The organism is Thauera phenolivorans, from assembly GCF_001696715.1.
Lineage (GTDB): Bacteria > Pseudomonadota > Gammaproteobacteria > Burkholderiales > Rhodocyclaceae > Thauera > Thauera phenolivorans.
The window spans coordinates 309551-353574 of the sequence record NZ_MBFM01000003.1 but is presented as its reverse complement, the minus strand read 5'-3'; the positions used below and the strand labels follow the sequence as shown (position 1 = coordinate 353574).

40 protein-coding genes and 3 tRNA genes are annotated in these 44024 nt (G+C 66.8%); 19 read left to right on the top strand and 24 right to left on the bottom strand.

The features are described 5' to 3' along the window. From ileS to ispH, 4 genes are all read left to right on the top strand, one after another. Window positions 1–2609, top strand: a 2609-nt coding sequence (gene ileS, locus BB334_RS08570; RefSeq protein WP_068807964.1) for an isoleucine--tRNA ligase, incomplete at its 5' end; no start/stop codon positions are given. After that, window positions 2602–3114 carry a signal peptidase II gene (gene lspA, locus BB334_RS08565; protein WP_068807157.1) on the top strand — a complete coding sequence of 171 codons (513 nt, stop codon included), beginning with the start codon at window positions 2602–2604 and terminating at the stop codon, window positions 3112–3114. The genes ileS and lspA, both read left to right, overlap by 8 nt. Window positions 3115–3152: 38 nt before the next feature. Beyond that, window positions 3153–3587, top strand: a complete 435-nt coding sequence (locus BB334_RS08560; protein ID WP_068807154.1) for an FKBP-type peptidyl-prolyl cis-trans isomerase — start codon at window positions 3153–3155, stop codon at window positions 3585–3587. 25 nt (window positions 3588–3612) lie between these two features. After that, entirely contained in the window at window positions 3613–4551 is a 939-nt protein-coding gene (gene ispH, locus BB334_RS08555) for a 4-hydroxy-3-methylbut-2-enyl diphosphate reductase (RefSeq protein WP_068807142.1), read from the top strand. A 104-nt stretch (window positions 4552–4655) separates the two neighbouring features. Here ispH and BB334_RS08550 read toward each other — a convergent pair whose 3' ends face one another. Beyond that, window positions 4656–5762: an aromatic ring-hydroxylating oxygenase subunit alpha gene (locus BB334_RS08550; RefSeq protein WP_068807137.1), complete on the bottom strand. Its 1107-nt coding sequence runs from the start codon at window positions 5760–5762 to the stop codon at window positions 4656–4658. 124 nt (window positions 5763–5886) lie between these two features. Between BB334_RS08550 and BB334_RS08545 the strand changes: the two genes are divergently transcribed. From BB334_RS08545 to BB334_RS08510, 8 genes are all read left to right on the top strand, one after another. Then, on the top strand, window positions 5887–6132 hold the full coding sequence (locus BB334_RS08545; RefSeq protein ID WP_068807133.1) for an exodeoxyribonuclease VII small subunit: 246 nt from the start codon (window positions 5887–5889) through the stop codon (window positions 6130–6132). Further along, the gene (locus BB334_RS08540; RefSeq protein ID WP_068807130.1) at window positions 6129–7025 is read left to right on the top strand and encodes a polyprenyl synthetase family protein; all 897 of its coding nucleotides are present in this window, start codon (window positions 6129–6131) and stop codon (window positions 7023–7025) included. The genes BB334_RS08545 and BB334_RS08540 overlap by 4 nt, the downstream gene beginning before the upstream one ends. Window positions 7026–7051: 26 nt before the next feature. Continuing rightward, window positions 7052–8914, top strand: a complete 1863-nt coding sequence (dxs, locus tag BB334_RS08535; RefSeq protein WP_068807127.1) for a 1-deoxy-D-xylulose-5-phosphate synthase — start codon at window positions 7052–7054, stop codon at window positions 8912–8914. A 67-nt stretch (window positions 8915–8981) separates the two neighbouring features. Further along, window positions 8982–9791, top strand: a complete 810-nt coding sequence (gene folE2 / locus BB334_RS08530) for a GTP cyclohydrolase FolE2 (RefSeq protein ID WP_068807124.1) — start codon at window positions 8982–8984, stop codon at window positions 9789–9791. An 84-nt stretch (window positions 9792–9875) separates the two neighbouring features. Next, window positions 9876–10235, top strand: a complete 360-nt coding sequence (locus tag BB334_RS08525; RefSeq protein WP_068807121.1) for a carboxymuconolactone decarboxylase family protein — start codon at window positions 9876–9878, stop codon at window positions 10233–10235. Between the two features lie 74 nt (window positions 10236–10309). Next, a tRNA-Ser gene (locus tag BB334_RS08520) sits at window positions 10310–10399 on the top strand. A 64-nt stretch (window positions 10400–10463) separates the two neighbouring features. Next, window positions 10464–10540: transfer RNA gene (locus BB334_RS08515), tRNA-Arg, on the top strand. A 43-nt stretch (window positions 10541–10583) separates the two neighbouring features. After that, a tRNA-Arg gene (locus tag BB334_RS08510) sits at window positions 10584–10660 on the top strand. 74 nt (window positions 10661–10734) lie between these two features. On the opposite strand, the gene BB334_RS08505 is transcribed toward BB334_RS08510, so the two are convergent. After that, the gene (locus BB334_RS08505; protein ID WP_232756696.1) at window positions 10735–11346 is read right to left on the bottom strand and encodes an esterase/lipase family protein; all 612 of its coding nucleotides are present in this window, start codon (window positions 11344–11346) and stop codon (window positions 10735–10737) included. Window positions 11347–11713: 367 nt separating this feature from the next. On the opposite strand from BB334_RS08505, the gene BB334_RS08500 reads away from it, so the two are divergent. From BB334_RS08500 to ggt, 3 genes are all read left to right on the top strand, one after another. After that, window positions 11714–12832: a GTP cyclohydrolase II gene (locus BB334_RS08500; RefSeq protein ID WP_232756695.1), complete on the top strand. Its 1119-nt coding sequence runs from the start codon at window positions 11714–11716 to the stop codon at window positions 12830–12832. A gap of 87 nt (window positions 12833–12919) precedes the next feature. After that, complete coding sequence (locus BB334_RS08495) at window positions 12920–14413, top strand: AMP nucleosidase (RefSeq protein WP_068807118.1); 1494 nt, start codon at window positions 12920–12922, stop codon at window positions 14411–14413. A gap of 29 nt (window positions 14414–14442) precedes the next feature. Next, window positions 14443–16179, top strand: a complete 1737-nt coding sequence (gene ggt, locus BB334_RS08490) for a gamma-glutamyltransferase (RefSeq protein WP_068807115.1) — start codon at window positions 14443–14445, stop codon at window positions 16177–16179. 73 nt (window positions 16180–16252) lie between these two features. On the opposite strand, the gene serS is transcribed toward ggt, so the two are convergent. Further along, window positions 16253–17545 carry a serine--tRNA ligase gene (gene serS / locus BB334_RS08485; protein WP_068807112.1) on the bottom strand — a complete coding sequence of 431 codons (1293 nt, stop codon included), beginning with the start codon at window positions 17543–17545 and terminating at the stop codon, window positions 16253–16255. 261 nt (window positions 17546–17806) lie between these two features. On the opposite strand from serS, the gene BB334_RS08480 reads away from it, so the two are divergent. After that, on the top strand, window positions 17807–18070 hold the full coding sequence (locus BB334_RS08480; protein WP_068807109.1) for a hypothetical protein: 264 nt from the start codon (window positions 17807–17809) through the stop codon (window positions 18068–18070). Between the two features lie 21 nt (window positions 18071–18091). On the opposite strand, the gene BB334_RS08475 is transcribed toward BB334_RS08480, so the two are convergent. The 4 genes from BB334_RS08475 to BB334_RS08460 all read right to left on the bottom strand — a co-directional run bounded on the left by BB334_RS08475 (window position 18092) and on the right by BB334_RS08460 (window position 23319). Continuing rightward, window positions 18092–19447 (bottom strand): replication-associated recombination protein A, encoded by a 1356-nt coding sequence (locus BB334_RS08475; protein ID WP_068807106.1) that lies wholly within the window; start codon window positions 19445–19447, stop codon window positions 18092–18094. Between the two features lie 6 nt (window positions 19448–19453). Next, the gene (gene lolA, locus BB334_RS08470; RefSeq protein ID WP_068807103.1) at window positions 19454–20134 is read right to left on the bottom strand and encodes an outer membrane lipoprotein chaperone LolA; all 681 of its coding nucleotides are present in this window, start codon (window positions 20132–20134) and stop codon (window positions 19454–19456) included. Further along, a complete protein-coding gene (locus tag BB334_RS08465) occupies window positions 20131–22521 on the bottom strand; it encodes a DNA translocase FtsK (RefSeq protein WP_068807101.1) in 2391 nt (796 codons plus the stop codon). The genes lolA and BB334_RS08465 overlap by 4 nt, the downstream gene beginning before the upstream one ends. 126 nt (window positions 22522–22647) lie before the next feature. Continuing rightward, a complete protein-coding gene (locus BB334_RS08460) occupies window positions 22648–23319 on the bottom strand; it encodes a Crp/Fnr family transcriptional regulator (RefSeq protein WP_068807098.1) in 672 nt (223 codons plus the stop codon). A gap of 212 nt (window positions 23320–23531) precedes the next feature. On the opposite strand from BB334_RS08460, the gene trxB reads away from it, so the two are divergent. After that, entirely contained in the window at window positions 23532–24488 is a 957-nt protein-coding gene (gene trxB, locus BB334_RS08455; protein WP_068807095.1) for a thioredoxin-disulfide reductase, read from the top strand. 4 nt (window positions 24489–24492) lie between these two features. After that, complete coding sequence (locus tag BB334_RS08450; protein WP_068807092.1) at window positions 24493–25527, top strand: Smr/MutS family protein; 1035 nt, start codon at window positions 24493–24495, stop codon at window positions 25525–25527. A 6-nt stretch (window positions 25528–25533) separates the two neighbouring features. Here the strand turns inward: BB334_RS08450 and BB334_RS08445 are convergent, their stop codons facing one another. Further along, window positions 25534–25872, bottom strand: coding sequence for a P-II family nitrogen regulator (locus BB334_RS08445; RefSeq protein WP_068807089.1), 339 nt, complete (start codon window positions 25870–25872; stop codon window positions 25534–25536). A gap of 26 nt (window positions 25873–25898) precedes the next feature. Further along, a complete protein-coding gene (locus tag BB334_RS08440; RefSeq protein WP_068807086.1) occupies window positions 25899–27527 on the bottom strand; it encodes an NAD+ synthase in 1629 nt (542 codons plus the stop codon). A gap of 184 nt (window positions 27528–27711) precedes the next feature. Between BB334_RS08440 and BB334_RS08435 the strand changes: the two genes are divergently transcribed. Then, on the top strand, window positions 27712–28896 hold the full coding sequence (locus tag BB334_RS08435) for a GNAT family N-acetyltransferase (protein ID WP_068807956.1): 1185 nt from the start codon (window positions 27712–27714) through the stop codon (window positions 28894–28896). Here the strand turns inward: BB334_RS08435 and BB334_RS08430 are convergent. The 15 genes from BB334_RS08430 to ndhC all read right to left on the bottom strand — a co-directional run bounded on the left by BB334_RS08430 (window position 28858) and on the right by ndhC (window position 44005). Further along, window positions 28858–29427 (bottom strand): NUDIX domain-containing protein, encoded by a 570-nt coding sequence (locus BB334_RS08430; protein ID WP_068807082.1) that lies wholly within the window; start codon window positions 29425–29427, stop codon window positions 28858–28860. The genes BB334_RS08435 and BB334_RS08430 overlap by 39 nt on opposite strands. A gap of 4 nt (window positions 29428–29431) precedes the next feature. Next, entirely contained in the window at window positions 29432–30904 is a 1473-nt protein-coding gene (nuoN, locus tag BB334_RS08425) for an NADH-quinone oxidoreductase subunit NuoN (RefSeq protein WP_068807078.1), read from the bottom strand. Between the two features lie 52 nt (window positions 30905–30956). Then, window positions 30957–32438: an NADH-quinone oxidoreductase subunit M gene (locus BB334_RS08420; RefSeq protein ID WP_068807076.1), complete on the bottom strand. Its 1482-nt coding sequence runs from the start codon at window positions 32436–32438 to the stop codon at window positions 30957–30959. Between the two features lie 78 nt (window positions 32439–32516). Beyond that, window positions 32517–34538, bottom strand: coding sequence for an NADH-quinone oxidoreductase subunit L (nuoL, locus tag BB334_RS08415; RefSeq protein ID WP_068807073.1), 2022 nt, complete (start codon window positions 34536–34538; stop codon window positions 32517–32519). Between the two features lie 12 nt (window positions 34539–34550). Then, window positions 34551–34856, bottom strand: a complete 306-nt coding sequence (gene nuoK / locus BB334_RS08410) for an NADH-quinone oxidoreductase subunit NuoK (protein ID WP_068807070.1) — start codon at window positions 34854–34856, stop codon at window positions 34551–34553. A gap of 57 nt (window positions 34857–34913) precedes the next feature. Further along, window positions 34914–35516 (bottom strand): NADH-quinone oxidoreductase subunit J, encoded by a 603-nt coding sequence (locus BB334_RS08405; protein ID WP_068807067.1) that lies wholly within the window; start codon window positions 35514–35516, stop codon window positions 34914–34916. 31 nt (window positions 35517–35547) lie between these two features. Then, the gene (gene nuoI / locus BB334_RS08400) at window positions 35548–36033 is read right to left on the bottom strand and encodes an NADH-quinone oxidoreductase subunit NuoI (protein ID WP_068807064.1); all 486 of its coding nucleotides are present in this window, start codon (window positions 36031–36033) and stop codon (window positions 35548–35550) included. A 9-nt stretch (window positions 36034–36042) separates the two neighbouring features. After that, window positions 36043–37092: an NADH-quinone oxidoreductase subunit NuoH gene (gene nuoH, locus BB334_RS08395; RefSeq protein ID WP_068807061.1), complete on the bottom strand. Its 1050-nt coding sequence runs from the start codon at window positions 37090–37092 to the stop codon at window positions 36043–36045. Beyond that, window positions 37092–39434, bottom strand: a complete 2343-nt coding sequence (gene nuoG, locus BB334_RS08390) for an NADH-quinone oxidoreductase subunit NuoG (RefSeq protein WP_068807058.1) — start codon at window positions 39432–39434, stop codon at window positions 37092–37094. The genes nuoH and nuoG overlap by 1 nt, the downstream gene beginning before the upstream one ends. After that, window positions 39428–40747: an NADH-quinone oxidoreductase subunit NuoF gene (nuoF, locus tag BB334_RS08385; protein ID WP_198531211.1), complete on the bottom strand. Its 1320-nt coding sequence runs from the start codon at window positions 40745–40747 to the stop codon at window positions 39428–39430. The genes nuoG and nuoF overlap by 7 nt, the downstream gene beginning before the upstream one ends. Continuing rightward, window positions 40744–41223, bottom strand: a complete 480-nt coding sequence (nuoE, locus tag BB334_RS08380) for an NADH-quinone oxidoreductase subunit NuoE (protein ID WP_068807055.1) — start codon at window positions 41221–41223, stop codon at window positions 40744–40746. Before nuoE ends, nuoF begins: the two co-directional genes overlap by 4 nt. A gap of 61 nt (window positions 41224–41284) precedes the next feature. Next, on the bottom strand, window positions 41285–42538 hold the full coding sequence (locus BB334_RS08375; protein ID WP_068807052.1) for an NADH-quinone oxidoreductase subunit D: 1254 nt from the start codon (window positions 42536–42538) through the stop codon (window positions 41285–41287). Then, window positions 42531–43136, bottom strand: a complete 606-nt coding sequence (locus BB334_RS08370) for an NADH-quinone oxidoreductase subunit C (RefSeq protein ID WP_068807049.1) — start codon at window positions 43134–43136, stop codon at window positions 42531–42533. Before BB334_RS08370 ends, BB334_RS08375 begins: the two co-directional genes overlap by 8 nt. Before the next feature lie 14 nt (window positions 43137–43150). Further along, window positions 43151–43627: a NuoB/complex I 20 kDa subunit family protein gene (locus BB334_RS08365; protein ID WP_011238548.1), complete on the bottom strand. Its 477-nt coding sequence runs from the start codon at window positions 43625–43627 to the stop codon at window positions 43151–43153. Window positions 43628–43630: 3 nt separating this feature from the next. Beyond that, window positions 43631–44005 (bottom strand): NADH-quinone oxidoreductase subunit A, encoded by a 375-nt coding sequence (gene ndhC / locus BB334_RS08360; RefSeq protein WP_068807046.1) that lies wholly within the window; start codon window positions 44003–44005, stop codon window positions 43631–43633. Between the last annotated feature and the right edge of the window lie 19 nt (window positions 44006–44024).

The window sequence follows — 44024 nt, the reverse complement described above, 5'->3', positions numbered from 1 at the left end:
TGAACAAGATCCTCAAGGACATCATCGTGCGCTCGAAGACGCTCGCCGGCTTCGACGCACCCTACGTCCCGGGCTGGGACTGCCACGGCTTGCCGATCGAACACAAGGTCGAGGTCACCCACGGCAAGAACCTGCCCGCCGACAAGGTCCGCGAGCTGTGCCGCGCCTACGCCGCCGAACAGATCGAGATCCAGAAGGCCGACTTCATCCGCCTCGGCGTGCTCGGCGAGTGGGACAACCCCTACCGCACGATGGACTTCGCCAACGAGGCCAACGAAATCCGCGCGCTGGCCGAGATGACGAAGAACGGCTACGTGTTCAAGGGCCTCAAACCGGTGAACTGGTGTTTCGACTGCGGCTCGGCGCTGGCCGAGGCCGAGGTCGAATACGCCGACAAGCAGTCGCCGACGATCGACGTCGCCTTCCCGGTATCGGACGCGCATAGCGGGAAACTCGCCGAGGCCTTCGGCCTGACGAAGCTCGACAAGCCCGCCGCCGCGGTGATCTGGACCACCACCCCGTGGACCATCCCCGCCAACCAGGCGCTGAACGCCCATCCCGAGTTCGACTACGCGCTGGTCGACGTGGGGGATCGACTGCTGATGCTGGCAAAGGAGCTGGTCGAATCCGCGCTCCAGCGTTTCCAGCTCGAGGGCAGGATCGTCGCCACCGCCAAGGGCGCGGCGCTCGATCGCGTCGAGTTCCGCCACCCCCTCTACGATCGCGTGTCGCCCGTCTATCTGGCCGACTACGTCGGCATCGATGCCGGCACCGGCATCGTGCATTCGTCGCCCGCGCACGGCGTGGACGACTTCAACGCCTGGCGCGCCTACGGCCGCAGCAACGAGGAGATCCTGTCGCTCGTGATGGGCGGCGGCGAGTACGTGCCCGACCTCCCCTTCTTCGGCGGCATGAACATCTGGAAGGCCAACCCGGCGATCGTCGACAAGCTCGCCGAGGTCGGCGCCCTGCTCTCGCACGGCAGGACCATGCACAGCTACATGCACTGCTGGCGCCACAAGACGCCGCTGGTGTATCGCGCCACCGCACAGTGGTTCGTCGGCATGGACAAGCTCGCCGCCGACGGCTCCACCCTGCGCGAGCGTGCGCTGCGCGCGGTGGAAGCCACCAAGTTCTACCCCGCCTGGGGCCAGGCCCGCCTGCACGCGATGATCGCCAACCGGCCCGACTGGTGCATCTCGCGCCAGCGCAACTGGGGGGTGCCGATCCCCTTCTTCCTGCACAAGGAGACCGGCGAGCTGCATCCACGCACGGTCGAACTGATGGAAGACGTGGCACAGCGTGTCGAGAAGGAAGGCATCGAGGCCTGGTTCAAGCTCGACGCGGCGGACCTGCTCGGCGCCGAAGCCGCCCATTTCGACAAGATCAGCGACACGCTCGACGTCTGGTTCGACTCGGGCACCACCCACAAGCACGTGCTGCGCGGCTCGCACAACGACGGTCACCCGGAAGGCCCGCGCGCCGACATGTACCTCGAGGGCTCGGACCAGCACCGCGGCTGGTTCCACTCGTCGCTGCTCACCGGCTGCGCGATCGACGGCCACGCGCCCTACCGCAGCCTGCTCACCCACGGTTTCGCGGTCGACGGCGCCGGCCGCAAGATGAGCAAGTCGCTCGGCAACGTGGTCGTGCCGCAGGAAGTCACGAGCAAGCTCGGCGCCGAGATCCTGCGCCTGTGGGTGGCCTCGACCGACTATTCGGGCGAACTGTCGATCTCCAAGGAAATCCTCGACCGCGTGGTGGAGGTCTATCGCCGCATCCGCAACACCCTGCGCTTCCTGCTCGCCAACACCGCCGACTTCGACATTGCCAGCGACGCGGTGCCGCTCGAACAATGGATGGACATCGACCGCTACGCCCTGGCCTTCACCCGCCGCCTCGCGCAGCAGGCCGAAGCCGACTACGCGAAGATGGAGTTCCATCGCATCGTGCAGGCGCTGCAGGTGTTCTGCGCCGAGGACCTCGGCGCCTTCTATCTCGACATCCTGAAGGACCGCCTGTACACGACCCGGGCCGACGGCCTGCCGCGCCGCGCCGCGCAGACCGCGCTGTGGCACATCACCCAGACGCTGCTCAAGCTGATGGCGCCGATCCTGTCCTTCACCGCGGAGGAGGCCTGGGCGGTGCTGAACCCGGCGACCGGAGGCGGCGAACCCGACAGCATCATGTTGCACACCTTCCACGCGCTGCCCGCGCAGGAAGGCGAGGACGGCCTGGTCGCGCGCTGGGAGACGATCCGCGCGGTACGTGCCGAGGGCCTGAAGGTGATCGAGGCGCTGCGCACCGAGGGCAAGGTAGGCGCCTCGCTGCAGGCCGAGCTCGAGCTTCGCCTGAGCGCCGACAAGCACGCCGCGATGACCAGCCTCGGCGACGACCTGCGCTTCGTCACGATGACCTCGGCCGCACGGCTTGCCGAGGTCGACCTGGTCGAGGACGAACGCATCGCCGCCACGCCGAGCGCGGCGCAGAAGTGCGAGCGCTGCTGGCACTACGTCGAATCGGTCGGCAGCGACGCCGAGCACCCGACCCTCTGCGGCCGCTGCACGAGCAACCTGTTCGGCGAGGGCGAGACGCGCCACCATGCCTGACGTCCTGCCCCGCATGCTCACGCCCCCCTCCCGCCCCACCGCGCTCGCGATGGCGCCGTGGCTCGCGCTGTCCGTGCTGGTCGCGGTGCTCGACCAGCTCACCAAGCAATGGGTGCTCGACAGCCTGATCCCCGGCCAGGTGATCCCCGTGACCGGTTTCTTCGACCTCGTGCTGCTGTTCAACCCGGGCGCCGCCTTCAGCTTCCTCGCCGATCACGGCGGCTGGCAGCGCTGGTTCTTCACCGGACTCGCTGTCGTCATCTGCGGCTGGCTGCTCGCGCTGCTGCACCGCCATCGCGAGGAGCGCCTGCTGCCCAGCGCCTTCGCGCTGATCATCGGCGGCGCGGTCGGCAACGTTTACGACCGCCTGATCCACGGTGCGGTGGTCGATTTCCTGCACTTCCACTACGCGGGCTACAGCTGGCCGGCCTTCAACCTGGCCGACGCGGCGATCACCCTCGGCGTCGCCCTGATGCTGTGGGGCCAGTTCCGCAGCCCGCGCTGAGCGCGCCGCCCGGCAGCGCCCGTTTTCGGAGAACCACGATGAGCCAGCCCCAGACGATCACCGCGACCAGCCTCGTCACCCTCAACTACCGCATCAGCCTGCCCGACGGCCAGCCGCTGATCAGCACCTTCGAGGGCACACCGGCGACCCTGCAGTTGGGCGCGGGCGAGATGCTGCCCAGCCTGGAGAAGCTGCTGGTCGGCCTCAGCGCCGGCAGTTTCCACGTCTTCGAGCTCGAGCCCGAGGACGCCTTCGGCGCCCACCGCCCCGAGCTGGTCGAGCGCGTCCAGCGCGCCCACATGCCGGACGAGGAGATCGAGCCGATGAGCATCATGGAGTTCACCGCGCCCGACGGTCAGCGTTATTCCGGCCTGGTGCGCGAGATCGACGCCGAGTCGGCGCTGATCGACTTCAACCACCCGCTCGCCGGCAAGGCGATCCGCTTCGAGGTGGAAGTGATCGGCGCGCTGTGAACGCCACCCCCGAAAGAGAACGCACATGACCGACAAGGAAATCCTGCTCGCCAACCCGCGCGGCTTCTGCGCCGGGGTCGAGCGCGCAATCGAGATCGTCGAACGCGCGCTGCAGCGCTTCGGCGCGCCGATCTACGTGCGCCATGAGGTGGTGCACAACAAGTTCGTGGTCGACGACCTGCGCGAAAAGGGGGCGATCTTCGTCGAGGAGCTCGACGAGGTGCCCGCCGGAAATACGGTGATCTTCTCCGCCCACGGGGTCTCCCAGGCCGTGCGGGAGGAAGCCGAGCGCCGCGGCCTGCGGGTGTTCGACGCGACCTGCCCGCTGGTGACCAAGGTGCACATCGAGGTCGCGCGCATGCGCGAGCAGGGCCGCGAACTGATCATGATCGGCCACAAGGGCCACCCCGAGGTGGAAGGTACGATGGGGCAGGTGAAGAACGGCATCCATCTGGTGGAGACGCCGGACGACGTAGCCGCGCTGCAGGTCGCAGACCCCGACCGGCTCGCCTACGTGACCCAGACCACGCTGTCGATGGACGATGCAGCCGCCATCGTCGCCGCGCTGCGCGAGCGCTTCCCCAGCATCGCGGGCCCGAAGAAGGACGACATCTGCTACGCGACGCAGAACCGCCAGGACGCGGTGAAGTTCATGACCCCGTACGCCGACGTGGTGTTCGTGGTGGGTTCGAAGAACAGCTCGAACTCGAACCGCCTGCGCGAGGTGGCGGAACTTCGCGGCGTGCCGGCCTACCTCGTCGACAACGCCGCCGGCATCGACCCGGCCTGGGTGGCCGGCAAGCGCCGTATCGGCGTCACCGCCGGGGCCTCGGCGCCGGAGGTGCTGGTGGCGGAGGTGATCGCGCGCCTGCAGGAACTCAGCGGCAGCGCGGTCCGTAATCTCGACGGCGTGCCGGAGAAAGTGACCTTCCCGCTGCCGAAGGAATTGCAGGACGTTCGCTGAAGCCGGCCGCCGCCCCGGCGCGCGTCCCACCCATCCCGGCAGCAGCGGCGAACGCCTCGCCTACGGCGCGGGACGCGGCGTTCGCCGCCGCTACGGGCGCCCTTTCATCGCGGCAGATGCGCCCCCATGACGCGCCGGTAGAACTCGTGGAAGTGCTGCATCCCGTCCTCGTAAGGCGACTGGTAGGGGCCGGCCTCGCTGCGACCCTCCTTCATCAGCGCCAAGCGCCCGCGGTCCATGCGCTCGGCGATCTCATCGTCCTCGATCGCCGTCTCCATGTAGGCCGCCTGCTCCGCCTCGACGAACTCGCGCTCGAACTCGACGATGTCCTCCGGGTAGTAGAACTCCACCACGTTGGTCGTCCTGTCGACGTCGGTCGGGATCAGGGTGCTCACCACCAGTACGTGCGGATACCACTCCACCATGATGTTGGGGTAGTAGGTGAGCCAGATCGCGCCATGCTCGGGCTTCTTCTCGCCGTAGTAGTCGAGCACCGCCTTGTGCCATCTGGCATAGGTCGGCGAGCCCGGTTTGGCCAGCGAGGTGATGCCGACCTGCTGCACCGAGTACCAGTCGCCGAACTGCCAGCTGAGGTCGTCGCAGGTCACGAAGTTGCCGAGACCCGGATGGAAGGGGACGACGTGGTAGTCCTCCAGATAGACCTCGATGAAGGTCTTCCAGTTGTACTTGCACTCGTGGATCTCGACGCGGTCGAGCTTGAAGCCGGAGAAGTCCAGCGCCGGCGCCACGTTCATGCCGGCGAGGTCGGCGTGGGCAGAACGCGGCCCCTTGAACAGCAGACCGTGCCAGTCCTCGAGCGCGTCGCGCTCGAGCCCGAGGCAGGGCTTGTCGGCGAAATGCGGCGCACCGATCAGCTCGCCCTCGCGATCGTAGGTCCAGCGGTGCACCGGGCACACGATGTGCTCGGCGCTGCCACTGCCCTCGAGCATGATCGCCTGGCGGTGGCGACAGACGTTGGAGAGCTGATGCACGCCGGCATCGGTGCGGAACAGCAGCTTCGAGTGATCGAGCCACTCGAGCGAGCGATAATTGCCCGGCTCCGGTACCATCAGCCCATGCCCGACGTAGCCGGGACCGGCATCGAAGAGAAGCTTTTTCTCCTGTTCGAAAAGTTTCTCGTCGAAATACCAGGACACCGGCAGTTGCGTGACTGCGGGCGCCAGATCGGCCTTGGAAGCGATGTCGGACATGACCGAACCTCCCCGTTGGGATCAGAAACCCGAAACAAAACGGGCAAGTGTAAGCCAGCCCGAGTTTGACCGCCAGACGGTCGATCGGTTATTTTCCCGCTTTTCCCGCGCCGGATATCGACCCATGCCAAGAGCGGCATCGTCCCCCAAGTCTTTCGAAGCGGCGATCTCCGAGCTGGAGACCATCGTCCAGGAAATGGAGTCCGGCCAGCTGAGTCTGGAGGACGCCCTCGCCCGCTACCAGCGCGGCAACGGCCTGCTCAAATTCTGCCAGGGCACGCTCGACGCGGCCGAGCAGCGCGTGCGCCAGCTCGAGGGCGACGAACTCGTCCCCTTCGCCGAGGCCGAAGCGCGCGGGGAGGAGCAATGAACGGAATCGGCTTCTCCGACTGGATGGCGCACATCCAGCTGCGCACCGAGACCGCCCTCGCCGAAGTGCTGCCGGATGCCGCGATCGCGCCCGAAAGGCTGCACGAGGCGATGCGTTACGCGGTGCTCGGCGGCGGCAAGCGGGTACGCCCGCTGCTTGTGCACGCCGCCGGCGAGCTTTCCGGCGCGCCGGTCGAGCGCCTCGACCGCCTCGGCTGCGCGGTCGAGCTGATCCACGCCTACTCGCTGGTGCACGACGACATGCCGTGCATGGATGACGACGTATTGCGTCGCGGCCGGCCCACGGTGCACGTGGAGTACGACGAAGCCACCGCGCTGCTGGCCGGCGATGCGCTGCAGACACTCGCCTTCCAGACGCTGACCGACCTCGAACTCGCCGACAGCGCCAGCGCGCAGCTCGCGATGGTCGGCCTGCTCGCGGCCGCCTCGGGCTCGCGCGGGATGGCCGGCGGTCAGGCGATCGACCTCGCCTCGGTAGGCAAGGCGCTCGAACGCAGCGAACTCGAGTTCATGCACATCCACAAGACCGGCGCGCTGATCCGTGCCGCGGTGCTGCTCGGCGCGCGTGCCGGCAAGCCGCTGCCGGACGCAACGCTCACCCGTCTCGACCACTATGCGGGCATCGTCGGCCTGCTGTTCCAGGTGGTGGACGACATCCTCGACGCCGAGGCTGACACCGCCACCCTGGGCAAGACCGCCGGCAAGGACGCCGACCACGACAAGCCGACCTACGTCAGCCTGCTCGGCCTGGACGAGGCGAAGCGACTGGCGGCAGAAATGCTCGACAGCGCGCGCGCCTGCCTGGCCCCGCTCGGTCCGCGCGCGGACCGTCTCGTCGCCCTCGCCGATTTCATCGTGCACCGCACCTTCTGACCTCGAATCAACTTCCGGACCGCCTCATGTCCCCCTACCCGCATCTGGAGCGCATCAGCTGCCCCGCCGACCTGCGTGCGCTCGACCGCCGCGAACTCGGCGACGTCGCGGACGAACTGCGTGCCTTCCTGATCGAATCGGTATCCAAGACTGGCGGCCACTTGTCGTCCAACCTCGGCACGGTCGAGCTGACGATCGCCCTGCATCGTGCCTTCAACACGCCTTACGACCGCATCGTGTGGGACGTCGGCCACCAGACCTATGGCCACAAGATTCTCACCGGTCGGCGCGAGGCGATGGCCTCGCTGCGGCACTGGGGCGGCATCTCGGGCTTTCCGCGCCGCTGCGAGAGCGAGTACGACACCTTCGGCACCGCGCACTCCTCCACCTCGATCTCGGCCGCGCTCGGCATGGCGGTCGCCGCCCGCGACCGCGGCGAACCGCGACATGCGATCGCCGTGATCGGCGACGGCGCGATGTCGGCCGGGGAGGCCTTCGAGGCCCTCAACAACGCCGGCGACATGGATGACATCAACCTTCTCGTCATCCTCAACGACAACGAGATGTCGATCTCGCCGCCGGTGGGCGCGCTGCACAAGATCCTCACCCGGATGCTGTCCGGTTCGACCTACAACACCGCACGCCGGGTCGGCGAGAAGGTCCTCGGCATCGCCCCGCCGGTAAAGGAGCTCGCACGCAAGGTCGAGGAGCACGTCAAGGGCATGATCGGCCCGGGCACCCTGTTCGAGGAATTCGGCTTCAACTACTTCGGCCCGATCGACGGTCACGACCTCGACGCCCTGATCCCCACCCTGCACAACCTGAAGAAGCTCAAGGGCCCGCAGTTCCTGCACGTGATCACGAGGAAGGGACAGGGCTACAAGCTCGCCGAGGCGGATCCCATCCTCTATCACGGGGTGTCGAAATTCGACCACACGGCGGGCATCCAGAGCGCCAGCGCGCCGTCCAAGCCGACCTACACCCAGGTCTTCGGCGACTGGCTGTGCGATGTCGCCCGTGCCGACCCCCGCGTGGTCGCGATCACCCCGGCGATGCGCGAGGGCTCGGGGCTGGTGCGCTTCGCCAAGGAATTCCCCGACCGTTACCACGATGTCGGCATCGCCGAGCAGCATGCGGTCACCTTCGCCGCCGGACTGGCCTGCGAGGGCGTCCGGCCGGTAGTGGCGATCTACTCCACCTTCCTGCAGCGCGGCTACGACCAGCTGATCCACGACGTCGCGCTGCAGAACCTGCCGGTCGTCTTCGCGATCGACCGTGGCGGCCTGGTGGGCGCGGACGGCGCCACCCACCACGGCGCCTACGACCTCTCCTATCTCGCGTGCATCCCCAACATGGTGGTGATGACACCGTCGGACGAGAACGAGTGCCGGCAGATGCTGTACACCGCGCTCTGCCACGACGGCCCCGCCGCGGTCCGCTATCCGCGCGGCAGCGGGCGCGGCGTCACGCCGGCGAAGACGATGAGCGCGCTGGCACTGGGCAAGGGCGAGATCCGTCGCCAGGGCAACGGCATCGCCCTGCTCGCTTTCGGCAGTCTGCTCGACACCGCGCTCGGGGTCGGCGAGGAACTCGGCGCCACCGTCGCCAACATGCGCTTCGTGAAGCCGATCGACGAGGCCCTGATCGCCGAACTCGCAGCCAGCCACGAGCTGCTCGTCACCCTCGAGGAGAACGCGGTGATCGGCGGCGCCGGCGCCGAGGTGTCGCGCGTCGTCGAAGGCCTCGCCGAGCGTCCGCGCATGCTTCGGCTGGGGCTGCCCGATCGCTTCATCGACCATGGCGACCAGGCCCAGCTGCTGGCATCGGCGGGCCTCGACAAAGCCGGCGTGATCGCCGCGATCGAGCGCCTCCGGTCGAACGCACGCTGAGCCGCTGCCTGGAAACGGGACGCGAGCCCCGCCCCGGCACCAGCCGCACTACCCACGGAGTACCGAAATGAATTCCCCGGCCGCCTGCGCCATCCCCGACATCCAGAGCAGCGCGGACACCCGTCGTATCGCGATCGACAAGGTCGGCATCAAGTCGATCCGCCACCCCGTCCGCGTCGCCGAGCGCGAGGGCGGCGTGCAACACACCGTCGCCACGTTCAACATGTATGTCGGCCTGCCCCACGACTTCAAGGGCACGCACATGTCGCGCTTCGTCGACATCCTCAACGGCAACGAGCGCGAGATCTCGGTGGAGAGCTTCGAGCCCATGCTTCGCGCGATGGTCGAGCGGCTCGAGGCCGAGACCGGCCATGTCGAGATGAGCTTTCCCTACTTCATCAACAAGACCGCGCCGGTGTCCGGCGTGCGCTCGCTGATGGACTACGAGGTCACCTTCACCGGCGAGATCCGCGCCCGCGGCGAGTACCGCTTCACGCTCAAGGTGGTGGTACCGGTAACCAGCCTGTGCCCCTGCTCCAAGGGTATCTCCGCCTATGGCGCGCACAACCAGCGCTCGCACGTCACCGTCACCGCGACCCTCAACGACCACCTGTGGATCGAGGAGATCGTGCGCCTGGTCGAGAAACAGGCGTCGTGCGAGGTGTTCGGCCTGCTCAAGCGCCCCGACGAGAAGTGGGTCACCGAGCGCGCCTACGACAACCCGAAGTTCGTCGAGGACATGGTGCGGGACGTCGCCGCGATGCTCGAAGCCGAGCCCCGGATCGACGCCTACGTGGTCGAATCGGAGAACTTCGAGTCGATCCACAACCACTCGGCCTACGCGCTGATCGAGCGCGACAAGCGCACCACAGCCTGAAGGCGCGACCCACGGCCGCGGCACGATTGGCTGCGCTGCACCGGCGGCGTAAGATAAGCGCTTCCTTAAACGAGGCCGAAGCAAATGACCAAGTCCTTCACCCAGATCACTACCCATGTTTCGCGCGGCATGGCCGCGATGCGCAAGGAAATTCCGCAGACCATGCAGGGTTTCGGCGCGATGGCCCAGAGCTCGCTGAAGGACGGCGCCCTGTCCGAGCTGCAGAAGGAGCTGATCGCGCTCGCGATCGCTGTCAGCCAGCGCTGCGAGGCCTGCATCGGCTTCCACGTCAAGGCCCTGGTCCGGCTTGGCGTCACCCGCGAGCAGCTGATGGAGACCCTCGGTGTGTGCACCTACATGGGCGGCGGCCCGGCGCTGATGTACGCGGCGGAAGCGGTGCATGCCTACGACGAATTCGCCGCCCAGGCCAACCAGTCGGCGTGATCCGCACGATGGAGCGAGCCTCGAAAAAAGGTTTGCAATTTTCAAGGTTCGCCCTATAATGCCGACCTTCGAGCGGAGAGGTGGCAGAGTGGTCGAATGTACCTGACTCGAAATCAGGCGTAGGTGCGAGCCTACCGTGGGTTCGAATCCCACCCTCTCCGCCAAGAAAACAGTTTGAAGAAGCGATATCGGCAGCTATAATGCCGCTCCTTCGAAGACGAAGAAAAAGCGCCCGTAGCTCATCTGGATAGAGTACCTGGCTACGAACCAGGGGGTAGGAGGTTCGAATCCTTCCGGGCGCGCCAGACAGAGGCATTCGGCAAAAGCCGGATACCACAGCAGTAGAAAGCGCCCGTAGCTCATCTGGATAGAGTACCTGGCTACGAACCAGGGGGTAGGAGGTTCGAATCCTTCCGGGCGCGCCACCATCGAGGGCTCCTTCACGGGAGCCCTTTTCTTTTCCGGCGCTGGATCGCACCGGATCCTCGGCGGGCCCCGCTCATCCGTGCCTGAAGCCCCCTTCGCACACGAAGGCCAGCATCTGCTCGAGACACATTCGCGAGAACAGCATCTCGGTGTGCCCCACCGGCAGCAGCACGGAGTCGGTCGCGACCGCCAGCCGCGTTTCGCTCACCGCCACCACCCCGTCGTTCGGTACCGCCAGGCCGGGCAGGAAGCGACCGAGGCCGAGGCTCCGGGTGCCTGCGATCACGCCGATCTCGAGCCCGGTCTGGAGCACGGGAGGCGGCGCATCGAGCCACTCGCAGATCGCGCGCCCGAGGATGGCGGACAGCAGCGGCAGCCGCCGCAGCACCGTGGCGCTGTTCGAGCCGGCGCAGGGCGCGCCGAGCAGCACCACTCGCCCCAGGCTCGGCAGACGATGTCGGGCCAGCATGCGCAGCACGACCAGGCCGCCGAGGCTGTGGCCCGCCAGATGAACGCGGGCGGCGTCGATCCCGGCGATGAAGCGCGCGAGCGCATCGGCGGTCGCGTCCAGCCCGCTTCGCACCGAGGGATAGGAAAAGCACTCCACCCGGTAGCCACGCGCCGCCAGACGCCGCCGCTGCAGCGTGAACATGCGGCCATGCATCCACAGGCCGTGGACCAGCACGATCGCCTCGGACCCGGCACCGGCCCTGGTGTGCCGCGGCGCAGGCCCCGGGATGCTTTCCACGCCCCCCTGTCGCAACGTCGGCGCCTGCCCGGGAGCGAGCGTGTGCCCCCCTGCTCGCGCGAAAAGTCGGTAATGCGGGCGCATTGGCCCCTCCTCGGGCGATAATGGCGGACTTCCGTCCGGCCGCGCACCGCGCGGGCCGGAAAGCGCTGCAAGGAACCTTACCGTAGAACGCAAGGTGCCTGGGATGGCGGTCGCCCTCCGCGGCGGCGCCGGTCCGGGCATCGGCATGTACTGCCCAGACAGGAGAACAATGATGCGCCAAGCCGAGCGCGCCGTTTTCGATTTGAGACGTGGATTGCCCGTGCTGCTGCGTACAGCCGAGGTCGACACCCTGATCCATCCGCTGGAGTGTCTGCGCGAGGAAGCCCTCGCCGCCGCCCGCGCGCTCGCCGGCAGCCCGCCGATGCTGGTGCTGAGCCGCCACCGCATGGCCAGCCTCGGCCTGCCGATCACGGAGGAGGCAGCGGCACTGTCCTTCGACGCCGTCCCCGACGCCCGCGCGCTGCGCGAACTCGCCAGCAGCCGGCTGGAGGGCCTGCCCGACGACATCGCCGCCCTGCCTGCCTCGCCGGTTGCACAGGTCGCCCTGCGCCTGCTGCGCCGGGCGCAGATGCTGCCTGCGGCGCTCGCCCTGCCGGTCGCGCCCGGGCAGACCAATGCGGTCGCGGAACAGCTCGCCAACGGCAGCCTGCTCGCGGTGGACCTGGAGGCGGCGGCCGCGCTCTGCGCCAGCGGCCCTGCCCCCTTGCTGCGCGTGAGCGACGCCCGCGTGCCCCTGCCGGCGATCGGCGACACCCGCTTCGTGCTGTTCCGGGAGACCGACGCGCTGCACGAGCACGTCGCGATCCTCATCGGCGAACGCGCCAACTGGCAGGAAGCGGTGCCGGTGCGCCTGCACTCGGCCTGCCTTACCGGCGACATCTTCGGCAGCATGCGCTGCGACTGCGGCGCCCAGCTGCGTCGTGGGATGGCTGCGATCCAGGCCCAGAGCGGCGGCATCCTGCTCTACCTCGCGCAGGAAGGTCGTGGCATCGGTCTCGGCAACAAGCTGCGTGCCTACCAGCTCCAGGACCAGGGCCTGGACACGATCGACGCCGACCAGGTGATCGGCTACGGCAAGGACGAGCGCGACTTCCGCACCGCGCACGACATGCTCGATCAGCTCGGGGTGTCGAGCATCGAGCTGCTGACCAACAACCCCGCCAAGGTGGAGGCGCTGCGCCGCGCCGGCACCCGGGTCGTGGGCCGCCAGGCGATCTACGGCCAGCTCACCGCGCACAACCGCCACTACCTGAGCACCAAGGCCGACCGCCACGGACACTGGCTGCACGACCTGCTCAACGAGCAGGGCGAAGTCATCCCGGCGCGTGCGGCGGACGAGGATGGCAACAGCGACGGCGGCCCCAGCGGCGAGCGCTGACTGCCGAACGCCGATCGCGGCCGTCATCCGCATCCTGTAGGATCGTTCCGAGCCCCGCCCCGGGGTGCAACACAGGAACGGTCCGCCATGTACGACGAACCCGTCTTCGTCGCCCCGACCCGCTTCGACGACCCCGACGCCGCGCTCGCCCGTGTCGCCGAGATCTACGACGCCGCCATCGCTCACCTGCGCGACCGGCTGCGCCGCTTCATCGGCGGCGAGCCGATGGCGCGGCGGGTGCGTGCGTTTTATCCCTGCGTGCGGCTGCGCACCGAGACGGTGGTGCGCGCCGATTCACGCCTGAGCTACGGCTTCGTCGCCGGCCCCGGTTGCTACCAGACCACGCTGAGCGCGCCCACGCTGTTCGCCGACTACTATCACGAGCAGTTCCGCCTGCTGCTCGCCAACCACCGGGTGCCGCTCGAAATCGGCATCGGCACGCAGCCGGTGCCGGTGCATTTCGCCTTCGATCCCGAGGACCACTTCGAGGGCAGCCTGAGCGCCGAGCGCCGGCTTCGGCTGCGCGACCTGTTCGACCTGCCCGACCTCGCGGCGATGGATGACGGCATCGTCAACGGCACCCACCGGCCGGGGCCGGGTGAACCGCTGCCGCTCGCGCTGTTTACCGCGGCCCGGGTGGATTATTCGCTGCAGCGCCTGCGCCACTACACCGGCACCTCGCCCGCGCACTTCCAGAACTTCGTGCTGTTCACCAACTACCAGTTCTACATCGAGGAGTTCGTCCGCCTCGGGCGCGAACTGATGGAAGGCGGCGAGCACGGCTACCTCGCCTTCGTCGAGCCGGGCAACGTCGTCACGCGTCGTGCCGACCTGCCGCCCCGCGACGGCGACGAACGCGGCAGCCCGCCCCCCCGCCCGCCGCAGATGCCCGCCTACCACCTGGTGCGCGAGGACGGCAGCGGCATCACGATGATCAACATCGGCGTCGGCCCGGCGAACGCGAAGACGATCACCGATCACGTTGCGGTGCTGCGCCCCCATGCCTGGCTGATGCTCGGCCACTGTGCCGGACTGCGCAACTCCCAGCAGCTCGGCGACTACGTGCTCGCCCACGGCTACGTGCGCGACGACCACGTGCTCGACGCCGATCTGCCGCCCTGGGTGCCGGTGCCGGCGCTGGCCGAGATCCAGCTCGCACTCGAGGCAGCGGTAGCCGAGATCACCCGTCTGAGCGGCTACGAGCTCAAGCGCATCATGCGCACCGGCACGGTGGCGAGCACCGACAACCGCAACTGGGAGCTGCTGCCCTCCGACCGCCTGCCCGAGGCGCCCGAGCACCGCCTGAGCCAGAGCCGCGCGGTCGCGCTCGACATGGAGTCGGCGACCATCGCCGCCAATGGCTTCCGCTTCCGCGTGCCCTACGGCACCCTGCTGTGCGTCAGCGACAAGCCGCTGCACGGCGAGATCAAGCTGCCCGGCATGGCCGACCAGTTCTACCGCGAGCGGGTGGACCAGCACCTGCGCATCGGCATCCGTGCGGTCGAGCTGCTGCGGCGCGACGGCCTCGCCCGCCTCCACAGCCGCAAGCTTCGCAGCTTCGCCGAAGTCGCCTTCCAGTAGGCCAGTCCCGCCCTTCCCGAGGAGATCCCATGAACAAGAAGACCCTGCTCTCAACCCTGCTGATGATGGCCGCCTTCGGAGCGCTGGCCGGGCAGCCGGTCGACACCGGCCACGGCGGCGCGGTCGCCACCATCTCCGGCCCCGCCAGCGAGGCGGCGATGGAGATCCTCGACGCCGGCGGCAACGCGATCGACGCTGCGGTGGCCGCCGCGGCCGCCCTCGGCGTCACCGACCCCTTCAGCTGCGGCATCGGCGGCGGCGGCTTCATGCTGATCTACTCGGCGCGCGACAAGCGGGTGATCGCCCTCGACCACCGCGAAACCGCGCCCGCCTACTTCAATCCGGCGGTGTTCCAGCCAGAAGGCACGCCGCTGCCGTGGCGCGAGGCGGTGCCCCACGGCATCTCGGTGGGCGTGCCCGGCACCGTGCGCGGCTGGCACGAGGCGCTCGCGCGCTATGGCACGATGGGCTTCGAGCGGGTGCTGGCGCCGGCGATCCGCATCGCCGACGAGGGCTTCCCGGTCGGCCCCAACTTCCATCGCATCAACGCCCTCAACGAAGCCAAGTTCGCCCGCTTCACCAGCACCAGCGAGCTCTTCCTCGAGGACGACAGAGCCTTGCCGCTCGGCCGCCAGTTCCGCAACCCGGATCTCGCCGAGACCTACCGCCAGATCGCGCGCGGCGGCGTGAAGTCCTTCTACGAGGGCGAAATGGCGCGCGACATCGTCGCCGCCGCGAACCAGCCGCCCACCCGACCCGGCGTGGAGGTACTCGGCGCCCGCATGACGCTCAACGACCTGCGCGACTACGAGACCCGGCTTCGCCAGCCGGTTCGTTCGACCTATCGTGGATACGAAATCTACGGCATGCCGACGCCCTCGAGCGGCGGCATCGCGGTGGCCCAGGCGCTGAACATCCTCGAGACCTTCGACCTCTCCAAGCTGCCGCGCGACGAGGTCGAGCACCTCTACCTCGAGGCCTCGCGGCTCGCCTTCGCCGACCGCAACGCCTACGTCGCGGACGAGGAGTTCACCGACGTGCCCCGCGAGGGGCTGCTTTCCAAGGCCTATGCACGCGAGCGCGCGCAGCTGATCGGCCCCGCTGCCGCGCGGGGCCCGGTGGCCCAGGGCGACCCCTACCTGTTCCAGCACGACCTGTCGGTCCCGCTGCGGCCCAGGCCGGCCGCGCTCGGTGCCGAGCCGGCCCACACCACCCACCTCGCGGTCGCCGACCGTGAGGGCAACGTCGTCGCCTATACCTTCACCATCGAGTCCTGGGGTGGCAGCGGCATCGTCGTGCCGGGACGCGGATTCATCCTCAACAACGAGATGACCGACTTCGACTTCAGCGGTCCGCACCCGAACGTGGCCGAGGCTGGAAAGCGGCCGCGCTCGAGCATGAGCCCCGCGATCGCGCTGCGCGGCGGCGAACCGGCCTTCACCATCGGCTCGCCGGGCGGCGCCACCATCATCACCACCGTGCTGCAGACGATCGTCAACCATGTCGACCTCGGCATGAGCCTGGCCGACGCGATCGCCGCGCCGCGCATGAGCCAGCGCAACGCCGACCGCACCCAGGTCGAGACCCTGCTCGGCTTCCCGGGCAGCGCACAGGCCGTCGCGCTCGAACGCCTCGGCCATCAGTGGACCGAGACCGACCAGATCGGCGCTGCCAACGGTCTGCAGTTCAATCCGGACGGCAGCGTCACCGCGGCGAGCGAACCGCTGCGTCACGGCGGCGGCAGCGCGATCGTGCAGAAGCAGTAAACGAAGGCGGGCGGCCGCAGCCGCCCGCCTTCCCGCTCCGTTCGCGCGCCGAGCGGTGCGCAGCCGGGCCGGGTCACAGGACCGCTTCGATCACCTCCAGCCCCCCCATGTAGGGCCGCAGCACCTCGGGCACCACCACCGAGCCGTCCGCCTGCTGGTAGTTCTCGATCACCGCGACCAGGGCGCGCCCGACCGCCAGGCCGGAGCCGTTCAGGGTGTGAACGAGTTCGTTCTTGCCCTGCGCGTTCTTGAACCGGGTCTGCATGCGGCGCGCCTGGAAGGCCTCGCAGTTCGAGCAGCTCGAGATCTCACGATAGGTATTCTGGGCCGGCAGCCACACCTCGAGGTCGTAGGTCTTCGCTGCGGAAAAGCCCATGTCGCCGGTGCACAACGCCATCACCCGATACGGCAGGCCGAGCTTCTGCAGGATGGCCTCGGCATGGCCCACCATCTGCTCGAGCGCCGCATAGCTCGTCTCGGGCTGCACGATCTGCACCATCTCGACCTTGTCGAACTGATGCTGGCGGATCATGCCGCGCACGTCGCGTCCGCCGCTGCCCGCTTCCGAGCGGAAGCAGGGGCTGTGCGCGGTGAGCCGGATCGGCAGCGCGTCGGCGGCCAGCACCTGTTCGCGCACGCTGTTGGTGAGCGGGATCTCGGCGGTGGGGATCAGGTACTGCTCGAGCCCCTCCTCGTCGCCGCCGCGCAGCACCCAGAACAGGTCTTCCTTGAACTTGGGCAGCTGACCGGTGCCGACCATCGCCTCACGGTTGACGATGTAGGGCGTGTAGCACTCGGTATAGCCGTGCTCGACCGTCTGCACATCCAGCATGAACTGAGCGAGCGCGCGATGCAGGCGCGCGATCGGGCCGCGCAGGAAGGAGAAGCGCGAGCCGGACAGCCTGGCCCCGGTCTCGAACTCCAGCCCGATCGGAGCCCCCACGTCCACATGGTCGCGGACCTCGAAGTCGAAGCTGCGCGGCGTACCCCAGCGACGGACCTCGACATTGCCCGCCTCGTCCCCGCCGACCGGTACGCTCTCGTGCGGCAGGTTGGGCAGCGCGGCGGTGAAGTCGTTGATCTTCTCGAGCAGCGCCGGCAGCGCCTGCTCGCACGCCTTGAGTTCGTCACCGAGGCGGCCGACCTCGGCGAGCACCGTCGAGGCGTCCTCGCCCCTGCCCTTCAGCATGCCGATCTGTTTGGAGAGCGCATTGCGCTGCGCCTGCAGTTCCTGGGTGCGCGTCTGCAGCCGCTTGCGCTCTTCCTCGAGGGCGAGAAACGCGGCGGTGTCGAACTGCAATCCGCGGCTGCCGAGACGGGCCGCAACGGTGTCGATCTGCGTACGCAGCAGTTGAATGTCCAGCATCGATATTCCCCCTGGGGCTCCCTTGCCGCGACCACCCGTCGCCTTCGCGCTTCACTTCAAGGAACGGCGCGAAGCCGCTGAGGTGAAGCGTTTTCCGGTGCGAGCGACGAAGCGGATCGGCACAAGGTCATTTAATGAATAAATCAGGTTTTCTGTTTTTCCACAAAAGCTTTTTCTTGCCCTTCCCAATCTGGGCACTACTCTCAAGAGAGTGATACGCGCCGCCGCAGGCGGCCTGCAGATTTCGAGGAGGAGACCAAAATGTTGTCCATGCGCGACTGTCTGGATTACTGCGATCTGACCGACGACGAGGTCGCCCTGATCGCCGAACACGAAGACATCCCCGATGCGAGCGCTGCCCAGCTTGCCTGCGGTTTGGTGCAGACACCCGAAGGCGTGCTGGTGCTCACGCACTGCATGCTCGACCTGGTCGAGCGTGCCGACCGTGACGGCGACTGCGAGAAGGCTGAGCGTGCCCGCAGACTCGTCGCCCGCTTCATGGCCGACCACCCCCTGCCCCACTGAGCGCCGCGGCGGCTTCACGCATCACGAGCCCGCCGCGTGCGGGCCTTCCTCCCTCCCTTCCATTCCCTCCCGCGCCGCCGCGGCCTCGTCCAGCTGCCGCAGTCGGGCGAGCTTGTCCGCGATCTTCGCCTCCATCCCGCGCGGTACCGGCCGATACCAGCCGGGTGCGGCCATCCCCTCGGGCAGATAGCGCTCGCCGGCGGCATAGGCTTCGGGCTCGTCATGCGCGTAGCGATAGGCCTTGCCGTAGCCGAGCCCCTTCATCAGCTTCGTCGGCGCATTGCGAAGATGCAGCGGCACCGGGCGCGACTGGTCGCGACCGACGAACTGGCGCGCGGCATTATAGGCCTTGTACACCGCGTTCGATTTCGCCGCGCAGGCCATGAAGACGGTCGCCTGGGCTAGCGCGAGTTCGCCTTCCGGCGAGCCCAGACGCTCGTACGTGTTGCAGGCATTGAGCGCAATCTCGAGCGCGCGCGGATCGGCCAGGCCGATATCCTCCACCGCCATGCGGATCAGCCGCCGGCCCAGATAGAGCGGATCGGCACCGCCATCGAGCATGCGGCATAGCCAGTAGAGCGAAGCGTCCGGGTCCGAGCCACGCACCGACTTGTGCAGCGCCGAGATCTGATCGAAAAAGGCCTCGCCGCCCTTGTCGAAGCGCCGCAGGTTGCGCGACAGCGCCTGGTCGACGAACTCCGCGTCGACCGGATTGAGGCCGGCGGTCTCGGCGGCGAGCTGCACCTGTTCGACGATGTTGATCAGGCGGCGGGCGTCGCCGTCGGCGAAACCGACGAGGCGCTCGCGCGCGCCATCCTCGAGTGCCAGTGTCGGGCAGGCCGTGAGGCGCGCGCGCTCGAGCAGCTCGTTCATCGCCTCGGCGTCGAGCGACTCCAGCACATACACCGCGGCACGCGACAGCAGGGCGGAATTGACCTCGAAGGAGGGATTTTCGGTAGTTGCGCCGATGAGGGTCACCAAGCCCTGCTCCACGTAGGGGAGGAAGGCATCCTGCTGGGCCTTGTTGAAGCGATGGACCTCGTCCACGAACAGGATGGTGTGACGGCCGCGCGCGCGCGCCGCCTGCGCCTGCTGGATCGCCTCGCGGATCTCCTTCACGCCCGAGAATACCGCGGACAAGGCGATGAAGTCGGCGTCGAAGCCCTTCGCCATCAGTCGCGCGAGGGTGGTCTTGCCGACCCCGGGCGGGCCCCACAGGATCATCGAGTGAGGCTTGCGCGAGGCGAAGGCGAGCCGCAGCGGCTTGCCCGGCCCGAGCAGGTGGCGCTGGCCGACGACCTCGTCGAGGCTGGTGGGACGCATGCGCTCGGCGAGCGGCACGCGTGGCGCCTCGGCGCCCTCGAAGAGGTCGCTCATCGGGCGCTAGCGGGCGGCCGGTACGGCCTCGCCCGCGTCGCCGATCAGGTCGGCCCCTTCCGGCGGCACGAAGCGGAACTGGGCGCGATCGAGCTGCGGGTCGGACTGCAATCGGGTGAACACGATCTGCGTGGACTGGCCGAAGTTGTCACGCATCTCCATGCGCCGCAGCTGGCCGTCGGAGAGTCCGATGCGCACCGACTCGAAGCCGCTGTCGGCGCGCCGGGGTTGCGCCTCGACCCAGCTCAGGCCCCCGCTGGCACCGCCCTCGCTGAGCGCGAAGGCATCGTCGATCGCGTCCTTGCCGAACAGGATCGCCGCCGGCGTGGCGCCGAGCGCATCGCCGATCCGCTGCACGGTGACCTGGTTGAGGTCGCGATCCCAACTCCACAGCCGCTCGCCGTCACCCACCAGCAACTGCTGGTAGGGACGCTGGTATTCCCAGCGGAACTGACCCGGCCGCGCGAAGCTGAAGTTGCCCGCTGCATGCTGCGGCTTACGCCCGGAGCTGGCGATCACCGTCTGCTCGAATTCCCCCTGCGCGCTCTGCGTGGCGGCGACGAAGCGGCGCAACTGCTCCACCCCATCGGCGGCCAGCGCGGCAGTGCTCGCCAGCGTGGCGAGCGCCAGCCCCGCAAGCGTCCTTGCGCCTCTTACGGCGCCGCGGCGCCCTGCTCCGAACTTCATTCAGTCTCCTTGGCGGGAACGATCACTTCCCGGTTGCCGTTGCTGCCCATGGAGGATACGAGCCCGGAACGCTCCATTTGTTCGATCAGGCGGGCGGCGCGGTTGTAACCAATCCTGAGATGGCGCTGCACCAGCGAGATCGAGGGCCGGCGCGTCTTGAGCACGACCTCGACCGCCTGGTCGTAGAGCGGATCGGCCTCGTCGTCGCCGCCCTCGGCGAGCACCGCCTCGAGATCGTCCTCGGCCGACTCGAGCACGCCATCGACATAGTCGGGCTCGCCGAGCGCCTTCAGGTGGTCGACCACCTTGTGCACCTCGCCGTCGGACACGAAGGCGCCATGCACCCGTACCGGCAGACCGGTGCCCGGCGGCAGGTAGAGCATGTCGCCCATGCCGAGCAGGGTCTCTGCGCCCATCTGGTCGAGGATGGTGCGCGAATCGATCTTGGACGAAACCTGGAACGAGATCCGCGTCGGCACGTTGGCCTTGATCAGGCCGGTGATGACGTCCACCGAAGGCCGCTGGGTGGCGAGGATCAGGTGGATGCCCGCGGCGCGCGCCTTCTGCGCGAGGCGGGCGATCAGCTCCTCGACCTTCTTGCCCGCCACCATCATCAGGTCGGCGAGCTCGTCGACGATGACCACGATGTAGGGCAGCGGCTCGAGCGGCTCGGGATTCTCCGGGCGGATCGAGAACGGGTTGGTCAGCGGCTGCTCGGCCTTGCGCGCCTCGATCACCGCCTTGTTGAAGCCCGCGAGATTGCGCACGCCGGTCGCCGCCATCAGCTTGTAGCGCTTGTCCATCTCGGTCACGCACCAGTTCAGCGCGTTGGCCGCGTGCTTCATGTCGGTGACGACCGGCGCCAGCAGATGGGGGATGCCCTCGTAGATCGACAGCTCGAGCATCTTGGGGTCGACCATGATCAGCCTGACCCGCTCCGGCTCGCTCTTGTAGATCAGCGAAAGGATCATCGCGTTGATACCGACCGACTTGCCCGAGCCGGTGGTACCGGCCACCAGCAGGTGGGGCATCTTGGCGAGGTCGGCCACCACCGGCTGGCCGCCGATGTCCTTGCCGAGCACGACCGTCAGCGGCGAGCTGGCCTCCTGATAGGCGCGCGAGCCGATGATTTCGGACAGGCGGACCATCTGCCGCTTGGCATTGGGCAATTCGAGCGCCATGCACGACTTGCCCGGCACCGTCTCCACCACGCGGATCGACACCATCGACAGCGCGCGCGACAGATCCTTGGCGAGGTTCACCACCTGGCTGCCCTTGACCCCGGTGGCCGGCTCGATTTCGTAACGGGTGATGACCGGCCCCGGATAGGCGGCGATCACCTTGACCTCGACGCCGAAGTCGCCGAGCCGCGTCTCGATCAGGCGCGAGGTGTATTCCATCGCCTCGGCGGAGGGCGGCTCTAGGTCGACCGAGGGGGCGTCGAGCAGGACCAGCGGCGGGATCGCACCCTCGCCCGCATCACTGAACACCAGCGGCTGCTGACGCTGTCGCCCGCCACGCGCGGGCTTGCGCGCCTCGGCAGCATGCGGTTCGGGGAAGGCGGGTGCGGCGGGATCGGCTTCGCGCACCGTCGTCTCGCCCCCGCTCGGCTCGCCACGCGACGGCTTTGCCCGCACCGCCGGTGCTGGCGCGGCGCGTTGCGTCGGCGGCACCGCCTGCGCCTCGGCGGCCTTGCTGCGGCGACGGCCATCCACTGCGGCGTCGCGCTTGCTCTGCTGCTCGCGGCCTGCCCTGCGCTCCTGCCATGCCCGCCAGAGCTGTTGCAGCCCCCCGATGGCCCGTTCGATCGCGAAGCCGATACGCTCGGTCAGTGCGAGCCAGGAGATCCCGGTAAACAGCGACAACCCGGACGTGATGAGCGCCAGCAGCAGCAGCGTACCGCCGAGATAGCCGAAGTAGCGCTGCATCAGGAGGCCGAGCTCCATGCCGAGCAGGCCGCCCGGCTCGAGCGGGATCGCCGCGCCATGGTCGTGAAAGCGCAGGTATTCGAGGGCACTGCTGGTCAGCAGCACGACGAGGAAGCCGGCGAAGACGAAGAAGAAGGAGCGCCGATCGAGCACCACCCGGTTCTTGAGCCGGCGGAAGCCCCACAGCAGGCCGTAGCCGAGGAAGACGACCCACCACCAGGCTGATACCCCGAAAAGGTAAAGCAGGAGGTCGGCCAGCCAGGCGCCGAAGCGACCGCCCGGGTTGGCGACGCGCGCCACTTCGGCAGCGTGCGACCACCCGGGGTCGCCCTTGCTGTAGCCGAGCAGGATGATGCCGACGTAGAGGGACATGACGCCGAGGATCAGCCAGCGCGCTTCCTGCAGCAGGAGGGAGATCTTTTCGGGAAGGGGCTGGGAACGGGAGGAACGAGACTGCATCGTGGAACGGCCATGAAGCCGGGATGAGACAAGGCGCGATTATAAGCGATTGCCCGCGCCTTCACCGGCCCGCCTCGCACCGCGACACAAACCGAGACCCAGGGGCGCGCCACCGCGCCCGGTGGCTCAGATCTGGCCGAGGCGCTCGCAGAGCACGATCCCGGCCGGCGTCTCGGCGATCAGCCCCTGGTTGCTGAGGTCCTTCATCACCCGGCTCACCATCTCGCGCGATGCGCCGATCATCCGCGCGATGTCCTGCTTGGAGATCTTGCGCACGACGACGGTCTTGCCGTCCACCTCCTCCGCCATGTCGATCAGCAGGCGCGCGACGCGGCCGTAGACGTCCATCAGCGCCAGGCTCTCGATCTTGCGGTCGGCGTTGCGCAGGCGCTCGGCGAGGTTGGTCATGATCCGCCAGGCGATCTCGAAGTTTTCCTGCAGGATGCGACGGAACTCCTGCTTGGCGATCACCACGAGGTCGGAAGGCATCACCGCGGTCACCGAAGCCGAGCGCGGCTGCTCGCCGAACATGCTCATTTCTCCGAACAGTTCGCCCTGTCCCAGGATGGAGAGGATCACTTCGCGCCCGTCCTCGTCACTGACGATCACCTTGAGACTGCCGGTGAGCACGAAGTACACGAAGTCGGAATGATCGCCCTCGCGCACGACCGACTGGTTGCGGGGGATGCGGCGCATCATCGCGACTCGCGCGATGGCTGCCAGTTCGTCTTCCGGCAAACCCTGAAAAAGCGGAAAGGTCTTCAGCGCGATCGTTGACACGGCGGCGGACTGACTCATGGGGACTCCGGAAAACGGTTGGGCGCGAAGGGCCGGAAGCTTCGATGGGATCGTGAACAAGTATAAACGATACGTATCCGCGCGCCGTGCCGCGTGGATCCCCAGGCCACGCCTCCAGCGGCGATAGACTGCGTCCATCGGGCAGATTGCCGGGTACGCATTTCCGCTCGGCTATAATGCCGCACGTCCTCAAACCGCCGGATATGCGCTCCATGACCACCAAACACGCCCGCCTGCTGATCCTCGGTTCCGGCCCCGCCGGTTATACCGCCGCAGTCTATGCCGCTCGCGCGAACCTGAACCCGGTGCTGATCACCGGCATCGCCCAGGGCGGCCAGCTGATGACGACGACCGATGTCGACAACTGGCCCGCCGACGCCGACGGCGTGCTCGGCCCCGACCTGATGACCCGCTTCCAGAAGCACGCCGAGCGCTTCAATACCGAGATCGTGTTCGACCATATCCACACCGTCGCGCTGCAGGAGCGGCCCTTCCGCCTCGAGGGCGACAGTGGCAGCTACACCTGCGACGCGCTGATCGTCGCCACCGGGGCGAGCGCGATGTATCTCGGCCTGCCCTCGGAGGAAAAGTTCATGGGCCGCGGCGTCTCCGCCTGCGCGACCTGCGACGGTTTCTTCTACCGCAAGCAGGAGGTGGCGGTGATCGGCGGCGGCAACACCGCGGTCGAGGAGGCGCTCTATCTCGCCAACATCGCCAGCAAGGTCACCCTGGTGCACCGCCGCGACAAGTTCCGCGCCGAGAAGATCCTGGTCGACAAGCTGATGCAGCGGGTGGCGGAGGGCCGCATCGAGCTCGCGCTCGAGTCGGTGCTCGACGAGGTCCTTGGTGACGACAGCGGCGTGACCGGGATGCGCATCAAGGACGTCAACACCGGCACGACCCGCGACGTAGCACTGAAGGGCGTGTTCGTGGCGATCGGCCACCGGCCCAACACCGAGCTCTTCAAGGGCCAGCTCGAGATGGACGCCACCGGCTACCTTATCACCCAGGGCGGCCGCGACGGCAAGGCGACCCAGACGAGCATTCCGGGCGTGTTCGCCGCCGGCGACGTGCAGGACCACGTGTATCGTCAGGCGGTGACCTCCGCCGGCACCGGCTGCATGGCGGCGCTCGACGCCGAGCGCTACCTGGACGCGCTCGCCGGCTGAAGCGATGCGCAAGTCGAACCGCAGGCCTGCCGCCGGACACCCCTTCGCCGCCTTGCGCGAATGGAAGGCCGGCGCACGGTCGGCGACCGGCGCGCCCCCAAGCAAGGCGGCAGGGACGAAGGCGGCGGACCCGAAGTCGGCGGAGCAGGAAGCGGGGGTCGATGTCGCCGAGCACGAACTCTTCCTCAAGGCGGTCGGCGCGGTGCGTCCGATCGACGACGGCGACCGGGCGCTGATCGAGCGCCCCCGCCCCGCGCCGTTACCCCGGTCGCGGGCGGACGAGGCGCAGGACGAACGGACGCCCGCGCGCAAACCGGTCGACCCTCTGCGCGCCGCCTATGCGGACGTGACGCCCCTGCGCGACAGCGGCCGCATCGAGCTGTTGCCCGCCAGCCGCAACCGGCCTGCGCGTGGCGACGGGCCGCTGCTGCATGGCGGTGATTTCGCCGAGGCGGTCGACGTCGCCTGGGCGACCCTGCCGCCGGAAGTCGACCGTGCCGATCCGGGCGCGCTGTTCCGCCACATGACGCGCGGTGCGAAACCCATCGACGACCGCAACCGGGTCGCGCTCGAGGTACCACCCCCGCTGCCGGTGCCGCTCAAGCACGAGGCGGACGAGCGTGCCGCGCTCGACGAGTCGCTGTCGGCACCATTCACCCTCGAGGACCGGCTCGAGACGGGGGACGAGACCGCCTTCCTGAGGCCGGGCCTGCCGCGCCGCATCCTCACCGACCTTCGTCGCGGCCGATGGACGCTGCAGGGGCAGCTCGACCTTCACGGACTCAATCGCGACGAGGCCCGCACCGCCCTCACCCAATACCTGAGCGCCAGCCTGCAGCGCGGCGACCGCTTCATTCGGGTGATCCACGGTAAAGGCAATGGCTCGCCCGGCCGCTTCTCGGTGCTCAAGGAGTTGTCGCGCGGCTGGCTCGCCCAACGCGAGGAAATCCTCGCGTTCTGTCAGGCAGGACCACACGACGGCGGTGCCGGCGCCCTGCTGGTGCTGATGCGGGCGCAGAAGCCAATGGCGCGCCCCTAGACTCGCTCAGATCGCTTCCTCATTGGTCTCGCCGGTGCGGATGCGGACGACCTGCTCGATCGGCATCACGAAGATCTTGCCATCGCCGATCTTGCCAGTGTGGGCGGCCTTTACGATCGCCTCAAGCGCCTGCTCGACCATGTCGTCGGTGAGCACGATCTCGATCTTGATCTTGGGCAGGAAATCCACCACGTACTCGGCGCCCCGATAGAGCTCGGTATGCCCTTTCTGGCGACCGAACCCCTTCACCTCCGTGACGGTGAGGCCCGCGATGCCGACTTCGGACAACGCCTCGCGCACCTCGTCCAGCTTGAAGGGCTTGATGATGGCCTCGACTTTCTTCATCCACATCTCCTCGTAGGCGGAACGATTCAGAACTCGTCCTGGTAACGGGATGTTATCGGATAACGCCAGTCCCTGCCGAAGGCACGCTGGGTCACGCGGATCCCGACCGGGGCCTGACGACGCTTGTACTCGTTGCGCTTGAGCAGGGAGACAGTACGCCTGACGTCCGACTCCGGGTAGCCGGCGGCGATGATCTCGCGCGGCGACTCGTCGCGCTCCATGTAGGCCTCTATGATCGGGTCGAGCACGTCGTAGGGCGGCAGGCTGTCCTGATCCTTCTGGTCCGGCCGGAGCTCGGCGGACGGCGGGCGGTCGATGATGTTCCGCGGAATTACCGGACTCACCGAATTGCGCCAGTTCGCGAGTCGGTACACGAAGGTCTTGTAGAGATCCTTCAGCACTGCGAAACCGCCCGCCATGTCGCCGTAGAGGGTCGCGTAGCCGGTCGCCATCTCGCTCTTGTTGCCGGTCGTCAGCACGATCCAGCCGGTCTTGTTGGACAGCGCCATCACCAGCATGCCGCGGATTCGGGCCTGCAGGTTTTCTTCGGTGGCGTCGGGCGTCAGGCCGGCGAAGAAGGGGTCGAGCAGCCCGGCAAAGGTCTGCATCGCCGGCTCGATCGCGATGACGTCGTGGCGCACGCCGAGCCGTTCGGCCATCTCGAGCGAATCGTCGAGGCTCATCTGCGCGGTGTAAGGAGAAGGCATCATCACCGTGCGGACCCGCTCGGAGCCGAGCGCATCGACCGCCACAGCCAGCGTCAGGGCGGAATCCAGGCCACCGGAGAAGCCGATGATCACGCCCGGGAAACGGTTCTTTTCGAGGTAGTCTCGCACCCCGGTCTTGAGCGCCTCGTAGACCTCGGCCTCGAGCAGGCGCGGACGGGCGTGGATCTCCGAATGCCAGGCGTGGCCCTGGTAGCGCACTATGTCGACCGTCTCCTCGAAGGATGCCCCCTGATAGGCGAGCCGGCCGTCGCGGTCGAGCGCGAACGAAGCGCCGTCGAAAACGAGCTCGTCCTGACCCCCTACCATGTTGCAGTAAAGCACCGGGAGCCGGATCTCGCTCACGCGGTCGCGCAGCACCTGGACGCGCACGCGCTGCTTGTCCATGTGGTAGGGCGAAGCGTTCAGTGCGAGCAGCAGCTCCGCACCCGCCTCGCGCGCGGCTGCGCTCGGCGCGGGCTCCCACAGGTCGGCACAGATCGTCACGCCGATGCGGTAGCCACAGTGCTCGAATACGCACGGCGCATCGCCGGGCTCGAAGTAGCGCTCTTCGTCGAACACCTCGTAGTTCGGCAGCAGATGCTTCCGATATTCGGCGATCACCGTCCGGTCTCGGATCACCGTCGCCATGTTGTACCAGCTTCCACTGACCTCGCCCGGATGGCCCACGACCACACACAGGCCTTCGGTCGCCTCGACGATGCGGCCCAGTTCGCGCGCGCAGGCGCGGTAGAAGTCCGGCCGCAGCAGGAGATCCTCCGGCGGGTAACCCGACAGCGCAAGTTCGGGGGTGAGCAGGATGTCGCCGCCAGCCGCGCGTGCCTCGCCGCAGGCAGCGATGATGCGGTCGGCGTTGCCGGCGAGGTCGCCCACGATCAGGTTCAACTGAGCGACGGCAACGGTAAGCGGAGGTTTGTGCATGGTGTCCATGGAGCGGAACTATACCGCTTCGCCGCGTGCAGGGTGCAGCCCTGGAAAGCTGCGCGATCGACCCACAGCCGACGGGGGAAAGCCTGTGGATGAGCGGTGAGCAGCGCTTGCAAGTGCCCGTCGGGTGAGCGTAAGGTCGCACTGCACAAAAATGCGGCAGCCGCCGCCCTGCCTCCCCGACGCCATGATCCAGCGAAACGGTTTTCTCCTCCTCGATGCGATCGCCGAAGTTCCCGCCGCTGCCTGGGACGCCCTGCACGATGGCCAGCCCTGCACCCGGCACGCCTTTCTCGAACTGCTCGAGCGCAGCGGCTGTGTCGGCCCGCGCACCGGCTGGCTGCCGCACCACGCCACACTCTGGCGGAACGGAACGCTCGTGGCGGCGATGCCGCTCTACGAGAAGCACCACTCCTTCGGCGAATATGTGTTCGACTGGGCGTGGGCCGAGGCTTACGAGCGCGCGGGCCTCGACTACTACCCGAAGTGGGTCGCGGCCATCCCGTTCACGCCGGTGCCGGGCGCCCGGCTGCTGGCCGCTGACGGTGACGCCCGCCGGCGCCTGCTCGACGAGGTGCTCGCGCTCGCCGCGCGCACTGGCTGGTCGTCCTTCCATCTCCTGCTGCCCCGGGTGGAAGAGACCTCCGTGCTGGTGGATGCCGGCCTGATGCTGCGGCGCGGTGTGCAGTTTCACTGGGAGAACCGTGGCTACGGGGTCTTCGCGGACTTTCTCGCTGCGCTCAATCACGCCAAGCGCAAGAAGATCCGCCAGGAGCGCAGCCGCGCGGGTGCCCACGGCCTGACGACGCGATGGCTGGACGGTGGCGAGGCGATGCCGGCCGACTGGCGCTTCTTCTACCGCTGCTACGCGCGCACCTACGCCCTCCACCGCTCAACGCCCTACCTCAGCGAAGACTTCTTCGTCGAACTCGCCCGCAACATTCCCGAGGCGGTGCGCCTGCTGATCGCCGAGCGCGACGGCCTCCCGGTCGCTGCAGCCTTCTTCCTGTGCGACCGGGAGGCGCTCTACGGGCGCTATTGGGGCGCACAGGAGGATCTCCCCTTCCTGCACTTCGAGCTCTGCTACTATCAGGCGATCGAGTACTGCATCGCGCAGGGACTGCAGCGCTTCGAAGGTGGCGCCCAGGGTGAGCACAAGCTGTCGCGCGGACTGTTGCCGGTGGAGACCTGCTCAGCCCACTGGATCGCCGATGCGCGCTTCCGCGACGCGGTCGACCGCTACCTCGCGCGCGAGCGCGACGGCATCGGCTTCTATCTGGATGAACTGGAAGAGCGTTCGCCCTTCCGCGCCACAAGCCGCTCGGCGCCGCACTCAGCGCGAGGCGCGCAGGACAGGGAGCGCGAGGAATAGCGCGGAGATCGTCTTGCCGTCCGTGATGCGCCCGTCGTGGACCGCTGCCTCGGCCTCGTCCACTGCGAGGCTGAGCACCTCGAGGAACTCCCCTTCGTCCCATTCGTGGCCGACCGCCTCCAGCCCGCGCGCGAGGAAGATCTCGATGCGTTCGTCCGAATAGCCGATGCAGGGATGCATCACCCCCAGGTGCTCCCACTCGCAGGCGGTGTAGCCGGTCTCCTCGCGCAGCTCGCGTTGCGCGCACGCGAGAACGGGCTCGCCCGGATCGATCTTGCCGGCGGGCAGTTCGAGGAAGGCCCGGCCGAGCGGATAGCGGAACTGGCGTTCGAACACCAACCGGCCGTCGGGCAGGCTGGCGACGACCACGACCGCTCCGGGGTGGCGGATGTACTCGCGACGCGCCTCGCGCCCGTTTGGCAGCCGCACCCGGTCACACTGCACCTTGAGCAGCGCGCCGTCGAACATCAGCTCGCCCTCGAGCGCGGTTTCCGACAGCGGATCGGAGGGGTCTCCCGTCCGCGGCTTCATCGACCTACAGCGAGGCGAGCAGCGCGTAGGCGCACAGCGACATCAGGGCCTGCGGCGCGATCCCGAGCGCGGCGATCGCCAGACCGTTCGCCGACAGCAGCACGCGAACCTCGGCGGGCGCTGCCTTCAGCGGCGAGGTGTCGACCGGGGCGTCGAAGTACATCACCTTGACCACCCGCAGGTAGTAGAAGGCGCCGATCACCGACATCACGACGGCTACGACCGCCAGCCAGAAGTAGTTCGCCGCGACGACCGCCTGCAGCACCGACAGCTTGGCGAAGAAGCCGACGAAGAACGGAATGCCCGCCATCGAGAACATCACGAACATCATCATCGCCGCGAACCACGGGCTGCGCTTGTTGAGCCCCTTGAAGTCGTCGATGTTCTCGGCCTCGAAACCGGCGCGCGAAAGCAGGATCACCATGCCGAAGGACGCGAGGCTCATCAGCACGTAGGAGACGGCGTAGAACATCGCGGAGCTGTAGGCATTGAGCGCGAAGTGCCGATCGCCCTCGACCACCCCGGCGAGCAGGCCGAGCAGCACGAAGCCCATGTGCGAGATGCCCGAGTAGGCGAGCATGCGCTTGATGTTCTGCTGCGCGATCGCGGCGAGGTTGCCGAGCACGATCGAGGCCACCGCGACCAGCATGAGCATGGTCTGCCACTGCTCGGCGAGGTCGAACAGCGCCCAGATCAGCAAGCGCACCGCGAGCGCGAAGGCCGCCAGCTTGGGCGCCGCCGCGATCACCATCGTCACCGCGGTCGGTGCACCCTGATAGACGTCCGGCACCCACATGTGGAAGGGCACGACGCCGAGCTTGAAGCAGATGCCCGACACCAGGAACACCAGGCCGAACACCAGTACGGTCTCGTTCGCCGCCTGGTTGTGGATCGACTGCGCGATGCCGGAGAACTCGAGCGAACCGGTCGCACCGTACACCATCGACATCCCGTACAGGAGCAGGCCGGAGGCGAACGAGCCGAGGACGAAGTACTTCATCGCCGCCTCGGTCGAACGCACCGACTCGCGGTCGAAGGCCACCATCGCATAGAGCGCGAGCGACATCATCTCGAGTCCGAGGTACATCGGCAGCATGTGGTTGGCGGTCACCATCACCATCATGCCGAGCGTCATCAGCAGCGCGAGCAGGTAGTACTCGGGCTTGTCGATGTTGCGGTCGTTCAGGTAACCACGGCCATAGACCAGCGCCGCCGCCATCGAGAAGTAGATGAGCAGTTTGAGGAAGTCGCCCATCAGGTCGCCGACGAAGAGATTGTTGAAGGTGTAGACCACCTCCCCCTGCATCGTGAAGATGGTGATGAAGGCCGCCGCGATCAGCGTGAGCTGGGTCAGCGTGTAGGCGAGGCCGCGCGCGATCGGCCGGGCGAAGGTGCTCGCCAGCATGATCACCAGAGCCATCACGGCAACGAAGATCTCGGCCGCTGCGGGGTAGAAGTCGGGTACGACGAAGTTCATCTTCTGACCAGTCCGTTAAGTGTCTCGTCTGCGCTAGAGGCCGTGGCCAGGCTCAGAGCTTGCTCACGGCGACATGCCGCAGGAGTTCATCCACCGAGGCGTGCATCACTTCGGCGAACGGGAAGGGATAGAGGCCCATGCCGAGCACGCACAGTGCCAGGACGAGCAGGAAGGCGAACTCGCGGCCGTTGATGTCCTCGAGTTCGGCGACGTGCGGATTCGTGACCTTCCCGAACACCACCCGCTTGTACATCCAAAGGGTGTAGGCGGCACCGACGATGATCGTCGTCGCGGCGGCGAAGGCGATCCAGAAGTTGTACTCGACCGCGCCCAGCACGACCATGAACTCGCCGACGAAGCCCGAAGTGCCCGGCAGGCCGGCATTGGCCATCGCGAACAGCATGAAGAAGGTCGCGAACTTCGGCATGCGATGCACCACGCCACCGTAATCGGCGATCTCGCGCGAATGCATGCGGTCGTAGAGCACGCCGATGCAGAGGAACATCGCGCCTGAGACGAAACCGTGCGAGATCATCTGGATCAGCGCGCCCTCGATGCCAAGCGTGTTGAACATGAAAAAGCCGAGCGTCACGAAGCCCATGTGCGCGATCGACGAGTAGGCCACCAGCTTCTTCATGTCGGTCTGCACGAGGGCGACGAAGCCGATGTAGATCACCGCGATGAGCGACAGTGCGATCACGTAGGGCGCGAGTTGCTGGGCCGCATCGGGCACGATCGGCAGCGAGAAGCGCAGGAAGCCGTAGGCACCGAGCTTCAGCGCGATCGCCGCCAGCACCACCGAACCGCCGGTGGGCGCCTCGACGTGGGCATCAGGCAGCCAGGTATGCACGGGCCACATCGGCACCTTCACCCCGAACGCGATCAGGAAGGCGAGGAAGACCAGGATCTGCGGCTGGATCGCGAGCGGCACCTGATGCCAGTCGAGGATGCTGAAGCTGCCGCCCGACTCCATGAACAGGTACAGGAGCGCGATCAGCATCAGCAGCGAGCCGAACAGCGTGTAGAGGAAGAATTTGATCGCCGCATAGACCCGGTTGGGTCCGCCCCACACGCCGATGATCAGGTAGAGCGGGATCAGCGAGGCTTCGAAGAAAACGTAGAACAGCACGCCGTCGAGCGCGGAGAAGATCCCGTTCATCAGCCCGGACATGATCAGGAAGGCAGCCATATATTGACCCACCTTGTCCTGGATCACCTGCCAGCCGGCCACCACCACGATGATCGTGATGAAGGCGTTGAGCAGCACGAACAGCACCGAGATGCCGTCGACGCCGAGGTGATAGTTGATGTTGAAGCGCGGCACCCAGGACGAGAGCTCCTGGAACTGCATCGCGCTCGTACCGGGGTCGAAGCCGGTGTAGAGCGGGATGGTCACGGCAAAGCCAGCGATGGCCACCGCCAGGGCGAGCATGCGCGCCAGCGGGGCGTTGCGGTCCGAACCGGTCGCGAGCACCAGCAGCCCGCCGATAATCGGTACCCAGATCGCCAGACTGAGGAAGGGAATGTCCGTCATCGTTGCTTTCCGTTGATTGCGCCGCGTGCGGCGCGTTCGATCTTGTTATTCATCCGTCCCTGAACGTGTGTCATCTGCTTAGCCGCGGTTGAACCAGAAGGTCAGCAGGATGAACACGCCGATGATCATGGTGAAGGCGTACTGGTAGATGTAGCCCGACTGGAACAGTCGCGAGATCTGCGCCACCCAACCCACCAGCCGTGCCGAGCCATTGATGATCACACCGTCGATCAGGCCGCGGTCGCCCCCCTTCCACAAGCCCTTGCCGAGCAGCAGCGAGCCACCGGCGAAGAAGATCTCGTTGAAGCGGTCGAAGAAGTACTTGTTCTCCAGCAGGGCGTGGATCGGCTTGAACGTGCGCTGGATCGCCGCCGGAATGTCGGGGCGCTTCATGTAGAAGAACCAGGACAGCGCGACGCCGGCGAGCGCGAGCCAGAAGGGGGCGGTCTGCAGGCCGTGCAGCGCCATCGCGACCGGGCCATGGAAGTTCGCGGCGAGCTCCCTCAGCCCGACGTGGTTGTCGCCGACGAAGATCACGTCCTTGAACCAGTCGCCGAACAGCATCGGCTCGATGGTCAAGTAGCCGATCACCACCGAAGGGATCGCGAGCAGGATCAGCGGGAGCGTCACCACCCACGGCGACTCGTGCGGCTTTTGCCCCGGCGCGAGGCCGTGATGATGGTCGGCCGACGGCTCCTCGTCGTCATGGTCGCCGTGGTGCTCGTGGTGCTCGTGCGCCTTGCCGAAGCGTTCCTCGCCGTGGAACACGAGGAAGTACATGCGGAACGAGTAGAAGGCAGTGATGAACACCCCCAGCAGCACGCAGAACAGTGCATAGCCGGCGCCCGGGATGGTGGACGCGTGGACCGCCTCGATGATCGAGTCCTTAGAGTAGAAACCGGAGAAGAAGGGGAAGCCGATCAGCGCGAGCGAGCCGAGCAGCGAGGTGATCCAGGTGATCGGCATGTACTTTCGCAGACCGCCCATGTTCCGCATGTCCTGGTCGTGGTGCATGCCGATGATGACCGAGCCGGCGCCGAGGAACAGCAACGCCTTGAAGAACGCGTGCGTCATCAGGTGGAACACCGCGGCGGAATAGGCCGATACGCCGAGCGCGACCGTCATGTAGCCGAGCTGGGAGAGGGTCGAGTAGGCTACAACGCGCTTGATGTCGTTCTGCACGATGCCGAGGAAGCCCATGAACAGCGCGGTGGTCGCGCCGATCACCAGCACGAAGGAGAGCGCGGTGTCGGACAGTTCGAACAGCGGCGACATCCTCGCCACCATGAAGATGCCAGCGGTCACCATGGTCGCGGCGTGGATCAGCGCCGAGATCGGGGTCGGGCCTTCCATCGAGTCGGGCAGCCAGACGTGCAGCGGCACCTGGGCGGACTTGCCCATCGCGCCGATGAACAGGCAGATGCAGATCGCGGTCAGCAACGGCCAGCCGGTGTAGGCCATCTCGGCCCCCGCCAGCGCGTCGGCCTTGGCGAACACTTCGACGTAGTCGAGGCTGCCCGCGTAGGCGACGATGAGGCCGATGCCGAGCAGGAAGCCGAAGTCGCCGACGCGGTTGACCAGGAAGGCCTTCATGTTGGCGTAGATCGCGGTCGGACGCTCGTACCAGAAACCGATCAGCAGGTAGGACACCAGGCCCACGGCTTCCCAGCCGAAGAACAGCTGCATGAAGTTGTTCGCCATCACCAGCATCAGCATGGAGAAGGTGAACAGCGAAATGTAGCTGAAGAAGCGCTGGTAGCCCGGGTCTTCCGCCATGTAGCCGATGGTGTAGATGTGCACCATCAGGGAAACGAAGGTCACCACGAGCATCATCATCACGGTCAGCGAGTCGATGAGGAAGCCGACCTCGAAGTTGATGCCCCCCGACTGCAGCCAGGTATAGACCGTGCCGTTGAAGGTGTTGCCCGCAGCCACGTCCTGGTAGATCACCACCGAGGCGACGAAGGCCACCGCCACGCCGAGGATGGTGACGATGTGCGCACCGGTGCGGCCGATCAGGCGGCCGAACAGACCGGCCAGAATCGCCCCGGCGAGCGGCGCCAGGGGCACGAGGAGATAGAGCTTCTGCATGTCCGTCATCGCGACGCGTCCTTAACCCTTGAGGCTGCCGAGATCATCCACGTGGATCGAGCGCAGGTTGCGGAACAGGATGACGATGATCGCCAGGCCGATTGCCGCCTCCGCCGCTGCCACGGTGAGGATGAAGAAAACGAATACCTGCCCGGCGATGTCACCGAGATAGTGCGAGAAAGCGATGAAATTCATGTTGACCGCGAGCAGCATCAGCTCGATGGCCATCATCAGGACGATCAGGTTCTTCCGGTTGAGGAAGATCCCGACCACGCTGATCGCGAACAGGATCGCGCCCAGGATGAGGTAATGGGAAAGCGAAAGCATCTGTGACTCCCTGATCGCGCCGGCTCGCGCCGGCGCGGTTCTTGTTCGCGCGGCTTCTTATTCCTTCTCGGCCGGCATCTTCAGCACTTCGATCCGGTCCTTGGCACGCACCGAGACCTGCGCCGCGGGGTCGAGGTACCTCACGCCCTTGCGCTTGCGCAGGGTCAGGGTCACCGCGGCGACCATCGCCACCAGCAGCACCAGCGCAGCGAGCTCGAAGGCATAGACGTAGTCGGTATAGAGCACCAGCCCGAGTTCGCGGGTGTTGCTGTAGCTGGCATCGACCGGCGCCGGCGTCGGCATCTCGTCAAGGCCGAAGTAGCTTCCGCCCAGCACCATCACCATCTCGACGAGCAACAGCACACCGACCAGGGCGCCCACCGGGAGGTAGCTCCAGAAGCGCTCCCGCAAGCGGTCGAGGTTGATGTCGAGCATCATCACGACGAAGAGGAAAAGCACCATCACCGCGCCGACGTACACCAGCACCAGGACCACCGCGAGGAACTCCGCCTGCAGCAGCAGCCAGATGCCGCCCGCGCTGAAGAAGGTCAGCACGAGGAACAGCGCCGCATGCACCGGGTTTCGCACGGTGATGACGCGCAGGGCCGCCAGCAGCATCACCGCGGACAGAAAGTAGAAGACGAAGGTCTTGAATTCCATGTTCTCGAATGTGGCGCGCGAGCGCCCTCCCTTATCGGTACTTCGCGTCCTGTGCGCGGTCGGCCGCGATCTGGGCCTCGTGGCGATCGCCCACCGCCAGCAGCATCTGCTTGGTGTAGTAAAGGTCGCCCCGCTTCTCGCCGTGATACTCCAGCACCCTTGTTTCGACGATCGCATCGACCGGGCAGGCTTCCTCGCAGAAGCCGCAGAAGATGCACTTGGTCAGGTCGATGTCATAGCGGCTGGTTCGGCGTGAGCCATCCTCCCGCTGCTCCGACTCGATCGTGATCGCCATCGCGGGGCACACCGCCTCGCAGAGCTTGCAGGCGATGCAGCGTTCCTCGCCGTTCGGGTAGCGACGCAGTGCATGCAATCCGCGGAAGCGGTTACTCTGCGGCGTCTTCTCCTCCGGGAACTGCACGGTGATCTTACGGGCGAAGAAATGTCGCCCGGTCACCGCCATGCCCTTGAAGAGTTCCTTGAGGAACAGGCTACCGATCAGATCCTTGGCACCCATGATGACTTCTTACCTCCAGATCGACAGCGGGGACATCATCCACACCGCCACCACGAACACCCAAGTGAGGGTGATGGGGATGAACACCTTCCAGCCGAGCCGCATGATGTGGTCGTAGCGGAAGCGCGGGAAGGTCGCTCGCGCCCACAGGAACAGGAACAGGAAGAACGCGGTCTTGAGCACCAGCCAGTGGAAGCCGTCGGGCAGGAAGCCCACCGGCGACAGCCAGCCGCCGAGGAACAGCAGCGCGGTCAGCATCGACACCAGGATCATGTTCGCGTACTCGCCGAGGAAGAACAGCGCGAACGCCATGCCAGAGTACTCGACCATATGGCCCGCGACGACCTCCGCCTCGCCCTCGACCACGTCGAAGGGCGCGCGGTTGGTCTCGGCGATGCCCGAGATCACGTAGACCACGAACATCGGTAACAGCGGCAACCAGTTCCACGACAGGAAGCCGAGGCCCATGTCGGCAAAGCGGCCAGAGCCCTGCGAATTCACGATGTCGGTAAGGTTGAGGCTGCCTGCGATCAAGAGCACGCAGATCAGCGCGAAACCCATCGAGACCTCGTACGACACCATCTGCGCCGATGCGCGCATCGCGCCGAGGAAGGGGTATTTCGAGTTCGACGCCCAGCCGGCGATCAGCACACCGTAGACTTCGACCGACATGATGGCCAGCAGGAACAGCAGACCCGCGTTGATGTTGGCCAGGACGAAGCCGTCGTCGAAGGGAATCACCGCCCAGGCCGCCAGCGCCGGCGCCAGGGCGAGGATCGGGCCGAGGATGTACAGGCCCTTGCTCGCTCCGCTGGGGACGATGACCTCCTTGAACATCAGCTTGAGGCCGTCCGCGATCGGCTGCAGCAGGCCCGCGGGGCCCACGCGGTTCGGGCCGATGCGGACCTGCATGTAGCCGATCACCTTGCGCTCGGCGAGCGTCAGGTAGGCGACGGCGAGCATCAGCGGCGCGATGATCGCGACGATCTTGAGCAGCGTCCAGACCACCGGCCAGGCGGGGCCGAACAGCTCGGCGACGGGTTGCAGCATCGACTCCATCAGACACGCTCCACGCTGAGTTGACCGCTCATCGCGCCGAGCGCCGCGGTGGTGGCATGGGCCGCCGCCACCCGCACGCAGTTGGGCGCCAGACCATCGTCGGCCACCGCCACCAGTTCGACGCCTTCGCCGCTCGCGGCGGCGACACGCACGCGCTGGCCCGAGGCGACACCGAGCGCGGCGAGGGTAACCGGCGCGATGCGCGCCACCGGGACCGCAGCGTCACGGGTCTTCTGCAGGGACGGCGCACGTCGCACGATCGGGTCGGCGAAGTAGATCGGAACGTCGGCGACGCGCTCGAGCACGTCCGACGCGGCCGCGTGGCTGGCAACAATGACACCGTCGATCGCGTTGTCGAGACGCTCCTCGACGCCGGCACCGAGCGCATCGGCACGCACCGCTTCCGAATCGGCGTAGTCGAAGCCCTCGAGTCCGAGGAGGTTACCCAGCACCCGCAGCACCTTCCAGCCCGGGCGGGTCTCGCCCTGCGGACGAGCGACCGCGGCGAAGCTCTGCGCCCTGCCCTCGCAATTGACGAAGGTGCCCGAGGTCTCGGTGAAGGGGGCAATCGGCAGCATGACGTCGGCCGACTCGCGCAGCGAAGCGCTGTCGAAGGCGCTCAGGGCCACGACCAGTTGCGCGCGACCGAGCGCGGCGGTGGTGGCGACCGGATCGGCGAAATCGAGATCGGGTTCGGCGCCGACCAGGATGTAGGCCTTGCGGCCCTGCTCGATCATCGCGCCGGCGTTGAGACCGCCCGTCTGCGGCAGCGCGCCGGCGAGATAGCCGCCCACCTCGTTCGCTGCGCTGCCGATGAAGCCGGCGGTGCCGCCGCTCAGACGGGCGAGTTCCTGTGCCAGCGCCTGCAATTCGGCCGCACGCGGATGGCCGGCGACGAGGCTGCCGAGCCACACCGCGGTCTTCTGTCCTCCGGCAAGGGCCACGGCAATCGCACGCGCCTCGTCGGACACCCGGGTCGGCAGTCCGCTCGCGAACGCGCCGCCGACGGGCACACCCTTTTCCGCGGCGAGCGCGGCGACGACCTCGGCGAGAGTCTCTACCATCATCGAGGGCGCGACCAGCGCGCGCTGGCGCACCGGGATCAGCCATTCCTCGGCGTTGGGGCCAAGCGCGCTGACCTGCAGGCCGCGCTTGGCGGCCTGACGGACGCGTTGCGCGAGCAAGGGCGCATCCTTGCGCAGGAAGCTGCCGACCACCAGCAGACGGTCGAGTTCGCCGACCTCGGCGACCCGCATGCCCAGCCAGGGCGCGCCGGCGCGCTTGCCGTCTGCGCGGAAGTCCTGTTGGCGCAGGCGGAAGTCGACATTGTCGGAGCCGATGCCGCGCATCAGCTTCTGCAGCAGGTAAAGCTCCTCGACGGTGGCATGCGGCGAGGCCAGCGCGCCGATCGCGGCGGCGTCGTAATCCTCGGCGATGCCGCGCAGGCCGTTGGCGACGAACTCGAGCGCCGCCTGCCAGTCGACTTGTTTCCACTCCGCGCCCTGCTTGATCATCGGCGCGGTCAGTCGCTGGTCGCCGTTGAGCGCTTCGTAGGAGAAGCGGTCCTTGTCGGACAGCCAGCATTCGTTGAGCGATTCGTTGTCGTAGGGCAGCACGCGCTTTACCACGTCGTGCTTGGTCTGGACGATCAGGTTCGAGCCGAGCGAATCGTGAGGGCTCACCGAGCGGCGGCGCGACAACTCCCAGGTACGGGCCGCGAAGCGGAAGGGCTTGGAGGTGAGGGCACCGACCGGACAGAGGTCGATGATATTGCCCGAGAGTTCGGAATCGACCGTCTTCTCGATGAAGGGCATGATCTCGGCGTGTTCGCCGCGGAAAGCCTGGCCGAGTTCCATCTCGCCCGCGATTTCCTGGGTGAAGCGCACGCAGCGGGTGCAGTTGATGCACCTCGTCATGTCGGTCGACACCAGGGGACCGAGGTTCTTGTTGAAGACGACGCGCTTCTCTTCCTGATAGCGCGAACCGCTCGCGCCGTAGCCGACCGCGAGGTCCTGCAACTGGCATTCGCCGCCCTGGTCGCAGATCGGGCAGTCGAGCGGATGGTTGATGAGGAGGAACTCCATCACCCCCTTCTGCGCCTTCACCGCCGCCTCGGAATGGGTCCACACCTTCATGCCGTTGGTGACCGGGGTCGCGCAGGCCGGCAGCGGTTTGGGCGCCTTCTCGACCTGCACCAGGCACATGCGGCAGTTGGCCGCGATGGACAATTTCTTGTGGTAGCAGAAGTGCGGGATGTAGGTGCCGGCAACCGCGGCTGCATCCATCACGGTGCTGCCGTCGGCAACCTGGACCTGCTTGCCGTCGATTTCGATCTCTAGCATGACGGGCTCACGTAGATTTGACTGCCAGCGCGCTGCACTTCGGGCGGCACGAGGCACTTCTTGTTTTCGATGTGGTATTCGAACTCGGCGCCGAAGTGCTTGACGAAGCTCTGCACCGGCATCGAGGCGGCATCGCCCAGGGCGCAGATGGTGCGGCCCATGATGTTGGCGGTGACCGAGTTGAGCAGGTCGAGATCGTCGGGCCGGCCGAGGCCGTGCTCGATGCGATGGACCACGCGGTAAAGCCAACCCGTGCCTTCGCGACAGGGCGTGCATTGGCCGCAGGATTCCTCGAAGTAGAAGTAGGACAGGCGCTCGAGTGCCTTCACCATGCAGGTCGTCTCGTCCATCACGATGACCGCGCCCGAGCCCAGCATCGAGCCGGCCTTGGAGATGGAGTCATAGTCCATCGTGCAGTCCATCATGACGTCGCCCGGCAGCACCGGGGCCGAGGAGCCGCCCGGGATCACTGCCTTCAGCTTGCGGCCGCCGCGCATGCCGCCGGCCATCTCGAGCAGCTCGGCGAACGGCGTGCCGAGGGTGACCTCGTAGTTGCCCGGACGATTGACGTGGCCGGAAACCGAGAACAGCTTGGTGCCGCCGTTGTTCGGCTTGCCCAGGTTCAGGAAGCCCTCCCCGCCCATGTTCAGGATGAAGGGCACGGAGGCGAAGGTCTCGGTGTTGTTGATCGTGGTCGGCTTGCCATACAGGCCGTAGCTCGCTGGGAAGGGGGGCTTGAAGCGCGGCTGACCCTTCTTGCCCTCGATCGACTCGAGCAGCGCGGTTTCCTCGCCACAGATGTAGGCGCCGTAGCCGTGATGGGCGAAGAGTTCGAACGAGAAGTCGGAACCGAGGATGTTCTGGCCGACGAAACCGGCGGCGCGTGCCTCGTCGAGCGCTTCCTCGAAACGCTGGTAGATCTCGAAGATCTCGCCGTGGATGTAGTTGTAGCCGCGCGTTGCACCCATCGCGTAGGCGGCGATCGCCATGCCCTCGATCACGCTGTGCGGGTTGAAACGCAGGATGTCGCGATCCTTGAATGTTCCCGGCTCGCCCTCGTCGGAGTTGCAGGCGAGGTACTTGTCGCCCGGGAAGTTGCGCGGCATGAAGCTCCACTTCAGCCCGGTCGGAAAGCCGGCGCCGCCACGGCCGCGGAGCACCGAGGTCTTCAGTTCGGCGATGATCGCGTCCTGCGAGGTCTTTTCGGCGATGATCTTCTTCAGCGCCGAATAGCCGCCGCGGGCCACGTAGTCCTGGAGCCGCCAGGTGCGGTCGCCGTCGGTTCCGGCGAGGATCAGTCCGTGCGCGCTCATTTCTTGTCCAGGTCGGCCAGCAGCTGGTCGATCTTGTCGGTGGTCATCCAGCTGCACATGTGATGATTGTTCACCAGCAGCACCGGGGCGTCCCCGCAGGCGCCCATGCACTCGCCTTCCTTCAGCGTGAACCTGCCGTCGGGCGTGGTCTCGTTAAAGTCGATGCCGAGCTTCTGCCTGACGTAGTCGGCCGCATGCACGCCGCCGGAGAGCGCGCACGGCAGGTTGGTGCACACGGTGATCTTGTGGCGGCCGACCGGCTCGAGGTCGTACATGTTGTAGAAGCTCGCCACCTCGTAGGCGGCGATCGCCGGCATCTCGAGGTAACGGGCGACGTATTCGATCGTCTCGCGCGACAGCCAGCCCTTCTCCACCTGCGCGATGCGCAATGCGGCCATCACGGCGGACTGCTTCTGATCCGCGGGGTACTTGGCGATCTCGCGATCGATCTGTTGCAGCGATTCCTGGCTCAGCATTTCGTTGTCGTCTTCCGTGTTGCCTGTCGTTCCTTCCACTCGTGGCGCATGAGGCCCCGCCTCAGCGGTCGATCTCGCCGAACACCACGTCCATCGTGCCGATGATCGCGACCACGTCGGCGATCATGTGGCCGCGGGCGATCTCGTCCATCGCCGCCAGGTGCGCGAAACCGGGAGCACGCAGCTTCAGGCGGTAAGGCTTGTTCGCGCCGTCCGATACCGCATAGACGCCGAACTCGCCCTTCGGATGTTCGACCGCGGCATAGACCTCGCCCGCCGGCACGTGCATGCCTTCGGTGAAGAGCTTGAAATGGTGGATCAGCTCCTCCATGTTGCTCTTCATCTTCTCGCGCGAGGGCGGCGCCACCTTGTGGTTGTCGGTGATCACCGGCCCCGGGTTGGCGCGCAGCCAGTCGATGCACTGGCGGACGATGCGGTTCGACTGGCGCATTTCTTCCATCCGGCACAGGTAACGGTCGTAGCAGTCGCCGTTCTTGCCCACCGGGATGTCGAAGTCGAGGCGGTCGTACACTTCGTAGGGCTGCTTCTTGCGCAGATCCCAGGCCACGCCCGATCCGCGCAGCATCGGGCCGGTGAAGCCCCAGCCGAGCGCCTGCTCCGGCGACACCACGCCGATGCCGACGGTACGCTGCTTCCAGATGCGGTTGTCGGTGAGCAGAGTCTCGTACTCGTCGACGCAGGCGGGGAAGCGATCGGTGAAGTCTTCGAGGAAGTCGAGCAGAGAGCCTTGGCGGTTGGCGTTGAGCTCCCCGACGGTCTTCGCGTTCTTGAAGCGATTGACCTCGTACTGCGGCATCCGGTCCGGCAGGTCACGATAGACGCCGCCCGGCCGGTAGTAGGCCGCGTGCATGCGCGCGCCCGACACCGCCTCGTAGGCATCCATCAAGTCCTCGCGCTCGCGGAAGGTGTACAGCACCATCGTCATCGCACCGATGTCGAGCGCGTGGGTACCGATGTTGAGCAGGTGGTTCAGGATGCGGGTGATTTCGTCGAACATCACCCGGATGTACTGGGCACGCAGCGGCACCTCGACCCCGAGCAGACGCTCGATCGCCATGCAGTAGGCGTGCTCGTTGCACATCATCGACACGTAGTCGAGCCGGTCCATGTAGGGCACGGACTGCACCCAGGTGCGCGTCTCGGCGAGCTTCTCGGTGCCGCGGTGGAGCAGACCGATGTGCGGATCGGCGCGCTCGACGACCTCACCGTCGAGCTCGAGCACGAGGCGCAGCACGCCGTGCGCGGACGGATGCTGGGGACCGAAGTTGATCGTGTAGTTGCGGATCTCAGCCATGGCCGACGTCCCCGTAGTTCTCTTCGCGCACGATGCGCGGGGTGTTTTCGCGCGGCTCGATCGTCACCGGCTGGTATACGACCCGCCCGACTTCGGGGTCGTAGCGCATCTCGACATAGCCCGAAACCGGGAAGTCCTTGCGGAACGGATGGCCGACGAAACCATAGTCGGTGAGAATCCGGCGCAGGTCGGGATGGCCGCTGTACATGATGCCGTACAGGTCGAAGGACTCGCGCTCGTACCAGTTGGCGCTCGGCCACAGCTCACATACCGAGTCGAGCACCGGGAAGGCGTCGTCGTCGGCGAAGACCTTGAGGCGCACCCGCCAGTTGTGGCGCACCGACAGCAGATGGGAGGCCGAGGCGAAGCGCCTGCCCCCCCACGCCTGGTTGCCATAGGCGGAATAATCCAGGCCGGAGATGTCGATCAACTGCTCGAAGTGCAGGTCCGCGTGGTCACGCAGGATGCCCGCGACGCGCAGGTAGTCGCTCGCGGCGACCTGGATCGTGACTTCCCCGCGATCGACGACCAGCGACTGCAGGGCGTCGCCGAAAACATCGCGCAGGATCAGGCTCAGTCGTTCTAGCTTCGCACTCATTTCTGTGGCACCTGTCAGCGCGCAATCGTGTTGGTGCGCTTGATCTTGTTCTGCAACTGGATGATGCCGTACAGCAGCGCTTCGGCCGTCGGCGGACAACCCGGCACGTAGACGTCGACCGGCACGATCCGGTCGCAGCCCCGCACCACAGAATACGAGTAGTGGTAGTAGCCACCGCCATTGGCGCACGAACCCATCGAGATCACCCAGCGCGGCTCGGCCATCTGGTCGTACACCTTGCGCAGCGCCGGTGCCATCTTGTTGCACAGGGTGCCGGCGACGATCATCAGGTCGGACTGACGCGGACTCGGGCGGAACACCACCCCGAAACGATCGAGGTCGTAGCGCGCGCAGCCCGCATGGATCATCTCGACGGCACAGCAGGCCAGCCCGAAGGTCATCGGCCACAGCGAGCCTGTGCGCGTCCAGTTGATTACCGCATCGAGCGAGGTGGTGACGAACCCCTCGCGAAAGACGCCCTCAATGCTCATGCATTACTCCCAGTCGAGTGCGCCGTTCTTCCACTCGACGATGTAACCGATAACCAGAATGGCCAGGAAGACCATCACCGAACCGAACACGAACCAGGCGACCTCACCCGCGGCGATGAACTCCTGGAAGACCGTTGCCCACGGGAAAAGGAAGGCAATCTCGAGATCGAACAGGATGAACAGAATGGCGATCAGATAGAAGCGGACGTCGAACTTCATGCGGGCGTCTTCAAACGCCTCGAAGCCGCATTCGTAGGGAGACAGCTTTTCGCCGTCGGGGCGATGGGGACCGAGCACGCGCCCGATGATGATTGGAACCAGGCCAAAACCCAGACCCACGAGGATGAACATCAGAACGGGAAAATAGCTTTCCAGCATGGCTCATACACCCCTTTTG

Excerpts from the sequence above, each read along its gene's own strand:
- lspA (WP_068807157.1), top strand. The coding sequence starts at position 2,602 with ATGCCTGACGTCCTGCCCCGCATGCTCACGCCCCCCTCCCGCCCCACC.
- BB334_RS08560 (WP_068807154.1), top strand. The coding sequence starts at position 3,153 with ATGAGCCAGCCCCAGACGATCACCGCGACCAGCCTCGTCACCCTCAAC.
- ispH (WP_068807142.1), top strand. The coding sequence starts at position 3,613 with ATGACCGACAAGGAAATCCTGCTCGCCAACCCGCGCGGCTTCTGCGCC.
- BB334_RS08550 (WP_068807137.1), bottom strand. The coding sequence starts at position 5,762 with ATGTCCGACATCGCTTCCAAGGCCGATCTGGCGCCCGCAGTCACGCAA.
- BB334_RS08545 (WP_068807133.1), top strand. The coding sequence starts at position 5,887 with ATGCCAAGAGCGGCATCGTCCCCCAAGTCTTTCGAAGCGGCGATCTCC.
- BB334_RS08540 (WP_068807130.1), top strand. The coding sequence starts at position 6,129 with ATGAACGGAATCGGCTTCTCCGACTGGATGGCGCACATCCAGCTGCGC.
- dxs (WP_068807127.1), top strand. The coding sequence starts at position 7,052 with ATGTCCCCCTACCCGCATCTGGAGCGCATCAGCTGCCCCGCCGACCTG.
- folE2 (WP_068807124.1), top strand. The coding sequence starts at position 8,982 with ATGAATTCCCCGGCCGCCTGCGCCATCCCCGACATCCAGAGCAGCGCG.
- BB334_RS08525 (WP_068807121.1), top strand. The coding sequence starts at position 9,876 with ATGACCAAGTCCTTCACCCAGATCACTACCCATGTTTCGCGCGGCATG.
- BB334_RS08495 (WP_068807118.1), top strand. The coding sequence starts at position 12,920 with ATGTACGACGAACCCGTCTTCGTCGCCCCGACCCGCTTCGACGACCCC.
- ggt (WP_068807115.1), top strand. The coding sequence starts at position 14,443 with ATGAACAAGAAGACCCTGCTCTCAACCCTGCTGATGATGGCCGCCTTC.
- serS (WP_068807112.1), bottom strand. The coding sequence starts at position 17,545 with ATGCTGGACATTCAACTGCTGCGTACGCAGATCGACACCGTTGCGGCC.
- BB334_RS08480 (WP_068807109.1), top strand. The coding sequence starts at position 17,807 with ATGTTGTCCATGCGCGACTGTCTGGATTACTGCGATCTGACCGACGAC.
- BB334_RS08475 (WP_068807106.1), bottom strand. The coding sequence starts at position 19,447 with ATGAGCGACCTCTTCGAGGGCGCCGAGGCGCCACGCGTGCCGCTCGCC.
- lolA (WP_068807103.1), bottom strand. The coding sequence starts at position 20,134 with ATGAAGTTCGGAGCAGGGCGCCGCGGCGCCGTAAGAGGCGCAAGGACG.
- BB334_RS08465 (WP_068807101.1), bottom strand. The coding sequence starts at position 22,521 with ATGCAGTCTCGTTCCTCCCGTTCCCAGCCCCTTCCCGAAAAGATCTCC.
- BB334_RS08460 (WP_068807098.1), bottom strand. The coding sequence starts at position 23,319 with ATGAGTCAGTCCGCCGCCGTGTCAACGATCGCGCTGAAGACCTTTCCG.
- trxB (WP_068807095.1), top strand. The coding sequence starts at position 23,532 with ATGACCACCAAACACGCCCGCCTGCTGATCCTCGGTTCCGGCCCCGCC.
- BB334_RS08450 (WP_068807092.1), top strand. The coding sequence starts at position 24,493 with ATGCGCAAGTCGAACCGCAGGCCTGCCGCCGGACACCCCTTCGCCGCC.
- BB334_RS08445 (WP_068807089.1), bottom strand. The coding sequence starts at position 25,872 with ATGAAGAAAGTCGAGGCCATCATCAAGCCCTTCAAGCTGGACGAGGTG.
- BB334_RS08440 (WP_068807086.1), bottom strand. The coding sequence starts at position 27,527 with ATGGACACCATGCACAAACCTCCGCTTACCGTTGCCGTCGCTCAGTTG.
- BB334_RS08435 (WP_068807956.1), top strand. The coding sequence starts at position 27,712 with ATGATCCAGCGAAACGGTTTTCTCCTCCTCGATGCGATCGCCGAAGTT.
- BB334_RS08430 (WP_068807082.1), bottom strand. The coding sequence starts at position 29,427 with ATGAAGCCGCGGACGGGAGACCCCTCCGATCCGCTGTCGGAAACCGCG.
- nuoN (WP_068807078.1), bottom strand. The coding sequence starts at position 30,904 with ATGAACTTCGTCGTACCCGACTTCTACCCCGCAGCGGCCGAGATCTTC.
- BB334_RS08420 (WP_068807076.1), bottom strand. The coding sequence starts at position 32,438 with ATGACGGACATTCCCTTCCTCAGTCTGGCGATCTGGGTACCGATTATC.
- nuoL (WP_068807073.1), bottom strand. The coding sequence starts at position 34,538 with ATGACGGACATGCAGAAGCTCTATCTCCTCGTGCCCCTGGCGCCGCTC.
- nuoK (WP_068807070.1), bottom strand. The coding sequence starts at position 34,856 with ATGCTTTCGCTTTCCCATTACCTCATCCTGGGCGCGATCCTGTTCGCG.
- BB334_RS08405 (WP_068807067.1), bottom strand. The coding sequence starts at position 35,516 with ATGGAATTCAAGACCTTCGTCTTCTACTTTCTGTCCGCGGTGATGCTG.
- nuoI (WP_068807064.1), bottom strand. The coding sequence starts at position 36,033 with ATGGGTGCCAAGGATCTGATCGGTAGCCTGTTCCTCAAGGAACTCTTC.
- nuoH (WP_068807061.1), bottom strand. The coding sequence starts at position 37,092 with ATGGAGTCGATGCTGCAACCCGTCGCCGAGCTGTTCGGCCCCGCCTGG.
- nuoG (WP_068807058.1), bottom strand. The coding sequence starts at position 39,434 with ATGCTAGAGATCGAAATCGACGGCAAGCAGGTCCAGGTTGCCGACGGC.
- nuoF (WP_198531211.1), bottom strand. The coding sequence starts at position 40,747 with ATGAGCGCGCACGGACTGATCCTCGCCGGAACCGACGGCGACCGCACC.
- nuoE (WP_068807055.1), bottom strand. The coding sequence starts at position 41,223 with ATGCTGAGCCAGGAATCGCTGCAACAGATCGATCGCGAGATCGCCAAG.
- BB334_RS08375 (WP_068807052.1), bottom strand. The coding sequence starts at position 42,538 with ATGGCTGAGATCCGCAACTACACGATCAACTTCGGTCCCCAGCATCCG.
- BB334_RS08370 (WP_068807049.1), bottom strand. The coding sequence starts at position 43,136 with ATGAGTGCGAAGCTAGAACGACTGAGCCTGATCCTGCGCGATGTTTTC.
- BB334_RS08365 (WP_011238548.1), bottom strand. The coding sequence starts at position 43,627 with ATGAGCATTGAGGGCGTCTTTCGCGAGGGGTTCGTCACCACCTCGCTC.
- ndhC (WP_068807046.1), bottom strand. The coding sequence starts at position 44,005 with ATGCTGGAAAGCTATTTTCCCGTTCTGATGTTCATCCTCGTGGGTCTG.